Origin of the sequence: Paraburkholderia nodosa DSM 21604 (genome assembly GCF_000519185.1) — a bacterium.
Taxonomy (GTDB): Bacteria; Pseudomonadota; Gammaproteobacteria; order Burkholderiales; family Burkholderiaceae; genus Paraburkholderia; species Paraburkholderia nodosa.
Genome location: NZ_JAFA01000044.1, coordinates 1 through 57,671, shown reverse-complemented (window position 1 = coordinate 57,671; position 57,671 = coordinate 1). Strand labels below are relative to the sequence as shown.

48 protein-coding genes and 3 pseudogenes (1 of these 51 running past the window's edge) are annotated in these 57,671 nt (G+C 61.6%); 16 read left to right on the top strand and 35 right to left on the bottom strand.

Going from position 1 to position 57,671, the window contains the following annotated elements:
• The 6 genes from A3CW_RS0137765 to A3CW_RS0137740 form a co-directional block, all read right to left on the bottom strand.
• Positions 1-596 carry the 5' portion of an acetaldehyde dehydrogenase (acetylating) gene (locus A3CW_RS0137765; RefSeq protein WP_028208163.1) on the bottom strand. It extends 355 nt beyond the left edge of the window, so 596 of the gene's 951 nt are visible here — the first part of the coding sequence; its start codon is at positions 594-596; its stop codon lies beyond the left edge, outside the window.
• Between the two features lie 32 nt (positions 597-628).
• On the bottom strand, positions 629-1,411 hold the full coding sequence (gene dmpE / locus A3CW_RS0137760; RefSeq protein ID WP_028208162.1) for a 2-oxopent-4-enoate hydratase: 783 nt from the start codon (positions 1,409-1,411) through the stop codon (positions 629-631).
• Positions 1,412-1,507: 96 nt separating this feature from the next.
• On the bottom strand, positions 1,508-2,725 hold the full coding sequence (locus A3CW_RS0137755; protein ID WP_028208161.1) for an acyl-CoA dehydrogenase family protein: 1,218 nt from the start codon (positions 2,723-2,725) through the stop codon (positions 1,508-1,510).
• Positions 2,722-3,309 (bottom strand): flavin reductase family protein, encoded by a 588-nt coding sequence (locus tag A3CW_RS48925; protein WP_081771997.1) that lies wholly within the window; start codon positions 3,307-3,309, stop codon positions 2,722-2,724. The genes A3CW_RS0137755 and A3CW_RS48925 overlap by 4 nt, the downstream gene beginning before the upstream one ends.
• Positions 3,309-4,250, bottom strand: a complete 942-nt coding sequence (locus A3CW_RS0137745) for an alpha/beta fold hydrolase (RefSeq protein ID WP_245623849.1) — start codon at positions 4,248-4,250, stop codon at positions 3,309-3,311. The genes A3CW_RS48925 and A3CW_RS0137745 overlap by 1 nt, the downstream gene beginning before the upstream one ends.
• A 47-nt stretch (positions 4,251-4,297) precedes the next feature.
• Complete coding sequence (locus tag A3CW_RS0137740) at positions 4,298-5,212, bottom strand: VOC family protein (RefSeq protein WP_028208159.1); 915 nt, start codon at positions 5,210-5,212, stop codon at positions 4,298-4,300.
• Positions 5,213-5,545: 333 nt separating this feature from the next.
• Here A3CW_RS0137740 and A3CW_RS48920 point away from each other — a divergent pair, with 333 nt between their 5' ends.
• The 6 genes from A3CW_RS48920 (at position 5,546) to A3CW_RS0137710 (ending at position 13,092) form a co-directional block, all read left to right on the top strand.
• Positions 5,546-7,381, top strand: coding sequence for a sigma-54-dependent Fis family transcriptional regulator (locus A3CW_RS48920; RefSeq protein ID WP_245623848.1), 1,836 nt, complete (start codon positions 5,546-5,548; stop codon positions 7,379-7,381).
• Positions 7,382-7,496: 115 nt separating this feature from the next.
• Positions 7,497-8,939 (top strand): FAD-dependent oxidoreductase, encoded by a 1,443-nt coding sequence (locus A3CW_RS0137730; protein WP_028208158.1) that lies wholly within the window; start codon positions 7,497-7,499, stop codon positions 8,937-8,939.
• Between the two features lie 12 nt (positions 8,940-8,951).
• Positions 8,952-10,322, top strand: a complete 1,371-nt coding sequence (locus tag A3CW_RS0137725) for an FAD-dependent oxidoreductase (protein WP_028208157.1) — start codon at positions 8,952-8,954, stop codon at positions 10,320-10,322.
• Position 10,323: 1 nt separating this feature from the next.
• Positions 10,324-11,106, top strand: a complete 783-nt coding sequence (locus A3CW_RS48915) for an adenine nucleotide alpha hydrolase family protein (RefSeq protein WP_035515116.1) — start codon at positions 10,324-10,326, stop codon at positions 11,104-11,106.
• Entirely contained in the window at positions 11,094-12,122 is a 1,029-nt protein-coding gene (locus A3CW_RS50450; protein WP_051481982.1) for an electron transfer flavoprotein subunit alpha/FixB family protein, read from the top strand. The genes A3CW_RS48915 and A3CW_RS50450 overlap by 13 nt, the downstream gene beginning before the upstream one ends.
• Before the next feature lie 34 nt (positions 12,123-12,156).
• Complete coding sequence (locus A3CW_RS0137710; protein WP_028208156.1) at positions 12,157-13,092, top strand: LysR family transcriptional regulator; 936 nt, start codon at positions 12,157-12,159, stop codon at positions 13,090-13,092.
• A gap of 39 nt (positions 13,093-13,131) precedes the next feature.
• Here the strand turns inward: A3CW_RS0137710 and A3CW_RS0137705 are convergent, their stop codons facing one another.
• The 4 genes from A3CW_RS0137705 to tcuA all read right to left on the bottom strand — a co-directional run bounded on the left by A3CW_RS0137705 (position 13,132) and on the right by tcuA (position 16,875).
• Positions 13,132-13,944: an aspartate/glutamate racemase family protein gene (locus A3CW_RS0137705; RefSeq protein WP_028208155.1), complete on the bottom strand. Its 813-nt coding sequence runs from the start codon at positions 13,942-13,944 to the stop codon at positions 13,132-13,134.
• Between the two features lie 70 nt (positions 13,945-14,014).
• Positions 14,015-14,620, bottom strand: coding sequence for a cysteine hydrolase family protein (locus A3CW_RS0137700; protein WP_245623847.1), 606 nt, complete (start codon positions 14,618-14,620; stop codon positions 14,015-14,017).
• Positions 14,613-15,365: an SDR family NAD(P)-dependent oxidoreductase gene (locus tag A3CW_RS0137695; RefSeq protein ID WP_028208153.1), complete on the bottom strand. Its 753-nt coding sequence runs from the start codon at positions 15,363-15,365 to the stop codon at positions 14,613-14,615. Before A3CW_RS0137695 ends, A3CW_RS0137700 begins: the two co-directional genes overlap by 8 nt.
• Before the next feature lie 19 nt (positions 15,366-15,384).
• Entirely contained in the window at positions 15,385-16,875 is a 1,491-nt protein-coding gene (gene tcuA / locus A3CW_RS0137690; RefSeq protein WP_051481987.1) for an FAD-dependent tricarballylate dehydrogenase TcuA, read from the bottom strand.
• Positions 16,876-17,108: 233 nt separating this feature from the next.
• Between tcuA and A3CW_RS48905 the strand changes: the two genes are divergently transcribed.
• Together A3CW_RS48905 and A3CW_RS52755 are read left to right on the top strand one after the other, a co-directional pair.
• Positions 17,109-18,488, top strand: coding sequence for an MFS transporter (locus A3CW_RS48905; RefSeq protein ID WP_051481981.1), 1,380 nt, complete (start codon positions 17,109-17,111; stop codon positions 18,486-18,488).
• Between the two features lie 3 nt (positions 18,489-18,491).
• On the top strand, positions 18,492-18,782 hold the full coding sequence (locus A3CW_RS52755; protein ID WP_028208151.1) for a type 2 periplasmic-binding domain-containing protein: 291 nt from the start codon (positions 18,492-18,494) through the stop codon (positions 18,780-18,782).
• Here the strand turns inward: A3CW_RS52755 and A3CW_RS51545 are convergent.
• From A3CW_RS51545 to msuE, 13 genes and pseudogenes are all read right to left on the bottom strand, one after another.
• A pseudogene (locus tag A3CW_RS51545) lies at positions 18,761-18,895 on the bottom strand (transposase domain-containing protein); the annotation flags it as partial. The gene A3CW_RS52755 and the pseudogene A3CW_RS51545 overlap by 22 nt on opposite strands.
• Before the next feature lie 377 nt (positions 18,896-19,272).
• Complete coding sequence (locus A3CW_RS0137675; protein WP_035515114.1) at positions 19,273-19,533, bottom strand: hypothetical protein; 261 nt, start codon at positions 19,531-19,533, stop codon at positions 19,273-19,275.
• Positions 19,534-19,673: 140 nt separating this feature from the next.
• Positions 19,674-20,717 (bottom strand): hypothetical protein, encoded by a 1,044-nt coding sequence (locus A3CW_RS0137670; RefSeq protein WP_028208149.1) that lies wholly within the window; start codon positions 20,715-20,717, stop codon positions 19,674-19,676.
• Positions 20,718-20,735: 18 nt separating this feature from the next.
• Complete coding sequence (locus A3CW_RS0137665) at positions 20,736-23,414, bottom strand: DEAD/DEAH box helicase (RefSeq protein ID WP_028208148.1); 2,679 nt, start codon at positions 23,412-23,414, stop codon at positions 20,736-20,738.
• Positions 23,415-23,534: 120 nt separating this feature from the next.
• Entirely contained in the window at positions 23,535-24,563 is a 1,029-nt protein-coding gene (locus A3CW_RS0137660; RefSeq protein WP_028208147.1) for a UPF0149 family protein, read from the bottom strand.
• A 417-nt stretch (positions 24,564-24,980) separates the two neighbouring features.
• On the bottom strand, positions 24,981-25,448 hold the full coding sequence (locus tag A3CW_RS48895; protein WP_051481980.1) for a MarR family winged helix-turn-helix transcriptional regulator: 468 nt from the start codon (positions 25,446-25,448) through the stop codon (positions 24,981-24,983).
• A gap of 258 nt (positions 25,449-25,706) precedes the next feature.
• Complete coding sequence (locus A3CW_RS0137650) at positions 25,707-26,507, bottom strand: ABC transporter ATP-binding protein (RefSeq protein WP_028208146.1); 801 nt, start codon at positions 26,505-26,507, stop codon at positions 25,707-25,709.
• 1 nt (position 26,508) lies between these two features.
• Complete coding sequence (locus A3CW_RS0137645) at positions 26,509-27,873, bottom strand: ABC transporter substrate-binding protein (RefSeq protein ID WP_028208145.1); 1,365 nt, start codon at positions 27,871-27,873, stop codon at positions 26,509-26,511.
• 54 nt (positions 27,874-27,927) lie between these two features.
• On the bottom strand, positions 27,928-28,962 hold the full coding sequence (locus A3CW_RS0137640; RefSeq protein WP_028208144.1) for a branched-chain amino acid ABC transporter permease: 1,035 nt from the start codon (positions 28,960-28,962) through the stop codon (positions 27,928-27,930).
• 10 nt (positions 28,963-28,972) lie between these two features.
• On the bottom strand, positions 28,973-29,854 hold the full coding sequence (locus A3CW_RS0137635; RefSeq protein WP_028208143.1) for a branched-chain amino acid ABC transporter permease: 882 nt from the start codon (positions 29,852-29,854) through the stop codon (positions 28,973-28,975).
• A gap of 12 nt (positions 29,855-29,866) precedes the next feature.
• Positions 29,867-30,646: an ABC transporter ATP-binding protein gene (locus A3CW_RS0137630; RefSeq protein ID WP_028208142.1), complete on the bottom strand. Its 780-nt coding sequence runs from the start codon at positions 30,644-30,646 to the stop codon at positions 29,867-29,869.
• Between the two features lie 99 nt (positions 30,647-30,745).
• A complete protein-coding gene (gene sfnG, locus A3CW_RS0137625) occupies positions 30,746-31,849 on the bottom strand; it encodes a dimethylsulfone monooxygenase SfnG (RefSeq protein ID WP_028208141.1) in 1,104 nt (367 codons plus the stop codon).
• A gap of 26 nt (positions 31,850-31,875) precedes the next feature.
• Positions 31,876-32,445, bottom strand: a complete 570-nt coding sequence (gene msuE, locus A3CW_RS0137620) for an FMN reductase (RefSeq protein ID WP_028208140.1) — start codon at positions 32,443-32,445, stop codon at positions 31,876-31,878.
• A gap of 436 nt (positions 32,446-32,881) precedes the next feature.
• Here msuE and A3CW_RS0137615 point away from each other — a divergent pair, with 436 nt between their 5' ends.
• Both A3CW_RS0137615 and A3CW_RS0137610 read left to right on the top strand, forming a co-directional pair.
• A complete protein-coding gene (locus A3CW_RS0137615; RefSeq protein WP_028208139.1) occupies positions 32,882-34,108 on the top strand; it encodes an acyl-CoA dehydrogenase family protein in 1,227 nt (408 codons plus the stop codon).
• Positions 34,105-35,205 carry a sigma-54 interaction domain-containing protein gene (locus tag A3CW_RS0137610; RefSeq protein WP_051481978.1) on the top strand — a complete coding sequence of 367 codons (1,101 nt, stop codon included), beginning with the start codon at positions 34,105-34,107 and terminating at the stop codon, positions 35,203-35,205. Before A3CW_RS0137615 ends, A3CW_RS0137610 begins: the two co-directional genes overlap by 4 nt.
• A 36-nt stretch (positions 35,206-35,241) precedes the next feature.
• Here A3CW_RS0137610 and A3CW_RS0137605 read toward each other — a convergent pair whose 3' ends face one another.
• The 3 genes from A3CW_RS0137605 to A3CW_RS0137595 form a co-directional block, all read right to left on the bottom strand.
• Entirely contained in the window at positions 35,242-36,510 is a 1,269-nt protein-coding gene (locus tag A3CW_RS0137605) for an acyl-CoA dehydrogenase family protein (protein ID WP_051481977.1), read from the bottom strand.
• Between the two features lie 249 nt (positions 36,511-36,759).
• Positions 36,760-37,179 (bottom strand): c-type cytochrome, encoded by a 420-nt coding sequence (locus tag A3CW_RS0137600; RefSeq protein ID WP_028208136.1) that lies wholly within the window; start codon positions 37,177-37,179, stop codon positions 36,760-36,762.
• Positions 37,172-38,755 carry a flavin monoamine oxidase family protein gene (locus tag A3CW_RS0137595; RefSeq protein WP_154678162.1) on the bottom strand — a complete coding sequence of 528 codons (1,584 nt, stop codon included), beginning with the start codon at positions 38,753-38,755 and terminating at the stop codon, positions 37,172-37,174. The genes A3CW_RS0137600 and A3CW_RS0137595 overlap by 8 nt, the downstream gene beginning before the upstream one ends.
• Before the next feature lie 321 nt (positions 38,756-39,076).
• Between A3CW_RS0137595 and A3CW_RS0137590 the strand changes: the two genes are divergently transcribed.
• The gene (locus A3CW_RS0137590) at positions 39,077-40,846 is read left to right on the top strand and encodes an ABC transporter ATP-binding protein/permease (protein ID WP_028208134.1); all 1,770 of its coding nucleotides are present in this window, start codon (positions 39,077-39,079) and stop codon (positions 40,844-40,846) included.
• 1,218 nt (positions 40,847-42,064) lie between these two features.
• On the opposite strand, the gene A3CW_RS0137585 is transcribed toward A3CW_RS0137590, so the two are convergent.
• A complete protein-coding gene (locus A3CW_RS0137585) occupies positions 42,065-43,468 on the bottom strand; it encodes a replication initiation protein (RefSeq protein WP_028208133.1) in 1,404 nt (467 codons plus the stop codon).
• Positions 43,469-44,383: 915 nt separating this feature from the next.
• Here A3CW_RS0137585 and A3CW_RS0137580 point away from each other — a divergent pair.
• The 3 genes from A3CW_RS0137580 to A3CW_RS0137570 all read left to right on the top strand — a co-directional run bounded on the left by A3CW_RS0137580 (position 44,384) and on the right by A3CW_RS0137570 (position 48,520).
• A complete protein-coding gene (locus A3CW_RS0137580; protein ID WP_028208132.1) occupies positions 44,384-45,595 on the top strand; it encodes a ParA family protein in 1,212 nt (403 codons plus the stop codon).
• Positions 45,592-46,560: a ParB/RepB/Spo0J family partition protein gene (locus A3CW_RS0137575; protein ID WP_028208131.1), complete on the top strand. Its 969-nt coding sequence runs from the start codon at positions 45,592-45,594 to the stop codon at positions 46,558-46,560. Before A3CW_RS0137580 ends, A3CW_RS0137575 begins: the two co-directional genes overlap by 4 nt.
• 1,648 nt (positions 46,561-48,208) lie before the next feature.
• Entirely contained in the window at positions 48,209-48,520 is a 312-nt protein-coding gene (locus A3CW_RS0137570) for a hypothetical protein (RefSeq protein WP_154678161.1), read from the top strand.
• A gap of 1,183 nt (positions 48,521-49,703) precedes the next feature.
• On the opposite strand, the pseudogene A3CW_RS48890 reads toward A3CW_RS0137570, so the two are convergent.
• From A3CW_RS48890 to A3CW_RS52745, 5 genes and pseudogenes are all read right to left on the bottom strand, one after another.
• Positions 49,704-50,405: pseudogene (locus A3CW_RS48890) on the bottom strand (IS110 family RNA-guided transposase); the annotation flags it as partial.
• 369 nt (positions 50,406-50,774) lie between these two features.
• Positions 50,775-51,086 carry a hypothetical protein gene (locus A3CW_RS0137560; RefSeq protein ID WP_154678160.1) on the bottom strand — a complete coding sequence of 104 codons (312 nt, stop codon included), beginning with the start codon at positions 51,084-51,086 and terminating at the stop codon, positions 50,775-50,777.
• Between the two features lie 107 nt (positions 51,087-51,193).
• Positions 51,194-51,391 carry a hypothetical protein gene (locus A3CW_RS0137550; RefSeq protein ID WP_028208128.1) on the bottom strand — a complete coding sequence of 66 codons (198 nt, stop codon included), beginning with the start codon at positions 51,389-51,391 and terminating at the stop codon, positions 51,194-51,196.
• Positions 51,388-51,531 (bottom strand): hypothetical protein, encoded by a 144-nt coding sequence (locus A3CW_RS52750; protein WP_154678159.1) that lies wholly within the window; start codon positions 51,529-51,531, stop codon positions 51,388-51,390. Before A3CW_RS52750 ends, A3CW_RS0137550 begins: the two co-directional genes overlap by 4 nt.
• A gap of 38 nt (positions 51,532-51,569) precedes the next feature.
• Positions 51,570-52,226 (bottom strand): hypothetical protein, encoded by a 657-nt coding sequence (locus A3CW_RS52745; RefSeq protein WP_154678158.1) that lies wholly within the window; start codon positions 52,224-52,226, stop codon positions 51,570-51,572.
• Between the two features lie 2,011 nt (positions 52,227-54,237).
• On the opposite strand from A3CW_RS52745, the gene A3CW_RS52740 reads away from it, so the two are divergent.
• Positions 54,238-54,408 carry a hypothetical protein gene (locus A3CW_RS52740; protein ID WP_154678157.1) on the top strand — a complete coding sequence of 57 codons (171 nt, stop codon included), beginning with the start codon at positions 54,238-54,240 and terminating at the stop codon, positions 54,406-54,408.
• A gap of 82 nt (positions 54,409-54,490) precedes the next feature.
• Here A3CW_RS52740 and A3CW_RS51540 read toward each other — a convergent pair whose 3' ends face one another.
• Both A3CW_RS51540 and A3CW_RS0137535 read right to left on the bottom strand, forming a co-directional pair.
• Positions 54,491-54,757, bottom strand: coding sequence for a DUF1272 domain-containing protein (locus A3CW_RS51540; protein WP_081771995.1), 267 nt, complete (start codon positions 54,755-54,757; stop codon positions 54,491-54,493).
• A 49-nt stretch (positions 54,758-54,806) separates the two neighbouring features.
• Positions 54,807-55,565, bottom strand: coding sequence for an isocitrate lyase/PEP mutase family protein (locus A3CW_RS0137535; protein ID WP_322787983.1), 759 nt, complete (start codon positions 55,563-55,565; stop codon positions 54,807-54,809).
• 239 nt (positions 55,566-55,804) lie between these two features.
• Here A3CW_RS0137535 and A3CW_RS48885 point away from each other — a divergent pair.
• Positions 55,805-57,250, top strand: a pseudogene (locus A3CW_RS48885) (IS1182 family transposase).
• A gap of 222 nt (positions 57,251-57,472) precedes the next feature.
• Here the strand turns inward: A3CW_RS48885 and A3CW_RS48880 are convergent.
• Positions 57,473-57,671, bottom strand: a 199-nt coding sequence (locus A3CW_RS48880) for an ATP-binding protein (protein WP_035512607.1), incomplete at its 5' end; no start/stop codon positions are given.

Below are 57,671 nucleotides of genomic sequence, written 5' to 3'. Positions count from 1 at the left end.
AGCACGATGATGGCCTTGCCGTTCGCCGCGCCGCCCACCACTTCGATCGCCTTCGAAGTCGTTTCCGTGAACTCGTCGATGTTGGCGCGCGTGCCGGGGCCCGCCGACTTGCTGCTGATCGACGCGACGATTTCAGCGTAGTGGACCTTCGCGACGCGCGACACCGCCGCGACCATCGGAATCGTGGCCTGGCCGCCGCACGTCACCATGTTGACGTTGAGCGCTTCGATATGCGAGTCGATGTTCACGACCGGCACGCAGTACGGGCCGATGGCGGCGGGCGTGAGGTCGATCACGCGGATCGAAGGCTTGAGCGTGCGCAGCAGCGCGTCGTTCTTCACATGCGCGCCAGCGGAAGTCGCATCGAACACGAAGTCGATGTCGTTGAACACCGGCAAGCGCGTGAGACCGGCCACGCCTTCGTGCGTGGTCGCCACGCCGAGGCGCGCGGCACGCGCGAGGCCATCGGAGTTCGGGTCGATGCCGACCATCGCCGCCATCTCCAGATGCTTGCTGTTGCGCATGATCTTGATCATCAGATCGGTGCCTATGTTGCCGGAGCCGATGATCGCGGCCTTTATCCTGGGTTGATTCATGATGTCGCTTCCTGTCGGGTCACACGAGAAAGTCAAACGAAGCGCGCCGAGCATTGCCCGATGCCACCGATCGACACATGGAGGTTGTCGCCCGCCTTCACCTGCACCATCGTGCCGAGCGAGCCCGAAAGAATGACTTCCCCGGCTTTGAGCGGAACACCGAGGCGGCCAAGCGTATTGGCTAGCCACGCGACTGCGTTCGCCGGTGAGTTGAGCGCGGCCGCTCCCGCTCCCGTTGCGACCACCGCGCCGTTCTTCTCGAGCAGCATGCCGCAGGTGCGCAGGTCGAGCGAACGCGGGTCCACGAACTGGCTGCCGAGTACGAACAATCCGCAGGAAGCGTTGTCGGCCACCGTATCCTGAATGCGAATCTTCCAGTCGCGAATGCGCGAGTCGACGATCTCGAAACACACAAGCACGCCTTCCGTCGCGCGCAGCACATCGGCCACTGAGACGCCCGGCCCCGTCAGGTCATGCTTGAGCACGAACGCAATCTCGCCTTCGGCCTTGGGTTGAATGAGCTTTGACGTATCGATCGGCGCGCCCTCGTCGCGCAGCATGGTGTCGAGCAGGTAGCCAAAATCCGGCTGATGCACGTTGAGCAACTGCATCACGGCGTCGCTCGTCACGCCGATCTTCTTGCCCACCACGCGAGCGCCCGCGCTCACCTGCCGCTCGATCAGCCGCTGCTGGATCCGGTAAGCATCCTCAACACTCAGCGCCTCGTAGCGTGTGCTCAGCGGTTCGACGGTGATCCCGCTGCCGAGCGCACGCCAAAGCTCGTCGCCGAGGTCCGCGATCAACGAAGGGTCCATTTCCCTGTTTCCCATGTTCTGCATGCGTGATTCGAAGCGGCGCGGCCGCGCAATGAAGTGTGTCGCCGCCGCGCCGTAATTGCGCTTTTCTCCAGCTCAGGCTGCGGCCTGTCCCGGCAGAGGATCGCGCGAATAAAAGAGCGGCGGCAGCGGCTGGCCGAGCAGGTATGCGCCGAGCGTGCCCGCCGTGTCATCCGCGTTCTGGGTGATGTGATTGGCTGCCGCGATCACGTCGCGGAGAATGCGCTGCAGCGGGTTGTCGAGATAGATGCCGCGCGCCGAAAGCGCCTTGAAGAGCAACATCACCGCTTCTTCGCTTTCGCGGCCCACCCGCGCAATATCGAGCATGCACGGCACGCGTTCTTCGAGAGGCACAAGCTCGCGGCGCTCAACGTACTCGGTCGTTTCATGCATCATGTGCAGAATGCGGGCGCGCGAGGAGCGCACGCGCGCCACCGCATTGCCGAGACGATCCTTCACGTACGGACTCAGAGAAGTCTTTGCACCGCCCGTCGTGTCGCGGCGTGTTTGCATCTGTTCGATGAAGAGGTCGACCGCGCCCTGCGCCATGCCGTTGATGGCCGACGAAACCGCCGCGTAGAAGATCTGCGAGAACGGGTAGAGGTACATGTCGCCGCGATCGCTCATGCTGTAATCGGCCAGGCTGTGCGTGCGGTAATCCGGAACGAACGCGTCCTTGACGACAACGCTCTTGCTGCCCGTGCCTGCGAGACCGAAGACGTGCCAGTCGTCGAGGATCGTATAGTCGGTGCGCGGCATGAGGATCGACAGGCGGTCCACCGGCTTCCCCGTTTCGTCGAGCAGCATCTGGCCGAGGAACGCCCATTGACCGTGGTCCGTGCCGCTCGAAGTCGGCCAGCGTCCGCTAATGATGTAGCCGCCATCGACTCGCTTGTACGTTCCGAACGGCGCATACGAGGATGCGATGATCACCGAGTCGTCCTTGCCCCAGACATCTTCGCAGGCACGCGGATCGAGATGACCAAACTCCCAGGTGTGGATGCCGAGAATCATCATGTTCCAGGCGCTACTGCAGCAACCCCGGCCCAGTTCCATCAACACCTTGAAGAATACCGAGGGATTCATTTCGTACCCACCCCAACGGCGCGGCTGCAGAATGCGGAAGAACCCCGCTTGCTTGAACTGCTCGATGACGTCGACTGGAACCGAACGATTCTTTTCGACTTCTGCTGCGCGCTCGCGCAGCATCGGGATCAGCGCTCGCGCGCGTTCAACGAGTTGCGCTTCCGTGGGAATGGCGTTTTCGACCGACTGTTTCAGTACCGTGCTCATGCTGCTCCTCCGTTTGAATTGTCCGATTGCACCTGCGCGAGGCGGGCAAATTTCCCGCCGAAATAAATGAGCGGTGGCGTCTCCTCTTTTTCACAACACACTTCGATTACGTCGCAAAGGAATACCGTGTGTGAGCCGCCCGGGATCTCTTCGATCACCTGACACCCGAATGACACAACGCTCTCCTCGAGCAGCGGCACGCCAAGTCGGCCCTCGCGCCAGCGACCTGCGCCGAGAAAGCGGTCTTCGCCCACCACATTGATCACCATGCCCGCAAACCGTCGCGCGATGTCTTCCTGATGCTCGGCCAGTACGTTGACGCTCAGGAGTCCGGAGTCACTGATCACCTTGTGCGCCCGCACCGAGCGATTCACACAAACGAGCAGCCGTGCGGGCTCTGCGCTCACTGAACATACGGCGGTAGCGGTCAGTCCGGCACGCGTATCGTCGCTGCGTGAAGCGATGATCGAGCAGGCACCCGTCAGGCGTCTCATGCCACTGCGAAAGAGCGAAGGATCGACGCCGTTAGTCGGGCATCGCGTGGGCGCGGATTCACCCGCGTTGCTTGTCAAAATTGTTGCCATCAGGTTTTCCCCGTCGAAAGAAACGCATGCATGACGGTGATGAATTCGTCAGGCTGTTCGTATTGCGGCCAGTGCGCCGCTTCACCTCGCATCACGTAGAGCGAGCCGTGCGGCAATCGGGGCAGCGCGGCCTGTGCCGCTGCAACATCGTGAATGGGGTTGTGCCGGGTCCACAGCAACAGCGCTTCGCAATGAATGCTTTCGAGATCGATCATGCTGGCCGGTTGGGGCGACCCGCCCGCATTACGCGTGAGGCGGCCGAACACCAGCGGCGCCGCGGTCTGGAAGTCCGCGCGCGAGTAGAACGAGAGACGGTTTTCAACCAGTTCGTCGCTGAGCAAATACCAGTTGCTTTCGTGGATAAGCCACTGCATCCGCGCGCGCAAGCTCGCCGCCGTCGGCACTTTGCCCATATTGCGCTTGCTGAGTTCCGCGAGATTCTGCAGATCGCGATGCCCCTGCTCGCTGACGATGGGAATGCCCCCCGTCGTATTGAGGACGATGCGACACACGCGCTGCGGATATTTCACCGCGAAGCCGCCGGCCACGACGCCGCCGAGCGATTCACCCGACACGTGCGCGCGTTCGATGTCGAGCGCGTCCATCAACTCGCGCAATTGCTCGACATAGTCGTCAATCTCATAGCCGATGTCTGTCCGCTTTTCCGACAGTCCATGACCGACGAAATCAAAAGCAATCACGCGATAGTGCGCCGCCAGGGCTATGACGTTCTTTGCGTAGGCCTCGGCGTGGCCGCCGATGCCGTGCATCAATATCAGCGCTTCGCGGTTCTGACGCCCGGCTTCAATGACGCGCGTCACACCGAATTTCGGGGTTCGGACATACCGCAGCTCGGCGCCAATCAAATCATTCCAGATACTCACTTGCACCCCCGGAAAAAAGGCAAAACAACTCCCCGCCGGCAACGCAAGCCGGTTCACATCGTCCAGGCGGGTATAGGCTCTGGCGGCGTCTCACGCCGCCACCTTCAGGCGGGTACAGGCGGCGTGCGCTTGTGCCCCCAGTCGCTCATCTTCGAATAGCTCACGACCTTCCACGTCTCGTCGTCGATCACGACGCCGCCATGACCGTATTCGATCGCGAATCCCGACGGGGTCTGCACGTAGAACGAAAACATCCGGTCGTTCGGGTGGTGACCGAGATGCAGGAACATCGGCACGCCTGCCGCGACACAACGGTCGTAAGCAAGACCAACGTCATCCATTTCCTTGACCTGCACCATCAGGTGATTGAGACGCTTGGGGCCCGGAATGACCGCTGTTGCGAGAGAATGATGGCGGCCCGTTTTCGCATGCATAAACGTTGCGTCGACAACGATGCCAGGCGCGCGTTCCTCGCGAATGTAGTCGCTCACACGCAGCCCCATCACCGACCGGTAGAAGTCAACGGATTCCTCATAGTTATTCGCGGTCGTGAGAATATGGCCGATGCCCAGCGTACCGGTTTCGAAACCGGCGCCGCGCATGACGCTTGAGCGGAACGGGTTGGTCATTTGCGCGATCTCCGGGCCAAAATAGAAAGCGTGGCGATACCCGTTTGGATCCTCGCAGTGGTAAAGCCTTTCCACCCGCCGGCGCACACAATAGTCCCGGTCGCCTTGCGTTACGTTGACGCCTCGTTCGCGCAGTTGCGCTGCATAGCGATCGAGTTCGTCTTCGGATTCGAACTCCCAGCCGGCTTCCTGAATGTCGTCGGCGCCGCTTTTTTCCAGTACGATGCGCTGCATGTGCTCGTCCATGCGCAGCACCAGCGCGTTGCCGTCGTCGCGCGATGTAACGTGAAAACCCATCAGTTTGTGCGCGAAGTCAGCCCACGCGCCTAGATCCCTCACTCCGAGCACGACGTAGCCAAGATTCGAAATTGCTGCAGCCGTTTCGGCCATATCTCCTCCACCTATCTATTAAGAACTTGTCGATTGCGCGAAAGCCCAGTGACTTTCGTGAAGCGCGCAGTCTATCAAGCAAGGGGTATGCCAAGCACCGTGTCCATGTAGTGGGAATCCGCTCATGTCCATACCCGGCAAGGCGCTGAAGCATTTCCAGGCGACCTGGCTGCGCGTGGACTGTGTGCGCGCGCCCACATCGTGATTCAGAAAATGATGAACGGCGCGGGGCTGCAACTGACGGCACTGCGGGATTTCATGAATTTACGGACCAAGTGTTGCTTCCGTATCGTTGCGCATGCATCGATCACGGCGGCGAAAGGAACGACGAATATGGACGCAACCCCAGAACGGACGCAGACGGATTACACCTTGCCTCCTGAATTCGTCTTGCTTGACTCCATGGATTTCAGCGACATCGCCGAGCAGTTGCATTTCAACCCGGTGGAAGGCCGCATCTGGCTGCAGGACCGGCGCATGGCGCTGTTGCCGGTCGAAGTGCTCGGCATGATGCGCCGCGAAATGATGGACGCGCTCGGGCTCGAAGGAACGCGCCGCCTCATTACGCGCTTAGGCTATGCGGCCGGCTCGCGCGACGCAGAACTCGCGTGGAAGGTACGCGGTCATCAGTCGCAACTCGACATCATCGCGGCGGGCGCGCAGTTTCACGCGCTGGAAGGTTTTGTCAAAGCGGAGCCCGTGCACATCGAAATCGACAATCATCGCGGCTATTGCTATTCAGAATTCCTCTGGAACGACAACTGCGAGGACGAGATACACATCGCCAACTATGGCGTCGGACACGAAAGCGCCTGCTGGATGGGAATTGGCTACACGTCCGGCTTTCTCAGCAAGATCATGGGCAAGCGCATTCTCGCGCGCGAGGTGGAATGCCGCGCGATGGGACAGACCAAATGCCGTGTGATCGCACAGCCGGTCGAAAGTTGGGACGACCCCGAAGAGGATCTGCATTATCTGCACGTCGCGCCAGCGACTTCGCGCGCAATGGTTGGGTCGGCGGGCGTGAAGGAAAACGTGACACCTGTCGCAAGTGCGGGCTCTATCATCGCGCAACCACACCGCGCCTCGCCTGGTCTCGTTGGATCTTCCGTGAGCTTCACTGCCATGCTGCACAAGGTGCGCCGAGTCGCGACCACGCGCGCCACCGTACTGCTTTCGGGCGAGAGCGGCGTGGGCAAGAGCGCTGTCGCGCGCGAGGTGCACGGATGGAGCAACCGTGCCGACAAGCCGTTTGTTGAAGTCAACTGCGCGGCGATTCCCGAACAGTTGCTCGAGTCCGAACTCTTCGGCGTGGAACGGGGCGCGTTCTCTGGGGCAACCGAGTCCCGCGCCGGCCGCTTCGAAGCGGCGAATGGCGGCACGCTCTTTCTCGATGAGATCGGCATTCTCAGCTTCAGTGCGCAGGGCAAGCTGCTGCGCGTGCTCCAGAACGGCGAGTTCGAGCGGCTCGGCTCAACGCGCACGATCAAGCTCGATGTGCGCGTAGTCGCGGCCACCAATGAAGATTTGCCCAAAGCCGTGAAGGAAGGCCGCTTTCGCGAGGATCTGTTCTATCGCATCAATGTCTTCCCCATTCACATCCCGCCGCTGCGCGAGCGCCGCGACGACCTGCCTCTCCTGATCGAGTATTTCACCAAGCGGCTCTCGGCGCTGCACGGACGGCATGTGCCGGGCATCATGCCGCGTGCGCTTCAGGCGGTCCTCAATCACAATTGGCCCGGCAATATTCGCGAATTCGAGAACGTCATCGAGCGCGGCATCATTCTCGCCGACGACGGCGAATCGCTCGACCTGCGCCACCTCTTCAGCGTCGATTCGAACTTCACGCATTCGAGCCTTATGCGCCTGACCGAATCCGGCTCGCTCGCGAAGCGCGACGCACTCGCGAACGCAGTCGAAGGTGCGCAGGCGTCGGAAACAGGCGCACCGGCGTCGCTCGAAGACTGGGCGCGCGGCGCCGTGCGCCAGCAAGGCGCGCACCTCGCCGACGTGGAAGACGCGTTGGTCAACGCGGCACTGGCGGAGGCGAACGGCAACGTCTCGAAGGCTGCCGCGCTGCTTGGCCTCACGCGCGCGCAGCTCGACTACCGCGTGAAACGCAACGGCAATGGCAGCAACGGCCGCGGCCACGTGATGCATACCGACTAGCGGCGCCCCGTTGATCTTTCGTCTTTATCGAAAGGCGAATTCGCCGCGAGGTGCTATGCCCCGTCGCTCACGCCCACTATTCTGCGCTCGTACATTCAACAGCGAGAGCGCGACTATGGACGAGAATTTTGACGTGGTGGTGGTGGGCTGTGGCGTAGCGGGCCTTTCGGCTGCGGTAAGCGCCGCACAGCGCGGCTTGAACGTGTGCGTGCTCGAACGCGCGACGCGCGCCGAGCGCGGTGGCCAGAGCCGCTTCACGGAAGCCTATTTACGCATGAAGTCGCTTGACGAAGTCTCCGACGACTTCGAAGAGCACCTTGGGGAAAACGCGAGCCGCTATCCCGACCCTGACCTGATGGCCGAAATGGCGCTCGATCGCTCGTCGTGGTCGCAGACCACGGCATCGCTCGCGCTCGCCGACGCGGACGTGCTCTCCACGTTCGCCGGGCATGTACCCGCTTCGGTGCAATGGTTGCGCGACATGGGCGTGCGCTTCGACTTCCTGCCGACGCAGTTCCTCACGCGCTCGCAGCCGCGCCTCCTGCCCGTGGGCGGCGGCGAGGCGATGGTCGAAGCACTCGCCGCGCAGGCCGAGGCATTGGGCGTCACGTTCCACTACGAGTGCACGGCGCGCGAACTCATCGTCGACACGCAAGGCTCGGTCGCCGGCCTCGCGGCATGGAAGCGCGGCGCGGGACGCCGCCGCTATGCGGGCGCGGTGGTGCTGGCCTGCGGTGGCTTCGAAGGCAACCCGGAAATGCTCGCGCAGTATCTCGGCCCGCGCTCGGTCTACCTGCGCCCCGTGTGCAAGGGCGGCTACTACAACAAGGGCGAAGGCATCGCCATGGCGCTGCGCGCGGGCGCCGCGCCCAGCGGCGAGTTCGGCAGCTACCACGCGGAGCCGGTCGATCCGCGCTCGGGCGTGTCGGAACCGTCCATCTTCGTGTTCCCGTACGGCATTCTTGTCAACAAGCGCGGCCAGCGCTTCACCGACGAGGCACCCGGCACGGTCGACGCCTGGTACGAGCGCGTGACGCGCCGCATCTACGAGCAGGAAGAAGGCATCGCCTGGGTCATTCTCGATCAGCGTGTGAAGGACATTCCGAACTACCGGCTCGCGATCCGCACGGACCAGCCTGCTATCGAAGCGCCCACGCTCGAAGCGCTCGCGGCGAAGCTCGGTGTGCCGGGCGAAGCGCTCGCGGCTACTGTCGCCTCGTACAATGCCGCCTGCCGCGAGGGCCGCTACGATCCGCTGGCCGCCGACGGCCTCGCCACGCAAGGGCTCGAACCACGCAAGTCGAACTGGGCGCTGCCGGTGGGCCGTGCGCCGTTCTTCGCGTATCCGATCATCTCCGCGAACGTGTTCACGTTCGGCGGCCTCAAGGTGGACGCCGCCGCGCGCGTGCTCAACACAGACGGCGCGCCCATTCCAGGCCTTTACGCAGCGGGCGAAACGATCGGCATGTACTACGGCAACTACACGGGCGCGACTTCGGTACTCAAGGGTCTCGTGTTCGGCAAACTGGCGGGCGAGACGATCGCCAGCCGCTGCTGAGGGAGGCGCGCAATGACGACACCGGACCTGCTCGTGATTGGCGGCGGCATGGCGGGCTTTTGCGCTGCGCTCGAAGCCGCCAACGCGGGCCTCACCGTCACGCTGCTTGAAAAGCAGCCTGAAACCGGCGGCTCCTCCGCCATGAGCGGCGGCTGTCTCGCCTTCGCCGGCACCGACCTGCAGCGCGAGCACGGCGTGGAGGACAGCAGCGCGCTGCTCTTCTCCGACCTGCGCGAAGTGGGCAACTTCGACAACGACGAGGCGCTTGTACGCGCCTATGTCGATCACCAGCTCGACACCTATGACTGGATGCGCGAGCACGGCGTGGCGTTCGGCCCCTCCATCGAAACCTCGTCGGGTCAGTCGGTCCCGCGCGTGCATTCGGTCGACCCGGCCGACGCCGTGCGCCGGCTCGCGCGCGCGTGCGCCGCGACGGGACGCGTAAGCGTCAAGACGAACGCTGCGGCGCATCGCCTCGTTCGTGCGGGCGATGGGCGCTTCACGGGCGTGCACGCTTGCGTCGACGGCCACAACGTCACTTTGCATGCAACACGCGGCGTCATTCTCGCGAGCGGCGGATTCTGCCGGAACGCGGAGATGGTGCATCGTTACGCACCGCAATACGACGAAGCGGTGTTCATCGGCGGCGACGGCAACGTGGGCGACGGCCTGAAAATGGCCCTCGAATTCGGCGCCGACCTGCGCGATATGGCCTATATCAAGGGCACGTACGGCAAGCATCCGCTCGACGAGACGAATCACCATAGCTGCCTCGCCGTCTACAAGGGCGCGATTGCGGTGAACCAGGATGGCAAGCGCTTCGTCGACGAATCGGTCTCGTACAAGCTGCTCGGCGACGCCGCAATTCGTCAGCCCTATGGCGCGACGTTCCAGATTCTCGACCAGCGCATCATGGAGAGCGGTGACGACCGCGTACGCATTCTCGATTTCCAGCGCCGCCACGAAGAGGGGCTTTTCATCGGGGCGAACAGTCTCGCCGAACTCGCGCGTCTGATCGAGGTGCCCGAAGCCGCGCTGCTCGACACGGTGGAGCGCTACAACGCCGCCGTCGATTCGGGCCACGAAGAAGCGTTCGGCCGCGCGCATCTCGTTCATCGACATGGCGCGCTGTGCCGCATCGAACAAGCGCCCTTCTATGCGTATCCCTCCACGGCAGCCGTCTTCGGCACCTATTGCGGCTTGCGCGTGGATGCGCACATGCGCGTGGTGAATGTCTTCGACGAAACACTCGATGGCCTTTACGCCGCGGGCGAGATCGTGGGCGGCTTTCACGGCGGCGCGTATATGACGGGCACGGCGCTGGGCAAAGCCGCGATCTTCGGCCGCCTTGCTGCTCGCAGCGCGAGCGGAACGGAGCGCTAGCATGCAGATCTGCGTACTTCTCGCGGGCGTGCTCGACCCGAAATGGCCGCTGCCCCAGAACGACTGGCTCCATGATCCCGCGTTGCTCGACGGAATCGCGCGCAAGCTCAGTCCGTTCGACGAAGCCGCGCTCGAAGTGGCTCTGCGCCTGCGCGAATCGCTGCCGCAGGCCACGCTCGCGGTGTGGATGCCGGACGGCCCCGGCACGCTCGGGCTGATGCGCGCGGTTGCAGCGCACAAGCCCGAGCACGTAGGTCTCCTGACTGTGCCCGACGCCGTACGATGGGACCCCGCCGCCTGCGCACGCGAAGTGGCCGCAGGCCTGCGCGCGGCGGGCGCAGGCACGTTGTGGCTAACCGGTCGCGAGTTCGGCGATCTCGACGACGGCACGTTCTGCGCGTGGCTCGCACGCGAGGCCGGCGCGACGCTCGTCACGATGGCAGAAGAGCTGCGCGTGCAAGCCGATGGCACGCTGCGAGCCCTGCGCACGCGCAGCCAGGTGAGCGAGCACATTCGCGTGCCCCCTGCCTGCGTCGTGACGCTCACCAACGCGCGCAGCAACCGCTTGCGTCATCCGCTCATGAAAAACGTCATGCTCGCGAAGAAGCTGGCAATCGATATCGTTGCGTACGCAAGCAGTTCCACTGCGCGGATCGCGCCGACTCAGTTCGTCGCCTCAACGGGTGCGCAGCGCGAGCGGCGTGCACCGCTCGGCGCCGCCGCCGGACTCGAGGCTCAGCTCGACGCCGTTGTCGAACTTCTTGAGAACGCATGCCCAACGTGACTACGACCTCCGCTCCCCGCCTCATCGCGTTGCTGCTCGACGAGCACGACGACGCCCAGCAACTCGTGCGCCATGCCGGGGATGTGCTCGATATGGCGCAACCTTGCGCGCGCGAGGTCCACGCGATCTGCGTGACGCGCACACCTAATCCCGAGCTTGCCGAGCGGCTGCAGCGGTTGCCGCTTGGCGCTCTCGTCTGCATTGTGGCTGCCGATTTGCGCGAGCCGGTTCAGGCCACCGATTTCACCAGCGTGCTCCAGCGTGCGCTCGAAACGCACGCGTTGCATTCCACCGATTTCGTCTGTGCACCGGCCAGCGCGCTCGGTGAAGAAGTCGTTGCGCGGCTCGCCGCGACATTCGACGGCTGCGCATTCGGCCGCGTGCAGCACGTCTTGTTCGACGCGAACGGTGCGCAAGCCGATCGAGCCGTGTTCGGCGGCCGCAGCACCGTGCGCGTGCACGGCGAGAGCGGCCCCTGGTTCGCGGCATTGCGCACCTCGCGCACCGGCTCCGCGCTCGCCGCGCCGGCCGAGCCTTCGGCGCTGGAATGGCGCGAAGCATCGAGTGGCCCGCACGATGACACCGAAATCGTGATGGTGCCCGGCGACGCCGCGCGCATGCCGGTCGAGACCGCACGCGTTGTCGTGAGCGGCGGCCGCGGTATGCAGGGCTCCGAAGGATTTGCGCTGCTCGCGCAGCTTGCCGCGCGCTTCGACGCGGCGCTCGGCGGCAGCCTGCCGGCCGTCGACGCGGGCTGGGTGCCGGTCACGCATCAGGTCGGCCAGTCGGGCAAGTTCGTGAGCCCTTCGGTCTATCTCGCGGTCGGCATCTCGGGCACGCCGCAGCATCTCGCTGGGGTCAGCGCTACGACACGCATCGTGGCGATCAACAATGACGCAGACGCGGACATCTTCCGCGTGGCAGAAGTCGGCATCGTGGCCGACTGGGATACATTTATTCCGGCGCTCATTGCGCGCGTGGATGCGTGCCGCAGCGCGCGCGCCAACGCGTCATGAGCGGCCGGCCACCGGAACGACTCAACGAGGTAGCATGGACAGACTTTGGGCAATGGAAGTATTCGTTCGCGTGACGGAGTGCGGCAGCTTTTCCCGTGCGGCCGAATCGCTGAACCTCGCGAATGCGACGGTGACTTCGTGCGTGCGCAATCTGGAAAAGCATCTGGGCGTCACGCTTCTGCAGCGTAATACGCGACACCTGCGACTCACCGATGCTGGCGAGCGCTTCCATTCGCGCTGCAAGGTGCTGCTGGAAGGGGTTCATGCCGCCGAGCAGGAGGCCGCGCAGGCGCAAACCGAAGTGCGGGGCACGCTCAATGTCGAGGCCCCCATTGCGATCGGTCATGCGCTGTTGCTGCCGGCGCTCCCTTCGTTTCTCGCGCAGTATCCCGGCCTCTGCGTCAACGTGAATCTGACGAACCAGCCGCATGCCCTGATCGAGCGCGGGCTCGATCTTGCGATCCGCATGGATGCGGTGGAAGACGCGGAGCTCGTGGCGCGCCCGCTCTATACGGCCAGCTATGTCGTTTGCGGACGCCCCGATGTCGTCGACGCCGTGAATGAGCACTCACCTGCCGACCTCGATCCTTCGCAATGCCTCGGCCTCCTTCCCGAAGGCCGGCCCGAGCCGCAGCCGTGGCTCTTCGCGCGCGAAGGCGAGGAAACGTTCATCTCGCCCGAAGGCCGACTTTCGTTCAATAGTTCGGATGCGCTGGTGAGCGCGGCATGCCGGGGCCTCGGTCTCATCAGCGTGCTGGACATCTTCGTGCGGCAGGAGCTTGCCGATGGCCGCCTCGTTGCGGCCTTCAATGCCTGGGATCATGGCGGCCGCGCATTTCACCTCGTTTCGGCGAAAGCAAGCTTCGTCTCGCCAAAACTCAAGGCCTTCAGCGATTTCATGCTCGAGGTAATCGGCCCGCAAAGCCGTCCCGATCATCGCGAACGCATTCCGGTTCAGCGCGTGCGTTGAAGTGCACCGCCCAGGCTTTAACGCACGGGCGGTGCCGTTTCATTTCGCGTGCAGCGCGTCGAGCCCGTAAAACGCGAGGATTTCCTGCACGCGTGCCTTCTCCGGCTTTCCCGAAAAGTAGCCGCGCCGGCAGGCTCCCTGTGCCCCGGCACGGCGCAGATCGACCAGCGCCTCGGCGTCCTTGACCCAGGCCGCCAGCGAATCGACCACCGGCACGCCGTCGACTGCTCGCACGCCGTTGCGCGCGAGCAGCACGTTCAGGGGCGCCTCGCCCGGAATAATGACTTCGGCGCCCTGTGCGATGAGGCGCCGCGCGCTTTCCTCGAAGGTCGCGATGAGCTGCGCAGGCTCGCCGAACGCTTCGAGCACGTCGCCGAACTGAAAGCCGACATGACTCGCACCGGCGAACCGTTGTGCGAGACCGTGCCGCACCGCGTTGTCGGCCACCAGTTCGGCCAACTCGTCGATGAACACGAGCACGCCGAAGCGGCGCCCCAACTGGCAGGCATGCAACATGGCGGACTCGCCGTAACCCACCACAGGGATGTCTAGCAGCGCCCGCGTTTCGCGCAGCGCGGGCTCGGGCAGCGTGCTGATGGCGTAGGCGTCGAAGCCTTCCTGCTCTGCGCGCACGCCTGCGGAGAGGAACTGCAGGCCATGCAGATACTGCAGCGATGCATATTTGATGTCGTCGCCCGGATAGTTCGTGCGATACGTGCCCGGCGCCATGCCGTGCATCGCGATTTCCGTATCGGGCCGCGCAATTGCGCGAAAGTGCGCGTCGAGCGCGTCGCTGTATGCACCGAGATCGGAGAGGACGGTGAAACTCTGATGCCAGATGCGAATGCTCATAGTGGCGTTTTCCGTAGGTCTGGACCGAAGGTGGCCGAACGTGCCGCCTTCGGCCGTCTCGTGGCGCGCGTCAGTCGAAGGACACGCTGTCGGCAGTCTCGACGCGGCAGAAGCGCCGGATACTCTCGATCGAATTGGCGTGCTCCTGCGCCGAATGGGCCGCGCAGCAGTCGTCGAGCACGACGACCTCGTAGTCGCGGTCATGCGCGTCACGCACCGTAGCCTGCACGACCGCCTGCGTGGATACGCCCGAGCAGACGATGCGCGTCACGCCCTGGGCGCGCAACTGGGCTTCGAGAGTGGTCGAATAAAACGGGCTCACGCGGTGCTTGACGATCTGCAGGTCTTCTTTGCGTACTTCGAGATCGGGGTGAATTTCCGTGCCCCATTCGCCGAGCTTGAAGAGGCTCGCAGCCGGCGCACCCGAGAAAACCGGCGAATGGCGCGGGCACTCCTGATAGTGCGAACTGAAGCCCACGCGCACGAAGCCCACCAGCGCACCAGCCGCGCGCGCCTTCTGTAGCACGCGCACAGTGCGGGCGAGGGTCTCGCGCTCGCGCACCTGAGCGCCGAGCGGCCCTTTCCCGCTCGGTCCTTCCGCGTGAACGAGATCGTTTTGCATGTCGAGTACGAGATAGATCGTCTTGCCCACTTCCGTTTCCTCCTGGTTAGTCACAGTACATTCCGCCGTTGACGTCGAGTATTTCGCCCGTCACGAATCCGTTTTCTGGTGCGCAAAGGAACAGCACGGCGCGCGCCACGTCGGCGGGCGTGCCCATCCGGCCCGCGGGGATCAGCGCGCGCAACGCGTCAGGAAATGTGGTGGTCATTGCTGTGGCGATCGGACCTGGCGCGACCGCATTCACCGTCACGCCGTACGCGGCGAGTTCCTTCGCGAGAAAGAGCGTCAGCATGTGCGCGCCGGCCTTCGATGCCCCATAGGCGACATTACCCGCGCGCGCCTGCTCTCCCGCGTCGAGCCAGGGACGCGCGTTGCCCGCGTTCTTGCCCACCACCGAGCCGATGTTGACGATGCGGCCGAAGCCGTTCGCCTTCATCGGTCCAATTGCCGCCTGGCACGCGAGAAACACGCCCTTGAGATTGATGTCGAGCACGCGGTTCCATTCGGCTTCTTCGAGCGTGGCCGCGCTGCCGAACGACACCACTCCCGCGGCGTTCACGAGCACGTCGAGGGCGCCGTGACGCTGGACGATCCCGGCTACGAGACGTGCGACTTCGTCGCGCGCGGTAACGTCCAGCGCGGCCGCGTGAACGCCGGCCTGCGCGTCCTGCACCGAGGGCGCTACCTTGTCGGCGCTCACCACGGTCGCGCCCGCAACCGCAAGCGCGTGAACCACCGCCGCGCCAATGGCGCCAGCGCCACCTGTCACGAGCGCTACCTTGCCTTCCAGTTCCCGCATCGTCTTCTCTCCCTTTGAATCAGCCGTTGGCGCGCAGGCTCGCGCGCGCGGCATGGACGCCCGCCGCCCGGCCCACGACCGACCCGGCCGTGAGCCCGATGCCACCGGCGTATTTCACGTAATAGAGGCCGCCGACCATTTCACCCGCGGCATAAAGCGCCGGCAACGGTGTGTCGTTTTCGTCCAGCACCTGCCCTTCCACGTTGACCTTCACGCCGCCGTAGGTGAAGGTGATGCCGCAGGTCACGGCATACGCGAAGAACGGTGCGGTTTCGAGCGCCGTCGCCCAGTTCGATTTAGGCGGCTCGATGCCCTGCGTGCCGCGGCCGTCGCGTTCGGCGGGGTTGAACGCAACGGTGTCGTCGATCGCCGCGTTGAATGTGCGCACCGTGTCGAGAAACGCGGCTGTGTCGATACCTTCCATCTTCGCAGCCAGTTCTTCGAGCGTGTTCGCGGTCATGCGCGTGGCGTGCTTCACGCGATATTCGTCGGGGAGCAGGTCGTGTGTCCGCGCGTCGAACACCTGCCAGGCCACTGCGCCCGGTTGCGCGAGCACCTGCTCGCCCATGCCCGAATAGGTGTAGTTGCGGAAGTCTCGCCCTTCGTCGACGAAGCGCCGGCCCCGCGCGTTCACGACGATGCCGAGCGTGAAATAGTTCTTTTGCTGATTGAGCAAGTCGATGTCGCCGAATGCGGGTGCATTGAGGTCGTAGAACACCGCGTGGCAGCCGGTCCAGTTCCCGTGTGCGACAGCGCCCGCACGCAGCGCCATGTCGATGCCGTCGCCCGTGTTGTAGCGCGAACCGCGTACCCGCGCGAGATCCCAGTTGTGTCCGAGATATTGCGCACGCCATGCGAGATTGGCATGGAAGCCCCCCGTTGCGAGCACCACGGCGCCGGCCCGCAGTTGTTGCGCGCCATCGCGCGTGCGCACGCCCACCACCCAGCCGTCGTCCTCGCGCACGAGGCTCGTGGCGCGCGTCTCGTAGTGCATCTCCACGCCGGCTGCTTCCGCGCGCGCAAAGAGCGTCTCGACCAACGCGTAACCGCCGCCCGAGACCTCGACGGTCAGACCGCCCCAGAAGCGATGCTTACCGTCGACCTGAAACGACTGCCGTCCGTAGATGGGGGCGAACCGCACGCCGTTTTGGCGCAGCCATTTCATCGTCGCGAGGCTCTCGTCGACCACGTGCTCCAGCACCTCGCTGTCGGCACGATAGCCGCTCATGGACACCGCTTCCTCGAAGAACTGCGTGGCGGGGTATTGCCCGAAATCCGCGCCGTCAAGTTCGGCATCCTGAAGATCCGGAATGAGTTCGCGCAGATCGTCCACGTCGTCATAGGCAATGCGAAAAGCACCGCCCGTGAAGGCGGAATTTCCGCCCCGCCGCTCCAATGGCGCGCGTTCGAGCAACAGTACCCGCGCGCCCGCTTCGCGCGCCGACAACGCCGCACACAACGCCGCATTGCCACCGCCCACGATGATCACGTCACACTTGTTCACGTCCATGCCCTCCACGTTGGCGACGATGATCGCGTGCGCCGCCTTGCGGCGTACAGGCATGCAAAGCGAAAGGGACTTTTGAAAATCCTGGTGCGCGCTTCCAGGCAGGCGCCGGGCCGACTCGCTGCGTGCGCTTTATTCGGATTTTTCGAATGCGCCGTTCGACGCGTCCCTATCGTGGGCGCCCCTGCGCGCACCTACAGTGGCGAGGCGACCCAAATTAGAAAGGAGAAGACACCATGCACGACAACGCCCGCACAAAGCCGGCGGTCAAGGTGGCGCTTGCCACGATGATCGGCACGGCAACGGAGTGGTACGACTATTTCCTTTACGGCACGGCCTCGGCGCTCGTGTTCGAAAAGCTGTTCTTCCCCAACTTCTCGCAGGTTGCGGGCTCGATGGCCGTGTTTGCGGTGTTCGGCATCACGCTCGTCGTGCGGCCCGTGGGCGCGGCAATATTCGGACATTTCGGCGACCGCTTCGGGCGCAAGAGCATGCTCGCGGTATCGATTCTCGTGATGGGCATCGGCACGTTTCTGATCGGCCTGCTACCGACTTACGCCTCGATCGGCATCGCGGCGCCGCTCGCGCTGGTGTTCCTGCGCGTACTGCAGGGCTTCGCCGTGGGCGGCGAATACGGGGGCGCGACCACCATGGCCATCGAATACGCGCCGGCCAACCGGCGTGGCCTGTACGCGGCGATTCCGCAAATGGGCAATCCTCTCGGCATGCTGCTCGGCACGATATCGCTCTATCTGTTCGCTCAATTGCCGCAAGCGCAGTTTCTCGCGTGGGGATGGCGTCTGCCGTTTTTGCTGAGTGCGGTCATGGTCGCCATCGGCCTCTATATCCGCCTCAACATTGCGGAAACGCCCGCGTTCAAGCGCGCCCAGGCGTCCCAGCATGCGCTGCGTGCGCCGCTCGTGACGCTGTGGCGCCACTACCGCCGCCCGCTCGTACTCGTGATCCTCGCGCAGGCGGCGCTGAACGTCGGGTTCTATATCTATTCGACGTGGTCGCTCTCGTATCTTACCCACGAAGTCGGCGTGCCGATTCGTGTGCCGCTCATCGCCGTGATGGTCGCCGCCGCACTCAACGTCTTCGCCCAGCCGTTCTTCGGCATGCTTTCCGACCGGTTCGGCAGAAAGCCGGTCTATGCGGCCGGCGCGGTGTGGCTGGGTGTCGTTGCGTTCCCGTTCTTCTGGCTGCTGCAAAGTGGTTCGCCCGTCCTCATCACCATTGCGATGATTCTCGCGATCACTATCGGTCACGGTGCGACCTACAGTGTCCAGGCGAGCTTCTTTTCCGAGGCGTTCGACACGACGGTGCGCTACAGCGGTCTTTCCATTGGTTACCACTTCTCGGCCGCGTTGTTTTCGGGCCCCGCCACCTTTCTGGCCGCCGCGCTCGTGGCGTGGACCCATAGCACGCTTGCAATCTCTGCCGCGATATCCGGCGCGACCCTCGTATCGCTTGCAGCAATCGCCGGCCTGAAGGAAACGGGCAACACGCCAATGGCCGACGCCCCGGATCACTCTGGATGGACGGGCGCTTCGGCAGAAGCAGAAAATCTCACCGAACAGCGGGGACACTCGCGCGCCGGCATCGACGCCCGATGAGAGATGCAGGGCACCGATTTCTTCCAGCAGAGACTCTTCCGCCACGGATTCGTTAGCCTCGTCCACTCCGGCCATCCCGTACTGACGCAAGGCGTTTTGCGAAAAGCATTTGAGTCATTGCCACACGCCGTTGTGCGCGCCGATGGCGGAAGCCTGGAAATCGTCGAACAATTTCTCCGCTCGAAGGGGATTGAGCGGCGCGAGATGGTGCGATCACCCAACTTCTTTGGTAAGCGTGGCACCAGCGACGTCTTGACTGGAGATCGTGATCTTCAGACTGCCGTGCGGAGTTGAGCGGCAACGACCCACGGTGCGAGTTCGTCGATGCGGTTGATCGCATGGTCGGCGATGCGTGCGAGCACGTAGCGCAGATACGCCTCAGGATCGATGCCATTGAGTTTTGCGGTGCCAGCGGAAACGGTTCGGTCGCCGTGCCCCTGAATAGCTCACCGCGCTGTTTCCGCTGCGCTAAAAATCCTCTGGATTACCCGAATAAGTTTTTAATAAGGCATGCACATCAACTCCGAAATTAGATGCGTCTGCCACGAGTTCGGAGCGCCGATATCGCAGCGACGCATCAAATCACACCGGGGTATTTCACGGAGCCCGATGAGCTTGCTTTGTACAAGCGCCATATCTAACTCGCCCTTTACTCAGGCTCAAATCTCTCCCCCCTTTTTGCGCTCGTGGGGCGCGCCCACGTAATTCCAGACGATCACGGCATTTCGAACGCTGCCATTTGCGCCATGCGCCCCGCTCATTGACGCGTGCGGCGCATACCGGCTCAGTTCACGAAGGCGGTTTCGTCGAACAGGTCTGGTGCCGCGTGGGACACGGTCGGTTCCGGCATCGTGCCGGCGCGGACCTGCTCCAACAGGGCGGGAGGCAGCCATACCTCCTCCAGCGCGCTGATACCGCCTTCGATCAGCCGATGCAGAAAGAAAGACGGTTTGCGGCCGGTCGCCTCGACCAGGAGCCGGAGCCTGCGCTCGATGACCGGATCAATGCGGACCGCCACCACCTTCAACTTTTCTGCGATTCGCATTCTAATCGGAGCCCTCGCTGGCGTTGGGCTCCCCAGCCTGAAGTTCAGCCGGGATTCGTCAATCCGCCCATCCCGATCCCGTTGCGCACTTGAAAGCGAAACCAGCCGCCGGATCAGGCGGTGCGGCACGGCCCCCGAATTCACCCGCGGCGTTTCGCGGATTTCGCCGTGGCAGGCGCGGCACGTGCAGTGGGCTTTTGAGATGCAGCCGGACGGGTCGCCTGCGCTGCGCCGGAGCCGGTTTTTCCTTTCACATTTTTCGGGGCCGCAGGACTGGACTTCACGTCCGCCGCCGCGACCTTGGCTTTGCTCTCGACCTTACCCTTGGGTGCCGATTTCGCAGTCGCGGACGACTTCGGTGTCATCGACTTTGGTGTCGTCGACTTTGGTGTCGTGACTTCGACTGTCTGCGAGCTGACTGCTTTGCGCGTGCGTTTGCCCCGTGCCGGGGGCGCATCGGCAAAGGAGTCGGCGTCAATATCGATACCGAACACATCGCTCAGGTCCACGTTGTCGAGTACCTTGCCGGACGCCGTGCCGGCTCCTGCCCCGGAGAGGTTCGCACCGGTGCTGCTGACGAGGTCGCCAGGATCAACGCCGCGTAGCGTAAAGAGCAACTCAGGCTGCTGGTCGAGCCGCGCGCCGACGCCATAGAGTACGGCGGCGACGTGCTTGCACATCGCCGCCCAGTCCAGGCAGTTGCAGCCGAGTTTGATCTCCTTCGGCGCGGGAAAGAGCCCGCTGCCCGGCTTGCAGATGCGGCCCATCACCGCAGCCGACAGCTTGCCCTGCAGCAGTTCGACCATGGAGTCAACCGACGACGCACACTCCGCACTCAACGCTCGCCACTGCTTCTCCGGGCAGGCCGTGACATTGATTTCGATCTCGTACAGGCTGGACCCCATGACCTGTGCACGGATCCTGCCCGTCGAAATCTGCAGATCGATCACCGAACCATTGCGCACATAGGTGCGACCGCGTGGCAGGCGACTGGCGTAGTCGCTGTAGTGCTCCAGGTTATCGCACCATGCCTTGCCCCAGAAGGTCTTCGCAATAGCCCCACGATAGGGCGCGATGGGCGACAGCATCTTGCCAGCCTTGAGAGCTTTCGCGACCAGTTGCTCCGCCTTTTTTCTGCGCTCGGCCACCGGGACGTAGGGGTTCCATCCGCTGTAGTCAGCCATTAGCGTTCCTCTCCATGATCAGGTTTCCTGCGCGGAATGAATATCGAGCCTGACCAGATCGAGCAGTTCGCGGTCGCTCATCTCGGTCAGCAGCAGCTCCGCGCCGCCCTCAAGCACATCCTTCACCAGTTGCTGCTTTGTTTCGATCAGCCGGTCAATCCGGTCCTCGACCGTACCGCGGCAAACGAACTTGTGTACCAGAACATTCCTGCGCTGGCCAATGCGGAATGCCCGGTCCGTCGCCTGATTCTCGACCGCCGGATTCCACCAGCGATCAAAGTGAATCACGTGGGACGCGGCGGTGAGATTCAACCCCGCTCCGCCCGCCTTGAGCGAGAGCACAAAGAACGGTACCTCTTCATCTTCCTGGAATTGCCGGACCAGTTCACGCCGTTTGCCTACGGGCGTTCCCCCATGGAGAATCAGGCCTTCACGCCCGAAAAGCGATCCGAGGAACGCAGCAAGGGGCTCGGTGGTTTCGCGGAACTGCGTAAACACCAAGACCTTTTCCTGCTTCGCCGCGACTACGTCGACCAGTTCGCGCAGCCGCGCAAATTTGCCGCTGGCTTCCGGTTGCCACGCCGCGTCGCCGAGCCACTGGGACGGATGGTTGCAGATCTGCTTGAAACGCATCAGGTAGCTTAATACGATCCCTTTGCGTTCAATACCGTCGGTACCGTCCAGCGCCGCCGCGAGGTCCCTGACCGCGCGTTCGTACAGGGCGGCCTGGACGGGGCTCAGGTGACACCACGCCTTGAGTTCGGTTTTTTCGGGGAGATCTGCGATCACACGCCTGTCAGTCTTCAAGCGACGAAGGATGTAGGGCCGCACAAGGGTGCGAAGCGGGCCGAAATGCTCGGCTTTTGCCAGACGCCGGGTCAGACCAGCAAATTCCTTCGCCGAGCCCAGCAGGCCTGGATGCGTGAAATCGAAAATGGACCACAGATCCGACAGGCGATTTTCCACCGGGGTGCCCGTCAGGGCGATGCGTGAGCGTGCCTGAAGCTTCTTGACCTGTTTCGTCTGCCGGGTGCCGGGATTCTTGATCGCCTGGGCCTCGTCGACGATCGCGATGCGCCACTGCATGGTTTCCAGCACGGGCTGACGCAGCAGCGAACCGAAGCTGGTAATGACGAGGTCCATCTGCATGAGGCGCGCGCTGTCCAGGGCACGCAGTTCGTCTGCAGGCGTCATGGACGGATGCGCCACCAGCACGCGCAGGCCAGGCGCGAAACGTTCCGCTTCCGAGGCCCAGTTCGCCAGCAGGGACGCCGGTGCGACCAGCAGGCTCGGGCGCGGGCCGGCCAGATCGCGCTTGAGGATCAACAGCAGGGAGAGCACCTGCATCGTCTTCCCGAGCCCCATGTCGTCGGCCAGACACGCTCCCAGCCCGAGCTGGCTGAGGAGGTAGAGCCACCGCACGCCTGCCTGCTGGTATGGACGAAGCTGCGCTCTCAGATCAGGGCCCGGATCGACCTGCGCCAGGCCTTCCGGCTGGCGCAACTGCCCGAGTGTCTCGCCGAGCCAGTCGCCCGCCACGACCTGCGCCCAGTCGCGCACTTCAGAGCTGTCACCTTCATCACCCGATACGCCTGCCAGCAGACGCAGGGCGTCGTTCAACGGCAGCCCCGCCTGCGCGGCCTTTTCCAGACTTTCGAAGCGCTGAAGCAGGCGGCCGAGCTTTTTTGTGTCCACCTCGATCCAGCGCCCGCGAATCCACTGAAGGCCGTCGGCCCCCTTGAGCAGAGTCCGGATCTCGGCCGGACTCAACGCTTCGCCATCGAGCGACACCTCCATCCTGAAGTCGAGCAGCGCTTCCCTGCCAAGGAGTGACGGAGGCTGCGACCCAACGCTCGCCCTGACCGCGGGCCGCGCGGGGCGTCCCGCCGCCCAGGTCGCCGGCAGTCGAACCATGATGCCGGCGGATTCCAGCGCGGGCAGATCCGAAAGAAGGCGCCAGGCGTCGGCCGGCATCCAGCGCAACGGGTGATAGATTTCGCGCGATTCAACCATCGCACGCAGCCAGTCGCAGCGTTCAGCTGCACGCTGAACCGGCTTAAGGAGCGAGAGCAGCTGCGCCTTGTTGCGTGCACCGGAGAATTCCTCGAGTGCCCGTGATAAGGGTTGATGCTGCGTCTTGCCATGGGCCGACAGGCGCGCCGCGTACGTAGCCAGGAACGCGAAAGGTGCTTCGGGGTCCTTGCGGTTTTCGGCAAGGTTGAAGTGAACACGGCCCACCAGATTCCAGGCAGGATGACGCGACCTGAGGAATGCCTGAAGTGACTCTCCCGAATCAGCGAGCTCGTCGCGCAGGGCGCCATCGATTTGGCCCCAGAGTGCCACCAGAACATCCGGGGTGAGGTATTCAGCGCCTGTCATGGGTGGCGCGTCTTCGATCAGTGCGCCGAGTTCCGCCGGGTCTGGCTGCGCGACCGCGATGTCCCCGCCTTCCGCCGTGGTGCACAGGGCCGTGACATAGCGGGCGCCCAGGTCGCGCCACCACGCCCAGCCGGGCGGCAATGCGCGCCCGATGGTCGCGCTCCCCAGATAGAGCAGCCCGTGACCAGCGCCGCGCGTGAAAGCTGCGCCCAGCGCTACGTCATCGGGCAATGCAGGCGCCTCAAGGTCGGGGGCGGCAAGCAGATGGCCGGCCGGTGTGATTCTTGGCGAAAGGCGATCGGTATCGGTCAAGGACATGGACGGTTGATGGAGAAATCCGGGGTTTGAATGCAGACGGAAGACGGGCCCGCCAGGAGATCACGTATAGCCTGCGCCGAAACACTGAGTGCGCCGACCGGATTCTGGGTCCGGGCGCACTCAGTGTTTCGGCGCGGGCGCCGGTCCGTCTCCGGTCACCGACGCAATGCCGTGCATGCTGATCGTGCTCAATGCTTCGGCCAGTGCGGCGCCATCGGTTGGGAACGGCTCGTCCCAAACCGTGGACGTCCCGGACGCGTCGATGATTTCAAGTATCCAGCCGTCACCACCATCATCGTCGGCGCGATAGATGTGCACATCGACAGACGTGCCACCGCGCGTGATGCGCGTAGCCAGCGGTGACAAGGCGAGCGGATGAAACGCTTCGTCCGTCACCCGGCCAAGCGAATCTACGAGGAACAGGTCTTTGGATCCGCTCCCGTCCTGCGCGTCCATAATCCGCTTTGCGGGCTGCGTTGCCCTCCTGGCTTTCGGCCATGAATCCGCCGGGATCGTGCCTGGCCGCTCGCCCTGCCCCATCAACTCTCGGCGTGCCTCGCACCCGTCGCGATGGATATTGAGCGCTGAAGCCATGAGCTGGAGAACAAACGATCGGCGTTGTTCAACCGTGTAGTCCCGCCGCGCCAGCTCGTGGTCCCCGGAGGCTGTGCCGAACAGCAGGATGATATTGAACCACCAGGGGTGTCGTTCGATCAGCGGCTCCCAAGCCTCCCGGTCGATGTCGATGCCCTTGCTATAACCCTTGCACCATTCATCGAGGACGGGAACCTCTTCGCCCGCATACACGGTCGTGTGCAGCGGGAGTTCGAACAGGTCGGGGCATTGATTCAGGGTGTCGTTGATGTCGTTCCAGTACTGAAAGATCAGTCCGGTGACCTTGCGAGCCCGACCTGCTGACAGGAATCGGGGCTGACGGGTTGCGTGCCTGGCATCCCAGATCCACGGAAGAATCGCACCCGGCATGATCGCGTTCGGTCCGGAGATGACGGCAGTCAGAAAGCCATGCAACATGACCGCGTCCATCGCATCGTCGCAGACGGCATTGCCCGAAAGAAACCGTTCGAGGAATTCCAGCTCTTCGTCAGTCAACGGATCGTTGAGCTCGGGATCGGAGTGATCGAATTTCATGGTCGTTCCGTGGGAGATGCGGCAGCCGCGATGCGGGTCGCCTGGGCTGTCATTGCCACCGACGATCAGCGCAACGGCGCGCTTCCGGGAGACATTCCCGGCAGGCGTCAGGATGACGGCATTTTACCCGAGGCGTGATGCGCAAACTGGACGCCGGATCGACAGGCGATGAACGTTCTGGCTGCCCAGTCGCCATTTTCTGTCAGGGTGCGCCTGCCACGATGGCAGGCGCACCCGTCGGAAACCGCACGCGCCGGCTGGAACGCTTCCTGCCGGCCACGCGTCGCGAGGCTGTGCGGTGTCGGCCATGAAGAGATCGTGATAAACCTCGGCATCAAGCATAGTCACGTGGCACTTCAATACCCACGGCAGCGGCCTTGTGGCTCGTCGCTTTTCCCCTGAACGCTCCATCACTGATCAACCGCCCGTCAGTTCCTTCAGCACCGCGTAAAACGTCTGGAAGCGCTTTGCGCCGATCTGCCGCTCCCATTCGCGTTCGATCTCGTGCACCGTGACACGCTGTATTTCGGCCACTTTCCAGCCCTTCTCGGTCAGGGAAACAAGGCGCGCAGGCGATTCCCCTGTCGCGACCCTCTGAACATAACCCAGCTCTTCAAGTTGCAGCAGCAGGTAGTTCATCGCCTGCTTGGACATCCCCGCGCGCTGTGCCAGGTCAATGGGGCGCTCGTCCTCCGGAGGCGGAAAGCGCAATACCTTGAAGTGGGCGATCTGGATGTCTGCAAAGACGGCCGAGGCCAGTGCCTCACCCAGACGCTGCTCGACCTGCGTGAGGCAATAGCGCAACCGGGCCCCGATGAGCGGATCATCAGGATTTGGATCGCCGGAGAATCTCCGCGCAGAAAGGGATTGACGTTTGGTGCCCATATAGTAAGTTTTCTTATCTCAATCACTACAGGGGCATAAGTTCAAAAATTCGGCCAGTCCGACAACACAATTATTCTGCAGTCCAATATGTTCTTATAAAGAACGTGCAATTCCCATCCAGTAGTCTGGAGAGACCGGCGTTACTCTGCCTAAATCATTTGCGAGGTTTCATCGTCGAGACTCGAACTAGCTCACGACGTAAACCACAGTGCTTTTTTGTAGCGCGCTGTCTGTTCAGCTCTGTCAGACGTTCACATATCAAGCAGTCAAAGCCTGCCTCGCACGCCCGGGGCGACGTGCAGTGTAGTCGACAGCTGCGCCCCCAAGGTACGCGTCATGAAGTACATCAAGCTGAGCGAGTTCGCCCGGCGTACCATTGGCAACCACGCGACCGCCTTCGAGTACGTAACCATGCTGCGCATAGCGCAGCGCCATCATCGCGTTCTGCTCGGCGAGCAGGAAACTCACGCCCTCGTCGCGGTTGAGCGCCGCAACGGTCTCGAAGATTTCCTCGACCACGAGCGGCGCGAGCCCCATCGACGGCTCGTCGATCAGGACCAGCGAAGGACGCGCCATTAGCGCGCGACCGATCGCCACCATCTGCTGCTCGCCACCCGACGTCAATCCCGCCAGCGACCGGCGCTTGACCTTCAGACGCGGAAAGATCGAGTAGGTCCGTTCGAGAGCCGCTTCGATCTCGGCCCGCCGAGGCCGCCTGGCGAACGACCCGATCCACAGATTTTCCTCGACCGACAGATGCGCAAAGCAGCGCCGCCCTTCCAGCACCTGGACCAGCCCGCGCTCGACCAGCGTCCATGGCTCGACGCGTGCGATGTCTGCGCCGCGATAGACGACGCGGCCACCCGTCAGTTCGCCGCGCTCCGCGCGCACGAGGTTCGAGATCGCCTTGAGCGTGGTCGTCTTGCCCGCGCCGTTGCCACCGAGCAGCGCGACGATCGCGCCTTCGGCTACCGCCAGCGACACCCCGCGCAGGGCGGGGATGATCTGACTATAGGTCACGGCGATCTCGTCGACCTGCAGGATCGGGGTGCTCGCCATGCTAGAGGTCCTTGCTGCAATCGCGCGGCGTAATGCCCTTTTCCTTCGCATACGACAGCGCCGACTTCTCGATGATCGGACGCAGCAGCGCGCGGTCGGCCTGCACCCAGTTGCTGATCACGTTCCACTTCTGGCCGTCCCATTGCTGGAAGCGCACGGCGCCGCCACCTTCGTGGTCCGCGCAAGTCAGCTTGAGCGGCTGGACCAGACCGAAAGCGCCGAGCTGCTTGAGGCGCGCATCGTCGAGATCCAGATGCTCGAAGCCCCAGCGTACCTGCTCGCCAGTGAGCGGCTTGTTGCCGAACTTGCGCTGCGCGACGCGCACCGCCTCGACGTTAAGAATGCCGTTCACCACGCCCAGGTTGTAATAGACGGTGCCAAAGCGCGCCGGGTCCTTGAGGTTGCCGTTGCCCGGTTTAATCACGTACTGGTTGATCGCCTGCAGCACCGGGTAGTCCGTGCCCGAGGGGTGCGTCGTGATCGAGATGAAGCCTTTGGCCGCATCGCCCGCCGGACGCACGTCTTCCTCGGAGTTGCTCCAGATATTGCCGATGATGTGATCGACCGGATAGCCGACCTTCTGCGCGGTCTTGATCGCTACCGGATTCATCACGCCCCAGCCCCGTAGGATCACCCAGTCGGGATTGATCTGGTGGATCTTCAGCCACTGCGAGCCCTGTTCGTTGCCAGGATGCGGCACTTCGATCTGGGTCACGTCGAAGCCGTACTGCTTCGCCAGCAGATCGACCACCGGAATCGTTTCGCGGCCATACGGCGAACCGTGATACAGCACGACGATCTTCTTGCCCTTGAGCGCGGCGAGACCGCCCGAGCGCTGCCCGATATAGTTGACGATTGCGGAGACCTCGCTGTACGGGTTCAGCTGCAGCGGGAACACATAGGGAAACACCGCACCATCGGTCGAATCAGTACGGCCGTGGTTGATCGTGATGAGCGGGATCCTGTCAGCCGTCGAACGGTCGAGCGTTGCGTAGGCAATTCCAACCGACAATGGGTTCGTGGCCGCGGTCGGCGCACCGTCCGGGCCGCCACTCTTCAGGCGCTCATAGCACTCGACGCCCTTCTCCACCACATACTCGGTCTCGCACTCCTTCCATACGAGTTTGACGCCGTTCACGCCCCCGTCGCGCGCATTGGTCAGCTGGAGATAGTCGATAAAGCCGCCAAAAAAGCCGCTGCCGCCAGCTGCGTACGGGCCAACCCGGTAGCTTTGCAGCGGGAAGTATTCCTCCCCCGCCGCATGCGCGTGAGGCAAAGCGCCGACAGCGAGCGCAACCGCCGCCACAAAAGCCGAGGACCACTTTCCCCACTTGGCACGAACTGGACGAATATCATTATTTCGCATACCAAAATATTCCTTGGATGATAAGAGAAACAATAAAGCGGGGAGATTAACGGCTCAGGATTGCTTCGGCCGACGTTGACGGACGATCTGCACGAGTCTCGCGAGGCCATCCGGTTCCTTGATCAGGAAGACGATGATCAGCGTACCGAAGACGATCTTTTGAAGGTTCTGCACCTGGTCTGCGCCGATGCCTGCGTGGGCCAGCGCGCCAGCCGCGTTTGAAAGCAGGATCGGCAGCAACACGATAAAGGCCGCGCCCAGAAAGTTGCCCGAGATGCTGCCCATGCCGCCGATGATGATGATGAACAGCACCTGGAACGAGAGATTCAGGTTGAAGCCGTCGGGCTCGATCGTGCCGAGATACGCGAAAGCCCACAGCGCGCCAGCGATGCCAAGCACGAAGGAACTCAGCGCGAAGGCCAGCAGCTTGCTGCGACCCACCGGGATGCCGATCACGCGCGCGGCGGCTTCCATGTCGCGTACAGCCATCCAGCGTCGGCCCAGTTCGCTGCGCACGAGGCTCGCGCCGAATGCGAACAGCAAGGTCGCGACGCCGAGTACGAACAGGTAGCGCGACACCGGCGAGTCGATGCGCCAGTGACCGATCGCGAGCTGCGGCGCGCTCAACACGCCGGACGTGTCGTAGTTCGAAAACCAGCCCACGCGCGTGAATAGCCAGACCACGAAGAACTGCGCGGCCAGCGTCGAGACGATCAGGTAGAAGCCCTTGATCCGCAGGCTCGGCAGTCCGAACAGCACGCCGGCCCCGGCGCTGACCAGGCCGCCGAGCAGCAGGTCGACCGGCAGCGGCAGCGCAGGCACACGCACGAGCAGGTTGTAGGTCGCATAGGCGCCGATCGACATGAACGCGGCTGAACCGAGCGACAGTTGCCCCGCGTAGCCGGTCAGGAAGTTCAGGCCGAGTCCGGCCACGGACAGGATCAGAAACGGCACGAGGATCGCGTTCAGCCAGTAGTCGTTCGCCACGAGCGGCACGCCGGAGAATGCAACGAGCGCGCTCGCAAGCGGCACGGCCAGCTGGCGCAGGTTCAGCCGGCGCGGTTCGGCGAGGGGGCGGGTCAGTTCCATCAAGGTTTCCTCAAACGCGCTCGACGGCCGCCTCGCCGAACAGGCCGGACGGGCGCGCGAGCAGGAACAGCATCGCAAGCAGATAGGGGAACCAGTTCTCGATGCCGTCGCCGATCACGGTCCCGAGATAGACTTCGGCCAGCTTCTCCGTTGCGCCGACCAGCAGGCCGCCGACGATCGCGCCGCCGATCGACGAGAAGCCGCCGATGATCAGCACCGGCAACGCCTTGAGCACGACGAGCGAGAGCGAGAACTGCACGCCGAGCCGCGCGCCCCAGAGCAGGCCCGCAACGAGGCTGACGAAGCCTGCCAGTGCCCAGACGATTGCCCAGATGCGCGGCAGCCGCACGCCGACCGCGAACGCGGCGAGCGGATCGTCCGCCACGGCGCGCAGCGACAGGCCGAAGCGCGAGCGCTTCGCGAGCTGCGACAGCACGAGGACCAGCACGCCGGCCGTACCGGCGGCGAACAGGTCGAAGCGGCTCACCATCACGCCGGCCAGGTGCAGCGGCCTGTCGTCGATGCCGAGATCGAGCCCGTGCACCTGCGCGCCCCAGAACAGCTGCGCCGCGCCTTCGAGAATCAGGCTCAGGCCGAGGGTGGCCATGAACAGCACGATCGGCGCGCGGTTGACGAGCGGCCGCAGCACGAAACGGCCGGTTGCGATCGCGATCAGCACGAGCGCGGCGAGCGTCGCGCCGAACGACAGCCACGGGGTCCAGCCGCGTTCGACGAGGCTCACGTAGGTCAGCGCACCGAACAGCACGAGTGAGCCCTGCGCGAAGTTGAAGATGCCCGACGCCTTGTAGATCAGCACGAAGCCGATCGCGACCAGCGAGTACATCACGCCGGCGAGCAGCCCGCCCACCAGCACCTCGATAAAGAATTGCATTGCGCGCCCCTCTCAATGTCGTGTGCCGAGATAGGCCGCCAGCACGTCCGGGTTCGTGCGGACTTCATCGGGCCTGCCGTCGGCGATCTTTTTTCCGTAGTCGAGCACCACCACGTGATCGGACAGACCCATCACCACGCCAATGTCGTGCTCGATCAGCACGACCGTGACGCCCAGCTGCTCGTTGGCATCGAGCACGTACCCGGCCATCGCGTGCTTCTCCTCGGGATTCATGCCGGCCATGGGCTCGTCGAGCAGCAGCAGGCGCGGTTCGGCGGCCAGCGCGCGTGCCAGCTCGACCCGCTTCTGCAACCCGTAGGACAAGGTGCCCACCACGCTGCCACGCCACGGCTGCAGATCCAGCGCTTCGATCACGCACTGCGCTCGCTCGCGCTGTTCGGCCTCATCCCGTGCGGCACGGCCAACGTGCAGTGTCTGTTCGAGCCATGTACTGCGGCGATGCAGGTTGCGTCCGGCCAGCACGTTGTCGAACACGCTCATGCGCCTGAACAGCGCCAGATTCTGGAACGTGCGCGCGATGCCGCGATGCGCGGCGTCGTGCGCGTCCATGCGCCGGTAAGCATGGCCGTCGAAGCGCAGCGTGCCGTGCTGCGGACGATAGACGCCGTTGATCACGTTCAGCAGCGAACTCTTGCCCGCGCCGTTCGGGCCGATCAACGCGCAGATCTCGCCTGCCGCGACTTCGAAACTGATATCGGTAATGGCCCTGACGCCCCCGAACGACACGGAAATGCCGTCGAGCGCGAGCAGGGCCGTCGAGGCTTGCGTCATGCTGATTCACCCCTTGGGGTGCCGTTTCCCAATTGTGTTCTTCGGTTTCATGCGGCCGGGTCTGCTCGCGCGCCCGGCCCCGCCCCGCTGCCGCTTGCGTCAGGCGGCCTGTTTTTCGCGCTGCGCTTCGAGCTCGCGCACGAGCGGCAGCACCTTCTGGCCGAAATATTCGACTTCTTCGATGAAATGCAGGAAGCCGGTCAGCACCAGGTCGACCCCGATCGACTTGAGTTCGACGATGCGTTCGGCAATCTGCTGCGGCGTGCCGATCAGGTTCGTGCGGAAGCCGTCGTTGTACTGGACGAGATCCTCGAAGGTCGATTTGGCCCAGTTGCCCTCGCCTTCCGGCGACGCCTTGCCGGCCTCCTTGACCGCATCACCGAACGCGTGCACGGCCTCGACGTGCGCGTGCCTGATGATGTCGTCGAGCACGGCCTTCGCTTCTTCTTCGGTATCGCGCGCGATCACGAAGGCGTTCACGCCGATACGGACCTCGTGATTGTTCTGTGCCGCCTTCGCACGGATGTCGTCGATCTGCGCCTTGAGATTCTCGGGCGTGTTGCCGTTCGTGAAGTACCAGTCCGACACGCTCGCCGCGTTGTCGCGCGCCGCGCGCGAGCTGCCGCCCTGGAAAATCTCGGGATGGGGCTTCTGCACCGGCTTCGGACTCAACGTGTAGTTGTTGAACCGATAGAAGTCACCCTTGAACGTAAAGTTGTCCTCGGTCCAGATCCCCTTGAGCGCGCGGATAAACTCGTTCGAGCGGCGGTAACGCTCGTCGTGTTCGAGCCACGGCTCGCCGATCGCAGTGAACTCGCCCTTGAACCAGCCGCTTACGACGTTGATCGCGATGCGGCCGTTCGAGATGTGATCCATCGTGGCAATCTGCTTGGCGACCACAGCCGGGTGCCACGGCCCGGGCAGGATCGCCGCGAGCACCTTGAGCTTCGTGGTCGACTGCAGCAGCGCCTGGCTGAACGAGACCGACTCGTGCTGATACTCCGCGCCGTAGCCAGCCGTGAAGCGGATCTGGCTCAGTGCGTATTCAAAGCCCGCGCGCTCGGCGGTCTGCGCAAGACGCTGGTTATAGTCGAGGCTCCAGTCGGTGCGCTGCTCGATCGTGCTGACGACAAGGCCGCCGCTCACGTTGGGCACCCAGTAGGCGAACTTGACGGCGTCGTCGGTATGGGAAATCTGGCTCATTGAAGATTCCTTGAATGACTTTGAATTCAGACGGCAAGCGCCGCGGTGACGTTTTCCGCGCGCGCAACGAGTTGCGGAACCGCGCGCTCGACAGCGAGTGCGATACGCGAGCGCAACGCCTCGCTCGCGATCTCGTAGCGATCGAAGTCGCTTTCGGAGGCGTAGACGCCGATAGGCAGCGTATGGGCCTGGAAGAAGCTGAAGAGCGGACGCAGCTGGTGATCGATCACGAGCGCATGACGCTCGCTGCCGCCCGTGGCGGCCAGCAGCACCGGAACGTCGATCAGCGCCTCGTGATGCACGAGATCGAACAGATGCTTGAAGAGGCCGGTATACGAGGCGCGATACACCGGACTCGCCGCGATCACGAGGTCGGCTGTCTCGATCGCGCGGATGTGTTCTTCGACATCCACGGGCACCTGCGCACGCGTGAGCGCACCGGAGAGTCGCCCGGCAATCTCGCCGAGATCGATCATGCGGATTTCAACAGGCAGCGCGGCTTCCAGCGCGGACAGCAGCGACTGCACCAGCGCCAGCGTGCGCGACGGCTGCTGCAAGCTGCCCGACACTGCCACGATCTTGTGTTTCTTGCTCATGAGGATTCCTTCGTGAATCGGGACGTGCCTGATCGGTCCCGTCATGAGCTAAAGGCAAGGACTGTGCCAAATCTTGAGAACTGGCCGCTCACGGCAGAACGGCTGACATAGCAGCAGTTTGTGTGGTCGAGCAGCCTTCACGCAGGGGAAATGCACCTGATAAGCACATCCCGGCGACACTCGGATCGATTTGCCGACAGGCGATGAAGCACCGGCAACAACCCTGCTTCTTCGCTGCTCCCCACGCAGCAGTGCCGGTTCGTCACATGAATGAAAGCATCCAGGACGCATGGCCTCGCGTCTCGATGCTGCTAGCGCAGCAGCTTGATTAGGTTATGAGAAATCCTTGCTTCTCTCGATGGCCAAAACCTTGAACACTGTGCTGATCCTGCAGCACGCACGCGCGTGCAGTGCTGCTTCACCCGATCACACTGCAATGGCATCCATTTCCCTATCGTTGCCGCTGGCCGACGCGCCGGAGGACATCCGGCCCATCCCGCAGGACGAATCGCCATTGAGCGTCGCCCGGCGTCTTGCTGAACGCTTTGCGCGGACCGCAGCGGAGCGCGACGCGCGCGGCGGCACACCGAAGGCGGAACGTGATGCGCTACGCGGGAGCGGCCTGCTCGCACTGAGTATCCCTGCGGTACACGGCGGCCTCGGCGCGGACTGGCGCACGACGCTCAACGTCGTGCGCGTGCTTGCGTGCGCCGACAGTTCACTCGCACACGTGTTCGGATTCCATCACCTGATGCTGGCCACGGCCCGCCTGTTCGGCTCGTGGGAGCAATGGCAGGCGCTGTTCGAACAGACCTCGCGGCACCGGTGGTTCTGGGGCAATGCGCTCAATCCGCTCGACGAACGCACACTTGCGCATCCGCGCGGCGCGTGGCTCGAATTCAGCGGGCAGAAGAGCTTCTGCTCGGGCGCGCTCGACTCGGAAATGCTCATCGTCTCCGCTCGCCACGCCGACACGCGCGCGTTTCTCGTGGCCGCGGTGCCAACCCAGCGAAGCGGCATCGCGATCGCCGATGACTGGAACAATTTCGGCCAACGTCAGACCGACAGCGGTTCGGTGACGTTCGAACGGGTCCGTGTCGAGCATCACGAGATCCTTTCGGACCCAGGACCGCTTTCGTCGCCGTTTGCGTGCCTGAGGCCACTCATTGCGCAACTGATCCTGACGAACATCTATCTCGGCATTGGCGAGGCCGCATTCGAGGATGCCCGTCACTACACGCTGAACGAGGCGCGGCCCTGGCCCGCCTCGAAAGTCGCGAGCACCGGCGAGGACCCGTACATCCTGAGCCAGTATGGCGAGTTCTGGCTCGGGCTGGAAGCCGCTCGCGCGCTCGCGGACAAGGCCGCCGCCGGGTTCGACCGTGCATGGTCGCGCGACACCCGTCTCACGGCGACCGAACGCGGCGAGGTGGCGCTGGCGATCGCCAGCGCGAAGGTCGCCGCCGCGCAAACAGGTCTCGACATCTGTACGCGCATGTTCGATGTCGCCGGCGCCCGCGCGACCCACGGAGAACTCCGGCTCGATCGCCACTGGCGCAACCTGCGCACCCATACGCTGCACGATCCGCTCGCCTACAAGATCCGCGAGATCGGCGAATGGGCGCTCAACCGAACCTATCCCACGCCGAGCTTCTACTCATGAACCACCCGCTCCCCTACGCACGGTCTGACGATGCCGAGGCCAAAGGCGATGTCGCCGTCCTGACGTTGCCGCACAGGCATTCGCTGACCACCTCGATCCGCGCACGCGCGCAGGTCTTCGTCGATCCCCGCTCGATCGAACTGCTTGAGCGGATCCAGCTGGTCGCGCCCAGCGACGCAAATATCCTGATCATCGGCGAGACCGGCACGGGCAAGGAACTGATCGCGCGCCACGTCCACAGCCTGAGCGGGCGGCGCGACAAGCCGTTTGTCGCGGTCAACTGCGGCGCGTTTTCTGAAACGCTGGTCGAAAGCGAGCTGTTCGGGCACGAGAAAGGCGCCTTCACCGGCGCGTTCAACGCCAAGCCGGGCTGGTTCGAGGCGGCCAACGGCGGCACGCTCTTCCTCGACGAGATCGGCGACCTGCCGCTGTCGATGCAGGTCAAGCTGCTGCGCGTGCTGCAGGAGCGCGAGGTCGTGCGGCTTGGTTCCCGGCACGGTATTCCGATCGACGTGCGCGTGGTGGCGGCGACGAACGTCCACCTGCAGCACGCGGTGGCGGCCGGGCATTTCCGCAGCGACCTGTTCTACCGGCTCAACGTCGTGCAGCTCGCCATTCCGACGCTGCGCGAGCGCACCGGCGACATCCTTCCGCTCGCCCGCTACTTCATCGAGGACTACCGAGGCCGGCTCGGTTACGGGCCAGGCACGATCTCGCCGCGCGCCGAGCAGAAGCTGCTCGCGTACAGCTGGCCGGGCAACATTCGCGAGCTGGAGAATGTGATCCATCACGCCCTGCTCGTGAGCCGCCACGACACCCTGCAGGATAGCGACCTGCATCTTTTCTCGTCCGGCATCACGGCCGTGGCTTGCACACCCGCGCCGAGCGGCCCTCACCACGCGCTCGAATCCGCGCTGCTCGAACTGTTCAACGGTGAGCACGAGAATCTCTTCGAGCAGATCGAAGACATGGTGATGCGCACGGCGTTCGAGTACAGCCACCGCAACCAGATTCAGGCGGCGAGACTCCTCGGCATCAGCCGCAACGTACTGCGTGCACGGCTGATCCGCACGAAGGAAATCGCGGCCCTCAAATAGCGGTGCCGTGCGCTTGACGGCACCGCACTTGCGCACTCAAGCCGCCTTCTGCTCCGGCGCGGGACCGGCGCCGATCGCCCAGACATACGGCGGCTCGGTCCCGTTGATTTCACGGTCGCCCACGATACGCTCCTTGAAGACGATCGGGTTGTGCGAGGCCGCCGTGCGCGCGTTGCGCCAGTGGCGATCAAGTCGCTTCTGCTCGCTCGTGCCCGATGCGCCGAGCGCATTGAACAGCAGCGTGGTCGCGCGCAGCACGAGATCGGCAATCGCGCTCTGGCCGCGCGCGGAATCGAGTTCGGCATCGACATTCGCCTCGTGCTCGGCCTGCGCGTCGCCGCCGAAGCGCGCCTCGTACGCGCGTTGCGAAGCCTGCGCCGCCCGCACGGCTGTGGCCTCGGCCGCGAACACGAGCGACGAGACCTGGCCCACGACCTGCTGCACCTGCGGATCCTGCGCGAACGAAGGCGCATTGCCATGACTAAAGATGCGCCGGCGCGAACGCACCTCCTGAGCGATGTCGCGCCGCGCGGCGCGGCCCGTGCCCGCGAGCACGGCCAGGAGCACCAGCTGGTAGAACGCGGTCTGGTATTTGAAGCGCGTCGAAAAGTCAATGATGTCGATCTCGTCCACCTCGGCGGCGACAAACGTGGTGGTGCCGCTGCCCGTCGTGCGCTGGCCAAAGCCGTCCCAGTCGTCGTGATGCGTCACGCCGGGCTGCCTTGCCCGCACGGCCGCGATCACGTCTTCTCCCGTGTCGTCGCGGCGCGCAAACACGTCAATCCAGTCGGCGAAGATGCTGCCCGTGCTGTAGTACTTCTCTCCGTTGACGACCCAGCGCGCGCCATCACGTGACACGCGCGTGATCACGTCGCCGATCGCCACGCTGCCGACTTCGGTCCAGGCGTTTCCCACCAGTTCGCCGTCGACAAATCGCCTGAACCAGACGTCGCGCGCCGGGCCGGGCTCGGCGTTGAGCCGGTCCTCGACGAATGCGAAGTGGCCGCGCAGTGCCTGCGGCAGATTCGAGTCCGCCTCGGCCAGTTCGATCAATAGCTGAATCAGTTGCGGCAGCGAAGCCCCCGCCCCACCATGCTCAAGCGGCACGCGAACCGCGCCGAAGCCTGCAGCCTTGAGCCATTCGATCTGCTCATAAGGCAGGCTGCGATCTCGCTCACGCTCGAGCACGCCCTCTGCGATGCGGGCGAAGATGGGTCGAAAACGTGAAGCGAGACGCTCGTAATCCGTACCGGGAGAAAGAACGGGAGCAACTGCCACCGTGCTGGCGAGATTCAATGCGGTCATAGGGGCTCCGGGTATCGGCTTGATGAGTGGCCCGTGATCGGGCCTCGTTCTTTACCGATTAAGCAGAAGCCATGCCAATCGCTAGTCGGGGAGCAGGTGTGCGCGCAACGGGAGAACCGTGCGCAGGTTGCTGGCTGAGCAACAGCATGCTGCTGATTCCCTGCTGGATTTTCAGCGATTCAAGACGTAGAGCGCATTGATTCTGCGAGCGTCTATGAGGCCTCGCTTCGACAATCACGCCACGTAAGTTCAGCGCAAACCTCGAACCTGGCTCGGCGTGACACTGTCGGCAAATCGATTACCGAAATGGGTTCTCGTGTAGTTGACGACAGCGGCAACCTGATCGTCACTCATCACGTCGCCAAACGACGGCATCGCCTTTCTGCCGTTGAGTACGCTGACGATGACGTAGGCTGCTGCGCCGAGTGACGGGTTGTCAGCGAGCGCCGGATAGTGACCCGCGCCCTGTGCCCCTTTCCCGTCCGGCATATGGCATCCCGCGCAGCTGGCGTTGTAAAGCGCTTCGCCGCCTGTTTCGGTGAAGTGATAACCCGGCGAGATCGTGAAAGTGCGTGGCTCGTCCTGTGCCATGACCTGAGCCGACACTTTCGCACCGCCGATCAGCAAAGCGCTCAGCATCACGCTGAGAATCAGCGTCGGCCTATCCATTCACGATTCTCCGATGCAACCGGGTGATCGCATCCAGTGACGACAGCACGGCACCTTCCTGCCACGCCGGGATATGCGAAGCGTGCTCTCCGGCCAGGACGACCCGTCCGTCAATCTGGCAGAGATTCGCGTAATGCGCCTTTCTCAACGCCTCCGTCCATGCGGCGAAGCAGCCATTCGTGAACGGTGACCGGCTCCAGCTCATCGCGAAGCCGCTCTGGTATTCGCGTGCGTACTGCGGATGAATCTGGCTGCCCTGATCCAATGCCACCGCGATCCGTTCTGCCGGGGGCAGCGCACCCATCTCGTAGCTTGCGGGCCCCCACATGTAGGCGCCGAGCAGCACCGCAGGGCCGCTTGACCCGTAACCCGTCGCCGGATAGCCGATCGTCGAGATCGGCAGGTCGGTATACGTGATGCCACCGTAGATCTGTTCGTCTTCTTCCCAGAATCGCCGTCCGAACTGCAAGCCGATTTTCACCGATGTCTCATAGGGCACCGCATCGATTGCGGCGCGCATTGCCGGGCCGACCGCAATGTCAATCTGACTCAGAATCGAGAGCGGGATGGTGCATACCACCCAATCGGCGTGAGCGGTCCGTTCGGTCCGGGTAGTGGTATCGGTATAGCGTACTGTGACACCTTGCTCATCCTGCAGGATGGCCGTGACTCTGGCGTTGAGCACGACGGCGCTCGCCACCTGCTCATGTAGCGCATGGGCAATCCTGTCCATGCCGCCGACGGGCTGGAAAATGGCGCTCTGGAAGTCCTGCTCGTTTCCGGTCGAGAGCCATTGCCACAAACGCGATGCCAGCAATGCATCGCGCGGGAGCAGATCCGACGGCATGGCACGGGGTGCCAGCCCACCGCCGGGCGCGGTCGCGAAACCACGGCGTTCACTGCTTCGCCGGCCCACCTGATAGCGACCATCCCGATCGAGCGCCCCCCATTGGCGCAGGGATTCGAGTAGCAGATGCGCATCTTCGGCTGACAGCGCGTCGTCGAGTGCGTCTTTGCGAACTGCCTTGGAAAGTAATTCAGCGATATAGCCTTGATAGTCGGTCTGCACTGCCCGGAATCGTTGCGGCTTGCCACCAAAAGCCTCCGTCGAATGCAGGTACGCGTTGTAATTCACCTGGATGAACGGCTCGAGCGGGACCTTCAGGCGTCTTGCATAGTCGAGTACGCCCTGGTGGTGATACGGAATGCGCCATGGCCCCGGGTTCAGATAAAGGCCGTCAGCGAACGTACAGTCCTGGGTGGCACCGCCGAGTTCTGTATAGCGATCACCGCCCCTCACAGTCCAGGCCCGCCCACCCGCGCGGTTGTTGTACTCGAGCACCTGCACCTGGTAGCCCGCGTTGCGCAATTCGAAGGCCGCGACGAGGCCAGCCATGCCCGCGCCCAGCACGAGAATTCGGGTGCCTTTGGGTGCACCGTCAAGTCTGACCGGCCCTGCATAAGTCGAAGCAGTGGCGAACCCGAGCGTACCCATGCCCTGCATCATGGCGGCCGCGCCGAGGTTCCTGCCGATCAGTGTCAGCAGGTGCCGGCGGCTCATCGCATGTGTGGTCATTCTCGACATAAGGACATGGTGCCCAGACTGGAGAGAAACGATGGCGGACGAAAACAGATGACATCCCGGACGGCATTGGCACGCGCCTGCTTCCGCTGAAATCGGGCTTGAGACGACTTGAAACTATGAACCGTTTCTCGTCGGCACGGTGAGCGGGCGGCCTGACTGGTCGCGCCCTACAATCATTTCATGTCCGCCGGATCCACCTGACCTGGTTCGAAAGCACACTCGCAAACGCTGCCGCCGGAGCGCCGTGCACGCCAGAACCCGGGAACTACCCCGTGCACCCGGTCCGCATTCACTGTGCGTCAAGGGGCGCTCATGAACAATCCATCTTCTGGTCCTGCAACCCGGCAACCAGACAGTATTTCAGCCTGGAGCCTGATCAGACCGTACTGGGTTTCGGAGGAGCGCAGAGCCGCGTGGGGCTTGCTGATCACGATCATCGCCATGGACCTGCTTCTGGTCGGCATCAACGCCCGACTGAACACGTGGAATCGCGACTTCTACAACGCTCTGGAAGACAGAAATGTGCACGAATTCCCGCAGTTGATGCTGGTTTTCAGCGCGCTCACTTTCGCGTTTGTCGCGATTTCCGTCTACAACCGCTATCTGCGCCAGATGCTTGGCTTCCGGTGGCGCCAGTGGCTGACCACGCGCTATCTGCAGGAATGGCTGGGCGGCAAAACCTTCTACCGCATCGAGCGCGACCGCCTCACCGACAATCCTGATCAACGGATCGCGGTCGACCTCGAGTCATTCGCCACCACCACGCTTACGCTCACACTCGATCTGCTCTCGACGCTCGAGACACTCGTCTGGTTCTCGACCGTCCTGTGGAGTACGGGGGGCGCGCTGGCAGTCATGATGGGGGGCACGCCCGTTCGGATTCCTGGCTACATGCTCTGGGCAGCCATCGTCTATGCGATTGCCGGCTCACTTCTGACAAACAAGGTCGCGCATCCGCTTGTGTCAATCAACTACCAGATGCAGCGCGTCGAGGCGGATTTCCGCTTCGGCCTGATCCGTGTACGCGAAAACGCCGAGCAGATTGCTTTCTACGACGGGATGAAGGCCGAGGAGTTGGCCGCCCAGGACCTGTTCGGCCGGATCCGTGACAACTGGTGGCGCGTGATGAAGTACACGCGGCGCTACAGCTTCGTGTTCAACTTCTACGGTCAGATCGCCGACATCTTTCCGATCGTCGTGGCATCGCCCCGTTATTTCGCAGGTATGTTCAGTTTCGGCACACTGATGCAAATCTCCGACGCATTCGGTACGGTTAGCGAATCGCTTTCGTGGTTCATCAACAACTACGACACGCTCGCCCAATGGCGCGCAACGGTCAACCGTCTGTGCGAGTTCAGGCGCGTCATGCAGCTACCTCATCTGAAAGAATCCGTGTCGCCCGCAACCGAGCATAGTGGCATCAACCTGCACTACGTTGACGAGAGCAAGCTCACCACGCACAAGCTCACGCTTGCCCTGCCCAACGGCGAGACGCTCGCGAGTGTGCGTGACATCGCTGTCAAGCCCGGTTCGCGCTGGCTCGTGCATGGGCCGTCCGGCTCGGGCAAAAGCACCTTTCTGCGCGCGCTAGCCGGTCTCTGGCCATTCGGAAACGGCTCGATCGACGCACCTGTGAACGCGCGCATGATGTTCGTCCCTCAGCAGAGCTACCTGCCGGCTGGCACCTTGAAGACTGTGCTTACCTACCCCGCAGCAAGCGCCAGCTTCAGCGACGAAGCATGCCGCGAGGCGCTGCGTCTGTGTCGGCTTGAGGGCTATGTCGAGCGGCTGCATGAGTCCAACTCCTGGTGGCGCATCCTTTCTCCTGGCGAACAGCAGTGGCTAGCGGCCGCACGCGTGCTGATTCAGAAGCCTGACTACGTGTTCCTCGATGAAGCGACGAGTGCGCTCGACAGTGAGAACGAAGCGCATTTGTATTACCTGCTCACCGAACGACTGCCGAACCGGACGATTGTCAGTGTCACGCATCGCCAGTCGCTCGGGAGATTTCACCAGGAGATTCTGGAGATCGCGCGTGCGCGCGAGCACGCAGTGGCATACACACGGCCGCCGTTGACCTGACCGTTTGACCGCAGAGGGGTGCCACAAACACTGTTGGTGGACCGCTCGTGGTCGAGCACACGCCTATATTATTCTGGACTACGATGTATATCTTCCGTGCGTGACGGCCCTCCACCAGATCGGAAAGATCTGGCATCGTTCGTCGGCGAGCCTCCTTGCGAACAGTTCATCCCCGATGCAGTATCCGCCGATGGCAAGGCCCATACGGCATTTTCGGACTGGAGCCGGCGCCGGGGACAGGCGTAAATACCAGACACCCACGACGCTCGCTTCACTGCGGGGCGTCAAGACGCCGCAATACGATGACGGCTGCGCCAGCCGTGAGTTAAGGGTGCGAATACCCACCTGCCTGAAGACGGGGTTTTGCGCCTGGCCCGTGTTGGAGGGTGAAATTCGGCATGACCGTTAGTCGCGTTTCAGGGGACGGACAGCTGCTGCGGGTGGCGACGGATGGCCGTTTGACAGTTGGCCGGTAATGTTGAAAGCGCGTCCGGTGACGAGCGCCAGCGCGCGCCTGGACGTCGATGGCGCACGCTGCGACCGCGCGGTCCGGAGCAGGAGCGCGCAAAAAGCTCCAGGGATCGATTTCTCAGAGATTTTTTTGGTCTATGCGATGGCTACGCAGTCACACATCCACTCACCGTCGACACCAAACCCAATAGTCGACCTAGACCAAGTCAGCGCGCTAGTCGACCGGGCCGACCGGGATAGCTATTTCGCACGACGCCGACCCCGTTGCCGGAAGCGGGTACGGCGCTCACCGCGAACCTCGCTTGATTTTGAGCGCTCTCGTGCGAAAGGCTTCGCGTCCGACGAACTTGAGGTTTTCGCCTGCCGCTTTCTCCCTGCGACGGTACATTCGCCATTAACGAAGGCACAATTGCGGGAAAAAGTGCGCCATTGGCGATCGCATAATTCGCCAAAGTCCCCGCCGCGTAAGGCTTTTCGTCCGACGGGGCTGGGAGGTTTTCGCCCGTCGCTTTCCCCTGGCGACGGCACATTTGCCATTAACGAAGGCACAATAGACAGCGAGTCTTGGCGAAGCGCAGCGGAATGGCAGGCGCCGCCATGTCGTAGGCACAATCGTTGAACACGCGCGCGTTGCTCGTCAGGTTTGTTACGAATTGGACGTCACTTACTTCGGAGCAAGCAGTTGGACGTTTGTGCTACTGAACGCCGAACAAACGTGCGACAGACCTTTCGGTGCCCTCACGTCTCCTATTTACTGGCTCGCGACACGCTGATTCGTCCAAAAACAAATTGTCCGAGGTACCAGCCAAGTTCCCCACTTCCGAGGATGTCTCCTTCGGTGACATCACCGGGCTCAAGCTTCATGCGGCGGAGCATCAGCTTGCCCTCCCGGGAGTTCACCCAGCCACGTATGAAGTCCCGTTTGCTCCTCTCGTCGGCGGCCATATAGTGTTCGCGACCGATTCTCGCCTCCTCGTTCATGCGTGCGCGCGATTCCTCCTCTCTTGAGGCAATGCTGTGCGCAACCGAGGCATGAAGCTCCGCCGCTTCAGTGCTCTGCTGGGCTTCGTTGCTCAACAGTTTCGCCTGTACTTCGACCATCGTTCGCTCGGCCTCCGACATCTTCCAGTTGTCGCGTAGTGCCTTCATCAGATAACCAGACGGACTCTTCTTGACCTGTCCGCGGTGAAGCCGGAAACGCGTGTACTCGATTGCTTGCTGGATGCGTTCATCCGTCCACGTATCGCGGTTCTCTGAGATCTCGCTGAAGTGCCGCGATGACAGGTTGAACTCGTCCTTGAGCACCTTGTAGACATGGCTCGCGTCAGCAAGGCTCGCCATCACTGCGTCGGCCGTGTCTTTTCGCTTGAGCACGAAGCGCAGACGATCGATTTTCTTCGAAGAGGTGGACTCGGTCCTCGTTTCATACGAGAGCTCGATGTCGGACACTTCGTTGATCTCCTTGACCGCAGGTTCGAGCCAGTCACGCTTGAAGTATTTGAAAATCGCCGCGTTCGCGCCGATTTTCCCAGGCCATGTCCGCATCACCTCAAGCGGAATCCATTCGGTGCGCCCGGCCGGAACGCTTGGCAGTACCTTGTCGTAGATCGCTCTGGCCAGACTTCTCGTGAAGGCAGTCGATATCCGTAAGCTCAGCCAATGTGATTTTCGTGGGTCGCGAATATGTGGCACTAAGGTCGGGTGAACGTCGAACCGAATGCGCCCACGATGAAAGGCCACTAGCCCGATGAGTTGGACCTGGACCCACAAGTCATCTTCATGCGGGTCGCGGTCTGAGGGCGTATTCGTCAAGCGAATCTTGGCATTCTGGGCTTCGTCGGCGATAGTCCGGAGGTGCTTGAGATTGCGGCTGTCATAGCGCATCAGCCACTTGAAGTAGTTCAGTTCGACGTCATACTGGTCCTGCGTCTGAGACTCCTGGGCGACGATGAAGTACGCCGCGTCCAAGAAGCGCCGCGCCGGCAACCCCATGTTCACGATTTCGGTGAAGAAGTTGTTGCGTTGATATCCGATCTCGCGGCTCGACTCGTTCACTGGCAAACCGAGATCGAACATGTCCTCGAACAACGCCAAGGCCATTTGCCGAGGTGTCGTTTTCGTTCTGCCCTCTTCCGGATTGTCCGATGCCATTGCGTGAGTTGCCCGATTGGATTCACGCGACTTTATCACTCATGGGTGAGGTGTCAACACAACGAACCTCACCATCACGGAGGGCTGTCAAGCACGCCTGCGGGCTTCTAGCGAATTGAGCACAAGGAACCTCACCGTGCGCACAACGAACCTCACCATACCGATCCCGCGATTGTCGATGCGGGCCGTACACCGCGGCCCCCCGAGCTGTTTCGTTCAGATTGCACAAAGGACCTCACCATTGTGGATAAGTGCGATCCTTGCTCATCGAACCTCACCATTGTGCGGGTGCAATCTCACCTTTTCGGGTCAAAAGCCTCACTTTCATGCACATCTGACCTCACCTTCAGCACAATCAGCCTCACCTTTATGGGCCTAACTAGCTGATTATTATGGATACATGAGTCTCCTGTTAGTTTGTGTGTTCGGTTTTTGTTTACAAAAACAACATACAAACACGTACCCCAAAAGAGCGATAGCTTGCGCAGTGCAGCAGATCGAGCGGCTGGTAATCGAATCTCCAAGGCTGTTTCCGTACTTTTGCAGTTCTGGCGTGAGGGAGACTTGCCGATTCAAGGTGAGGTCCATTGTGCACACCGCTAATTGTGACGTCCCGAGGATTCAAATGCGGATGCTTCGGGCCGCCCGAGGGGGGTGAAGGTGAGGTTGATTGTGCTTTTGGCGTACGGATACCGAGTTGTTCGCCATTTTGTGGTTTGTTTTGGGCGCGTCACGCAGGGGAAGGTGAGCCTATTTGTGCTCGATTTGTCGGGGCTCGTCCATGCAACTCGAGATTTGCGCGTGCCAGAACCCTGGGAAATGCAATTTATTTCTATGTTTACAGTGATTTAGGCTGAAAATTTCAAGTAGCTTCTGTATTATGAGGTTTGTCTATGACCTCACGAAAACCTCAGAATGGTGAAAACAAGCCAACTTCCAGCTGTTGACCGGACTGTGCCTCTGGAGCAGATTAGCGCGTTCGCTGAGAAGGTGTCGATTTTTACGGACGAATTGCGCGAAACCATCCTCGCACCAAGACCCCGAAAGGCTGCGCCCGTATTCAAGACCGGCGAGATTGCCGCGATGTGCAACATCACGCATTCGCAGGTTCAATATCTGGCCACGAAAGCGGATGGTGAATTGCCGCCAGGCACCGCAGCAGGTACTGGCCGCACACGGACCTTCACGCTAGAGGAGGCCCGCGTCTGGGTGCAGAAAGTCTCAGACATTTACCAGACTCCCCTCGTGACGGGGACGAGAGAGCCTGATGGGAAAATAATCATAACAGCCCAGCTCAAAGGCGGGTCCGCAAAGACCACGACGACAATGTGCCTTGCCCAAGGCCTTACGCTACGGGGACGCAAGGTCCTCGTCGTCGACCTCGATCCGCAAGCCTCGTTGTCTGAACTCTGTGGCTTGTATGCAGAGAAGGATGTCACGCCGGAGGACACGGTCCTCCCCTATATTTACGACCAGCAAATTGAAGGGGGGCTCGGAGCACGCGTTCAGTCAACTTACTGGGACGGCCTCGACGTCATCCCGGCCCATACAGAACTCATTGGGGCGGAATTTCATTTGCCCGCAATGCAGAAGATCAAGCCGGGATTCAAGTTCTGGACGGTACTGCGAGAAGGTCTCGAGCCACTTCGCAAGCAATATGACTACATCCTTATGGATACGTCACCGTCGCTGTCCTATATGAATCTGAACGCGCTCCTGGCGGCGGACGCGCTGGTGATGCCGATGGTTCCGGAGAACCTGGATTTCATCAGCTCATTGTCGTTTTGGCGTTTGTTCTCGGACGTATCGAAGAGCTTTATCAAGTACGAGCAAGGCAAGCAGTATGACTTCATCTCGTTGCTGCTATCGAGGGTGGACTACGGACGTACTTCGTCGGCGCCGATAGTTCGTGCGTGGGCGGAGAGCGCATACGAGAACTGGCTTCATGCCATCGAGGTGCCTGCGAGTTCGGTCATGAGTACCGGCGCACTCGCCTTTTCCACAGTGTTCGATATCAGCAGCTCGCATAGTGCGGCTAAGGCGCTGCAGCGCGTTCGACAGCCACTCATCGACTACTGCCGCTGGATGGACGAAATTTATGAAGAAAAATGGAGGACCGCGCAATGAGCAATATGCGTGAACAACTGCTGGCGAAGACCGCCGGAATTCGAAAGACGTCCTCGATCAATGAGGACGAGGTGAAGCGTACGGAGCGCACGCAGACTGCACCTGGGCTTGCTGGTGCGCTTGCGGTCGCACAACTACGCGTGCAGGAACTCGAGGCGGCCGGTGTTGCGTCGCAGTTGTCGGTTGCAGCGATTGCTCCTAATCCGTGGCAACCGCGCCGGATATTCAACGAAACAAAGTTGAGCGAGTTGGCGGAGTCGATTCGTGAGGTCGGGCAGGTGCAACCGATCGTCGTGCGACGTGTGGAGTCGGGCTATCAGATCGTTGCGGGCGAGCGGCGCTGGCGCGCACACAAGGTTCTGGGCCTGGATTCGATCAAGGCCGTGGTGGCGGATTGCTCCGATTCAGACATGGCAGTCTTGGCGATGGTCGAAAATGTCAGCCGTGACGATCTGTCGGACTATGAGATTAGCCTCTCGATCCGGCGTACGGAAAAGGAGTTTCCGGACCGAAAGCGATTGGCTGAGGCACTTGGGCTCTCGCGAAGTGGGCTCTTTCAGTTTCTGAGCTTCGACAAGCTCCCGGCGTTCATCCTTAAGGACCTGGATATTCAGCCGCGCCTCTTGGGAGCAAACGCCGCCGAAGCAATCGTATCGGCTATCCGGAAGTTCGGGGAGGCTGGTCTTTCGGCCGCGCGTGAGATTTGGCCCGACGTGGTTTCGGGAGAACTTGAGCAAGGGAAAGCGGCGGGGGCAATCAAGCTGCTCGCGACGCGTGGTGCCACTTCCGCGAGCGCGAACGAGAGAAGTATTGACAAGTTTTTCGCCGGTAAGGAGCACGCAGGATCGATTACAAAGGACATGAACGGTTTTAGTATTAAGTTCAAGCCAGGGGTGATGACGGAGGCCCTTGAGGCGCAAATACGGGCACTAATTAGTGAGACGTTCAATCCTCATCCGAAATGAGCGAAGTCAGTTTTTCTTCGAAACCCGCCTTGAGCGGGTTTTTTTGCGCCTGTGTTTCGGCGGTCCATACTATGGACTTGTGCGATGGTACCGATCGAAGTTGCGCTGCGTGTCGTTTTCGCCGGGACACGAACAACGAGGTGACGCAACGAGTCCATACTATGGACCCTGTGGCAACGGGATTGCCATATCGATGCCCCTTTACGTATTGTGCTTGGCTTGCGCTTTGCCGGTGATTCAGGCTGAACTTGGGCATACCGCCCCTCTACGCGACTCGGCATGCAACTGGAAAAGAAACTGGCCACGCCTGACAAACGCGCCGCGATGGCGCGAAAGTGAATGAGTCACGTACCGGTCCATAGTATGGATTCTGAAGACCTGATCTGCATAGACGCGCGACGGGCCTTGAGTCCGGTGATCGATATCGCGGGCCCGAGCGTTGAGCATCGGAGATGGCCTGCTAGGCGAGATGCCCCGGTAATTTTCGCGTTCATTTGTCAGCGAGCTAAGCAGGTCCGCGCAAAGTCCATAGTACGGATTCGACGTGTCACAGTTGAACTGCCGCGTACAACGCGGCCCCTGTGCGCATCAGTTCGTCCGTCAGACTTTTTCGAAGTTAGTGAATGCTCGGTTAGCCAGCGGAGCCTATATCGTTGGCGGCCTTCGTGGAACGTGGCAAGCAAGAGAGCAAGTTGGCGTCTTGCTTAACCAGCTAGGACGGCGCCCTATCTGTAGCTGTGCGAAGAGGTCGTCTTGGCAATGAGGGAACAACGCTAGCCGTAGGCGCTGACGCCCCATTCATCTGACGCGCAACTCAATTTGTACACGCTCGCCGCATCATCGCGGAACTGGCGAAATGGCACAACTGCGCGAAAAGATAACTGTGAGTGTCGACGTCTCTCGATCCATGGGCAGCCATCTAGTCTCCCTTTTTTGGGCCGCGTGTTTGGCATCCGATGCGCGAGCACACCTTCTCTGTAATGGAAGTTGGAACGTTTTCTTGAAACCAGTCGCGGCAATCTCATGTCCGACTCATGTAGACGATCCTAAACTGCAGCCGTGTCTTACAAGTTTGGGCCCCCCTAGTTTTTTGATCGCCTGATCTTCGTTGCTGCAGTTCGTCAAGCATCTGGGTTCTCTGTCCAATTGCTAAATACGCTGCTGCACTCGTAGTCGTTAGTAAGCTACGGGTCTGTAGCGCTCTTGCGCGGAGCTCTCTTGTAACTCGCAGGCTCGACGCAAGGCTTTGGACGCTCTTTGACGCGTGGCCGCCCGCCTTGGGTTGTCTCTGAATCGCATGCCGCGATTGATCAAGTTCTCGTGAGTGTCGCGGCAAAAGGCGGCGTCGAGTTCATAGAACACGTCTGTCGCGGAACTAAACTTTCGCTGTGTCCGCGTAACCTTGTGCGCGTCTTATCGTAAGCATGTTGCAGTTGGCATCCGAAGCACTAGTACGGCGCGCAATGTCCGCGCGTTAGCAAGCGGTTATGTCGTACGTATCCCCGCGAGACTGATTGCTCCGATCGACGGACATAGGGCGCTAGTTGGGTGTCCGTTCTCGGAGCCATTCTGAATGTCCATTGGTACGGCGTAGAATCGCAGGCAAGGGAGGGGCACAAGTTGATCTTGTCTGCGTGGGACAACTGGCTTGCCGAACGTGCAACGAGAGTGCCAGTCTCTATCGCCTGGTATCGATCTCCTCCTTTCTCCGATGCGAGTGTTCCCCGAGCGGGGAAGCACCCATCTGGGCGTCGAAGTTACGATTAACAGAGTCTACGGCGACATCGGTGCGATTATGAAAATAATGCAACTAACAGATATGAGTGGGTCAAACAAATTAGCCAAGGGCGAAGCCGGATCGCCCCTCCGTAAGCAATTGCTCGTCTCCATGGCTTGGCGCAGCAACAATTTCGTCTCGCCACGTCGTGAAACATTCGGGGCCAAATTCGCGATGCTCTGAGTTCGCGTACTAGCGGGCCATCCGGGCAAATCTACGATGAATGTTTCACGCCGCGAGCAGGTCAATCGGTGGCAGAGAAATCAGCTTGTGGCCCGGCACACAACATACTCTTCCCAGGAATCATGCGCGTAGTGAATAGCACGTATTTTGTAATGTAATTACTCGGCTATTGCTGAGCGATCTGACGCAGCACAGGACGGTTGCGGGAGGCCCGCGCCCGGACATCTCGTCCAGATTCGCTAGCGCGTAGTGCGCAAGAGGGGGCGCCCACTAATGTATCGACTGGGCGTGCAGTGAACGCGTTTCGACGATGCTCGACCACGTGCCCGATAGAGAAAGAAACTGCAACTGCGGATGGTTGCGATTGGGCTGTCCTTGCTGTGCCGCGGGAGTCGGAGTTCGCCATCGCGCTGCCTGTCGCGCAACTGCGGGGCGAGGGCAGCAAGACGTGTAGCGATCAAGCCGTCCTAGCGGCGCGCGAGCTCATTCATGACATGCATATCGATGGCTCCCCGGCCGAAGCGTCGGGAACGCAGCCGGCCGCGGCTCAGGCTCACTCTAATGATCTCAGACGATCGCTCGGCTGCTCCCATATGGTCCCGAGTCCAAAGGAGGCGATCGTATCGCACCCTAAGAACGATGCGCGACTAGCTCACCGCTCCTGATTCGCCGGCAGATCAGGAAGACGGTCGGAAGCGTGACTGACACGTCGTAATGCAGTTCCAAAGCTTGCCAAATTCGGACTTCAGTTTGCCCCCTTCGGCGCAGGTCTACAACCAGCGCGACGAGCAAGGCAAACTTCTTTTGAGCTTTTCTCTTTCGCGGTGAGGCGGGTCGGGTATTCGACATCTGATGCATTTCCCTCGTTGAACTTCGTTCAATTTCCTGCGGCCCATATCGGCCGCTGTGATGTCTTCATGTTCGTCTATTGAAGGGGGGGGGCTGGTTTGAAAACACGCGAGTTTCGCGCTGCATTCAGTTGTGTCGGTGACGCGCTGCCCGTCAAGACAAGATGGGTTGAATTGGGCGAGCGCTTGAAATACGGGTACGTGGTGACAGACAGCAGAGCAAATGAAGCATCGTTCGCTGGTGGCCCCGCTGTTAATGGGAAATGGCAAGCGAAATTTTCACCCTAGCCCTAGACGTCGGCGCTCCGTTTGGGCAGATTGGCGGCGCCGTTCAGGCGTCCGATGACCGATACGGCAGCAGTCGCGGTGAGCACACCGACGCCGGGAATTTCGGAGATGCGTCTACATGCATCGTCATTGCGGCGCCAGTGGAGAATGCGCTGTTCGATTCGGGCAATCTGCTCGTCGAGTGCGCGAAGTCGAGAGAGCTGATCCTGCAGGCTGTCTGCCAGCATGGCGGGCAACTGGTCGGACAGTGACGCCAGTGCGCCTTTGGCGGCTTCTATTGACGCTCGGCGGCCTTGCGGCAATACAACGCCGAATTCGTAGAGCAGTCCGCGAAGCTGGTTGACCTGCATGACGCGAATCCGCACCAGTTGCTGGCGTATGCGGTGCATCGCCAGCATTGCTTGCTGGTCTTCGGTCTTGACGGCCACGAACCGCATGCCTGGACGCTGGGCAGCTTCCCAGATCGCCGCAGCGTCGGCAGCGTCATTCTTGTTCGACTTCACGAATGGCCGAACGAACTGAGCCGCGATGAGCCGCACGTCGTGGCCAAGCCGCGTTAGGACTCGCGCCCAGTGATGAGCACTGCCGCAGGCCTCCATCACGACCCGACTCGCAGGCCGGTTGGCGAAGAACGGCACGAGCTGGGCGCGTTTGAGCACCTTGCTGTGGATTGCGCCGGTCTCGGGCTCGACGTAATGAATCTGGAAAACGCGCTTGGCCAGGTCAATGGCAATGGTCGTGGGTTCCATCTGGTTCTCCTTGACGGCGGGACTGCCGAACCAGCAATGTCGCATGCTCAGGACGAGAGCTTGCGGCGTCGGATGGCCCGTGAAGGCGGGAGGCGACCATTCCATCTATTACGAACTACGAACTACGCGAAATTTTCGTCCTAGCCCTACGTGTGCGCGCTCCAAAATGGCAAATTGGCGGCTTTTACGTAGGTCTAAAGCCTTTAAATTCAAGGACAGGACAAGGACAGGCTGTCGCACCGTGCGACAACGACTCGAGAAACGCGTACCCGAGAATTGACCGAGCAATTGCGTCTCGGATGGTGTGAAAAAGAGACAGGAAAAGTACCGCAGGGAGGGAGGAGGGCCGATCATTCGGCCCTATATAAGTCAGTGGAAAAACGTCTTACCAAACTGGAAGATGAAGAGCGCGGTCAAGATCGTGATGCAAACAGGCAGCCAGTCCGAGCAAAATTGTCTGACCTTCAACACTCCGTACTGCCAACGAAAGCGCGCCCTGGCGAGGAAGGTCGCGTCCTCGCCGGGGCGTTCTGGACCGAAGTACCCCCTGCGAACTGACTCCAGCATTTCTGTGGCTGCCGCACGCGCTTCGGCTCGAATCTTCTCTCCGGCACGACTACCGACCTCGTCCATTTCGCCGCGGATGCCTTCCCAGATGTCACCCGCGAGCTGCCTGAACAATAACCTTCTTGTCGGGCATCCGCTCCCCAAGCGCTTTGACTAGCGCGATGAGTTCGTTGTGGCTCGCATACTGAGCCTCGAACGCGATTCGCGCCAGGCGCGTCTCCTCAAAGCCCTCCTTCAATGGAGGCCATGAGGATGGTCGCGGTGCGCATTTGTTCCCCCAGGGAGAGTTCAAGCTCGCGAATCCCAAGCACCACTCGGTTGAGGTGCCTGATCTGGTAGACATAGCGAACCGACTCTGCTGTTACCGGGGCTAAGTCATCTTCGGGAAACAGCTCTCCCTTTGGGAAGTCGTGGTTCATCGCGTCGGCTGGATCGCAAGTTCCTTGAACGCGCTGTCGAAATACTCCTGTGCGCTGAATGCCAAATCCTGGGCGATCGACTTGTTGGCGTAGTCCGCTGCGCCGATCAGATCACCGGCCAGTTCCGCCTTATGGGTCAAGGCGTCATAGTTCGTCTTGTCGGTGAGCGCTTGGTTCCTTACGAGTCTACGTTGGTGGTCGGCTTACTCGCGGCGTTGCTGTTCGGAAAGCGAAACTCCCGCTCAAGCTGCCGATTCGTTGGGGATAGTGAGTCGTATCTCTCGATTCCAGGGCGAGGTGGTGTCGCAATCGAATCAAGTGGTCGTAGTGTGGGTTCTGCTTGATCGGCTCTTGGCGTGAATGCTGGCTGCCGATCGTCGTTATTCGAATCCAGCGGCGCTTCCGGCGTGCCGCCCTCATGATCGACGGCCTCGGCAGTGAGAACGTCGGTAGGTGATGACCGGCCCTCTGCCGCATCTACACCAGCGCTCCCTGGCGCCGGAGGGGACGACACACGCAACCGAGATGTCGCCTGATCGGGAACGCCTAGCTCCGCCGCGTGCTGTTGAGTTGCAGCCGTTCCCGATGAGCCTTCCGATCTGGAGTCTTTAAGCCTTCTCGTGAAGCGAAGCACGGTGGACTCTCCGACCTCGATCACGCCATTTTCAGCGAGGTAGCGCCACACCATGTAGGAGCTGAAACCCTTGGCCAGAAGTTCGATAATTAGCTTCTCGTGTTGAGCGAGCTTGCCTTTATGCCGGCGCCTACGAAGGAACTCCTCTGGGTCAATCAAACGCACTTCTGCCTTATTCATTTCGTTGCCACCGAGTTGCATTGAATTAGCGTACGGGCCGAGAGATCACCAAAATACGTGACCATCTACTGCCTTCACTCATACCATCACATACCTGCATGTCCCTACTCAGATACTTACAAACCCCGGCAAAGGCACCTGCACGTACATTCACCTCTACCATCGGGTACCTTCACTCATTCCGCGGCATCCATGTGCATGCCTCCTCGTTCTGGCTTTGAGATACGCAGGTACGAGCCCCCCAGACACACCACGTCTTGTGACTCGTTCGCCGTGGTAGCGAGACTTTCCGATTTGACGCCCCGGCACGCTCTTCAGGCCGGCGAGTTGCTCTTCCGGCTGTTTCAGTCCTATTGACTGGATACAGGCCATCTGGCGCCCGCCTACAGCGCCAGAGACCACTCCCGATCGTTTCCCGCATCTTTGGATGCCTTCACGTAACGTCGCCACTGCCGTCTGCATTGCCTGCGTATGCATGCAAATGCCGTCACCTTTACCGTCACCGAGCGCTTCATATACCTGCAGATCACGAGTCGGAGGTACCAGCGTGTAGCACTATTCTTGCCGTCGCCGGTCCCAGCACGTGCACTCAGGCAACGTCACATGTACCTACGCGTACCTTCAGAACGTACGCGCACATACCTGCACGTGCGTTCAGAACGACGGTGCTAGTCTCGCATCACCGCAAAGGGACACTGGCGCAAAAGGAACGGCATTTGGTTCATCATTTGTTTGGCCGGCACACTTGCAGACCAGCGACGTCCATTTCCGTCGTATGCGCGAGCGCGCGCCGCTGCCGGTCCGTTGAAACGTCCCCGCCCTGCGAAACAAAGATCTCTTTTTTATCAATGCAGTACTTGCGGACCTGCCCCCGATATGATTAACTTCAGCCGAGCGAGTCGGACTTGACATTTCCTCCGGCCGCAAGGAACACCCAAGCCGCCACTGCGGCAGCCCAAACTCTCGCGAGCGGGCACTCCCCTAAAGAGGTTCGCGACACGTCCGACCTCTGTGAAATTGAAGGACCCAAACGCCTCACGGCGTTTTTTTAGAATCAAGCTGAACGGGACTACTTTGGGATACTGAGGTAAGGCGAAAACCTTACCGCGAGCGGCTCCCAAGGGGAAACGGGATACATCCCATACCCTTAGCAGTATGTCCCATTTCAGCGTTCACCCCCCCCCGCACAAAGAGGCCTCATCGTCGCCGCGACGGGCCGCTGACTCATTCGCTCGTGCGATAGATAAGCGGACGGCTCCCCCTGCTCCCCCTCCCGGAAGAAGGGCACATTAACCCAGGTACGAGCGCTACCTTTACCCAGGCCATCACGGCAGTGGGACGCGCTTCGGTTGGTCTCCTCCGATACAAAAGGACTCCGCGCCTAGCTGCGGCTAGGTAACCCGGTAACCGTAAGGCCCGGGCCAAGTGGCTGACATTGGACAATGAGCTAGCCCCTGGAAGACGCACTTTTTAAAGACACTGCCGAACTCACGGCTAGTCCACCCTGTTGTACGGGCACACTGTTGCCCGAGCCCAGCCGAGTAGCGGGCTAAAGCTGATCCTGATGCGAGACAGGAGCAGAGACGGCAGAAGGCGCACGTCATTCGCCCCACGCGGATGAATCGCTAACCCGTTGTACGCGTCGCTGATCATCCAAAAAACTGGAAGTTGCGAATGCAACTGTCAAGGAGAGTGAATGCGTGGCACCGTAAATTTCACTGCTGTCGTGCGAAAATGCCGCCGCACCGGCCATTGGCGCAAAGCCGGCTGGTGTAGACCCCACCAATTGTGTCACTGCCTGTAAGGTGCTGCCCTATCGCTATCTCCGGATATTTCATCCTGACTCGGTTGCTTTTTCGAATGTGCGGCGCCTTCCACGTTGAGTCGAGAATGGGCTCTTTACCCAATTCGGCGCGGATGCGCAGCGAAAAGGCTCCCGCTGGTGCTAGCAGCCAGTGAGTCCTTGTCCGTGCCGGTCGGATTCGAGCCCGCATAGAGGTTTTGCGAGCCATCGGCGTTACGCTTCACACGCTTGTTCTTCGTGCCTGGTTTGGAACGAGTACCCCACGAATATCAACGCGGCGGACAACTGCGACACGGCGATGGCAACGGCTGTGTGCCGGGCATCAAGTTAAAGCTGGTGATCGACCGCGATTACGAAGGCGGTGCATTGAGCCGCAAGTGCGGCATGCTGCACGAGTAATCCGCACCCCAAAAAGGCCAAGTCATGGCCAGTGACAGTGCTTCTACCAACGACTCCAGCCACAACTGACGTCGGCTTCAGATCACGAATATCGAGTCCCCTCTGCGGCGTGGCGCTTGCACTCTGGGCTGAACACGCGCTCTATGGACGCAGGGAATCTCGGCAGTTTCGCGGCTGGGCGTCGCGGTCGGGCGATCAGTTCGCCACCACAGTTCGGACATATCCTGTTCACCACGTTTTCCGAGCAATCGCTGCAAAACGTGCACTCGAACGTACATATGCGTGCATCCTGCGAATCTGGCGGCAAGTCCTTATCGCAGCACTCGCAGCCGGGGCGCATTTGTAGCATCTCTCCACTTTCCCCGCAGGATACGTTTCACTGAGGTCCGTCTCACGCTTCAACGCGCCCGAAGATCGACAAAAAGACTCTGCATCTCCGAATACGGCAGCGCGTCGTCGTAGAGTGTTTCAGACTTTCCATCCAGCAGGAAGTCTCTTGCCAGTGCTTTCGCTTTTCCCATGACGGTCTGCGAGATTCCACTGCCGGCGCTCAATCGTTTCACGCCGAGCCGTTCGAGCGCAGAAGCGTCGGGTAGGGACGAGATGGCCATGACATTCAGCGGCAACCGGATTGCCTTGACGATCGCCTCGATATCGGACGGGTTGGCGAGCGCCGGAAGGAACAGGCCGTCGGCCTCGGCCGATCCATACAGATTGCCTCGCGCGATCGATTCGTCGGGTTGCTTCGGCTTTTCGACGAGGCCGGCCAGAAAGACGTCGCTGCGCGCATTGACGAAGAGATCAGCGCCGGCTTTTGAAACCGCGTTGCGGATGGCTTCGATTTTCGAGGCCAGAAGCGATGGCTCGTCCGACCCGTCTTCGATGTTGATGCCGGCGACGCCAAGTTCGACAAGCTGCATCACGGTTCCTGCAACCGTCGCGGGATTGTCTGAATAGCCGTTCTCGCCGTCAACGGAAAGCGGGACGTTCAGCACCCGGACGATTCGCTTTGCAGCGGCGATGACGTCGTCAACAGGGAGTCGCCGCCCGTCCGGATAACCCAGCGCCCATGCAAAACCTGCGCTCGTCGTGGCTACAGCCTTCGCGCCAAGCGCTTCCACGAGCCGTGCGCTTCCGGCGTCCCACGTATTGGGCAATCGACCGCCTAGGAGAATCGTCGGGGCACGGCACGAAGAACCCAGCCGATCCCAATGGCCTCGAATCCTGGATTAGGCCGCTTTTAAAGCGGGGCCAACACCTGAACGTCCGAGCGATGGTGTCTGTATGACTCATCATTGCCGACCGCTGCCCGACGCAGTCGGCCGAAGTCGACCCAGCCTGTGTGAAAACGTGTTGATCACCTAAACTGAATCAACGCACTGAGACCGGGTGACTGATGAAGCGATTCGTTGAAGGCGATGACCGCAAACAGGTCGCACTACTTTCCGAATGCGTCGACGACTGCATCGAAGCAGACAACCCGGTCAGGGTCATAGATGCTTTCGTCGACGAACTCGACCTTGCGGAACTCGGTTTCGACCGTATCACGCCAGCGACTACCGGCCGATCGTCCTATCACCCCCGGGTGATGCTTAAGATTTATATCTACGGGTACGTGAACCGCATACCCTCCAGCCGCCGTCTGGAGCGTGAATGCCAGCGCAACGTCGAATTGATGTGGCTAACGGGACGTCTGGCTCCGGACTTCAAGACAATCGCAGACTTTCGCCGCGACAGCGGCATGGCCATTCGGAACACATGCCGGCGCTTCGTCGAGCTGTATCGCGGTCTGAAACTGCTGTCCAGTGACATGGCGGCCATCGACGGTAGCAAGTTCAAGGCGTCAAACAGCCGGGACCTGAGCTACACAGCAGGCAAGATCGACAAGCGCCAGCAGCAGATCGAGGAGAGTGTGCAACGATATCTCGACCCGATTGAAACCGCAGACCGCACCAGTCCAACAGGTTTCGCCGCGAAGACTGACCGGCTGTACGAGAAGATCGCCCTCCTGCGCCTGCAGATGCGTGAACTCGCACAGATCAGGAAGCAGCTGGAAAAACAACCAGACAAGCAACTATCGATGACGGATCCCGACGCGCGCTCCATGGCGACAAGCGGAAGAGGCTCCGGCATAGTGGGTTATAACGTGCAGGCGGCCGTAGATACGAAACATCACCTTGTCGTCGAGCACGAGGTGACCAACATGGGAAATGATCACGGACAACTCAGCAGAATGGCGCTGGCTGCAAAAAAAGCGATGGGCGGATCAAATCTGAAAGTTGTAGCGGATCGGGGTTACTTCAGCGGGCCGGAGATATGAACATGCGCTCTGAACGGAATCCGCGCGTACGTACCTAAGCCGCTCACCTCTGCGTCACGGAAGAAAGGTCTGTTTACCAAAGCCGACTTTGTATACGAGGCAAGAAGCGACGTGTATCGATGTCCTGCCGGCGAGAGAGCCATTTATCGATTCACGACCGTTGAGCATGAAATGAATCTGCGGGTCTACTGGCCGAGTGCGTGCCCGGGTTGCCCTATGAAGGCGCGATGCTCTCCCAGCGACTATCGCCGCATCCGAAGATGGGAGCACGAAAAGATACTGGAAGCCATGGAGCGACGTCTCGATCGGAAGCCCGATGCAATGACCATCCGACGAAGTACCGTCGAGCACGTCTTCGGTACACTCAAGCACTGGATGGGCCCTGCACACTTCCTGACCCGAACGCTCGGGCGAGTGAGCACCGAGATGAGTCTGTAGGTATTAGCGTACAACCTGAAGCGTGTCATCAGCATACTTGGCGTGGCAAGGACTCTGAAGGCCATGAGTTTGGCAGGGGGCTAGAGCCCCGAGGGGCGTTGTTGTGCCCGGACGTTCGATCGGCTCAAACTCACCGTGAAAAACTTAACCGGCCTGGCCGTCCATTTCTCGCGCGGTGGAAAACAGCGTTTCCACACGCTCTGGACCCGTAAGAGACGGTCGCGTGACCGGGGCTAGACGGCGTCAAGCAGCACGGCCGGTCAGCGACAACCATCTTGGCCGGTCGACGGGTGTAGTTGTCGCTGGTTAAGAGGCCATGGTTGTCGCTCCTTCTTCGTAGTTGTCGTTGGGTAATTGTCGTCGGCGCGCGCTCTGTTTGTCGCTGGCCTTACGGCGGCGATAGCTCTCAACATTCAGCTCGAAGATCGTCGAGTGATGCACGAGCCGGTCGATGGCGGCAACCGTCATGCCGGGGTCGGGGAACACGTCATTCCAGCCAGAGAAC

What these genes read in the sequence shown, in the direction of transcription:
- dmpE (WP_028208162.1), bottom strand. Translation starts at nt 1,411, where the DNA reads ATGGACCCTTCGTTGATCGCGGACCTCGGCGACGAGCTTTGGCGTGCG.
- A3CW_RS0137755 (WP_028208161.1), bottom strand. Translation starts at nt 2,725, where the DNA reads ATGAGCACGGTACTGAAACAGTCGGTCGAAAACGCCATTCCCACGGAA.
- A3CW_RS48925 (WP_081771997.1), bottom strand. Translation starts at nt 3,309, where the DNA reads ATGGCAACAATTTTGACAAGCAACGCGGGTGAATCCGCGCCCACGCGA.
- A3CW_RS0137740 (WP_028208159.1), bottom strand. Translation starts at nt 5,212, where the DNA reads ATGGCCGAAACGGCTGCAGCAATTTCGAATCTTGGCTACGTCGTGCTC.
- A3CW_RS48920 (WP_245623848.1), top strand. Translation starts at nt 5,546, where the DNA reads ATGGACGCAACCCCAGAACGGACGCAGACGGATTACACCTTGCCTCCT.
- A3CW_RS0137730 (WP_028208158.1), top strand. Translation starts at nt 7,497, where the DNA reads ATGGACGAGAATTTTGACGTGGTGGTGGTGGGCTGTGGCGTAGCGGGC.
- A3CW_RS0137725 (WP_028208157.1), top strand. Translation starts at nt 8,952, where the DNA reads ATGACGACACCGGACCTGCTCGTGATTGGCGGCGGCATGGCGGGCTTT.
- A3CW_RS48915 (WP_035515116.1), top strand. Translation starts at nt 10,324, where the DNA reads ATGCAGATCTGCGTACTTCTCGCGGGCGTGCTCGACCCGAAATGGCCG.
- A3CW_RS50450 (WP_051481982.1), top strand. Translation starts at nt 11,094, where the DNA reads ATGCCCAACGTGACTACGACCTCCGCTCCCCGCCTCATCGCGTTGCTG.
- A3CW_RS0137710 (WP_028208156.1), top strand. Translation starts at nt 12,157, where the DNA reads ATGGACAGACTTTGGGCAATGGAAGTATTCGTTCGCGTGACGGAGTGC.
- A3CW_RS0137705 (WP_028208155.1), bottom strand. Translation starts at nt 13,944, where the DNA reads ATGAGCATTCGCATCTGGCATCAGAGTTTCACCGTCCTCTCCGATCTC.
- A3CW_RS0137695 (WP_028208153.1), bottom strand. Translation starts at nt 15,365, where the DNA reads ATGCGGGAACTGGAAGGCAAGGTAGCGCTCGTGACAGGTGGCGCTGGC.
- tcuA (WP_051481987.1), bottom strand. Translation starts at nt 16,875, where the DNA reads ATGGACGTGAACAAGTGTGACGTGATCATCGTGGGCGGTGGCAATGCG.
- A3CW_RS48905 (WP_051481981.1), top strand. Translation starts at nt 17,109, where the DNA reads ATGCACGACAACGCCCGCACAAAGCCGGCGGTCAAGGTGGCGCTTGCC.
- A3CW_RS52755 (WP_028208151.1), top strand. Translation starts at nt 18,492, where the DNA reads ATGCAGGGCACCGATTTCTTCCAGCAGAGACTCTTCCGCCACGGATTC.
- A3CW_RS0137675 (WP_035515114.1), bottom strand. Translation starts at nt 19,533, where the DNA reads ATGCGAATCGCAGAAAAGTTGAAGGTGGTGGCGGTCCGCATTGATCCG.
- A3CW_RS0137670 (WP_028208149.1), bottom strand. Translation starts at nt 20,717, where the DNA reads ATGGCTGACTACAGCGGATGGAACCCCTACGTCCCGGTGGCCGAGCGC.
- A3CW_RS0137665 (WP_028208148.1), bottom strand. Translation starts at nt 23,414, where the DNA reads ATGTCCTTGACCGATACCGATCGCCTTTCGCCAAGAATCACACCGGCC.
- A3CW_RS0137660 (WP_028208147.1), bottom strand. Translation starts at nt 24,563, where the DNA reads ATGAAATTCGATCACTCCGATCCCGAGCTCAACGATCCGTTGACTGAC.
- A3CW_RS48895 (WP_051481980.1), bottom strand. Translation starts at nt 25,448, where the DNA reads ATGGGCACCAAACGTCAATCCCTTTCTGCGCGGAGATTCTCCGGCGAT.
- A3CW_RS0137650 (WP_028208146.1), bottom strand. Translation starts at nt 26,507, where the DNA reads ATGGCGAGCACCCCGATCCTGCAGGTCGACGAGATCGCCGTGACCTAT.
- A3CW_RS0137645 (WP_028208145.1), bottom strand. Translation starts at nt 27,873, where the DNA reads ATGCGAAATAATGATATTCGTCCAGTTCGTGCCAAGTGGGGAAAGTGG.
- A3CW_RS0137640 (WP_028208144.1), bottom strand. Translation starts at nt 28,962, where the DNA reads ATGGAACTGACCCGCCCCCTCGCCGAACCGCGCCGGCTGAACCTGCGC.
- A3CW_RS0137635 (WP_028208143.1), bottom strand. Translation starts at nt 29,854, where the DNA reads ATGCAATTCTTTATCGAGGTGCTGGTGGGCGGGCTGCTCGCCGGCGTG.
- A3CW_RS0137630 (WP_028208142.1), bottom strand. Translation starts at nt 30,646, where the DNA reads ATGACGCAAGCCTCGACGGCCCTGCTCGCGCTCGACGGCATTTCCGTG.
- sfnG (WP_028208141.1), bottom strand. Translation starts at nt 31,849, where the DNA reads ATGAGCCAGATTTCCCATACCGACGACGCCGTCAAGTTCGCCTACTGG.
- msuE (WP_028208140.1), bottom strand. Translation starts at nt 32,445, where the DNA reads ATGAGCAAGAAACACAAGATCGTGGCAGTGTCGGGCAGCTTGCAGCAG.
- A3CW_RS0137615 (WP_028208139.1), top strand. Translation starts at nt 32,882, where the DNA reads ATGGCATCCATTTCCCTATCGTTGCCGCTGGCCGACGCGCCGGAGGAC.
- A3CW_RS0137610 (WP_051481978.1), top strand. Translation starts at nt 34,105, where the DNA reads ATGAACCACCCGCTCCCCTACGCACGGTCTGACGATGCCGAGGCCAAA.
- A3CW_RS0137605 (WP_051481977.1), bottom strand. Translation starts at nt 36,510, where the DNA reads ATGACCGCATTGAATCTCGCCAGCACGGTGGCAGTTGCTCCCGTTCTT.
- A3CW_RS0137600 (WP_028208136.1), bottom strand. Translation starts at nt 37,179, where the DNA reads ATGGATAGGCCGACGCTGATTCTCAGCGTGATGCTGAGCGCTTTGCTG.
- A3CW_RS0137595 (WP_154678162.1), bottom strand. Translation starts at nt 38,755, where the DNA reads ATGACCACACATGCGATGAGCCGCCGGCACCTGCTGACACTGATCGGC.
- A3CW_RS0137590 (WP_028208134.1), top strand. Translation starts at nt 39,077, where the DNA reads ATGAACAATCCATCTTCTGGTCCTGCAACCCGGCAACCAGACAGTATT.
- A3CW_RS0137585 (WP_028208133.1), bottom strand. Translation starts at nt 43,468, where the DNA reads ATGGCATCGGACAATCCGGAAGAGGGCAGAACGAAAACGACACCTCGG.
- A3CW_RS0137580 (WP_028208132.1), top strand. Translation starts at nt 44,384, where the DNA reads ATGGTGAAAACAAGCCAACTTCCAGCTGTTGACCGGACTGTGCCTCTG.
- A3CW_RS0137575 (WP_028208131.1), top strand. Translation starts at nt 45,592, where the DNA reads ATGAGCAATATGCGTGAACAACTGCTGGCGAAGACCGCCGGAATTCGA.
- A3CW_RS0137550 (WP_028208128.1), bottom strand. Translation starts at nt 51,391, where the DNA reads ATGAACCACGACTTCCCAAAGGGAGAGCTGTTTCCCGAAGATGACTTA.
- A3CW_RS52745 (WP_154678158.1), bottom strand. Translation starts at nt 52,226, where the DNA reads ATGCAACTCGGTGGCAACGAAATGAATAAGGCAGAAGTGCGTTTGATT.
- A3CW_RS51540 (WP_081771995.1), bottom strand. Translation starts at nt 54,757, where the DNA reads ATGCTACAAATGCGCCCCGGCTGCGAGTGCTGCGATAAGGACTTGCCG.